The sequence below is a fragment of the Nostoc sp. FACHB-152 genome (assembly GCF_014697475.1).
In the GTDB taxonomy this organism is placed as follows: Bacteria; Cyanobacteriota; Cyanobacteriia; order Cyanobacteriales; family Nostocaceae; genus Nostoc_B.
In genome coordinates this window covers 346,029-403,571 of record NZ_JACJRV010000002.1, presented here as the reverse complement: position 1 = coordinate 403,571, position 57,543 = coordinate 346,029, and the positions used below count along the sequence as shown (strand labels likewise).

Genomic DNA, 57,543 nt, shown 5'->3' with positions numbered 1-57,543 from the left:
ACAGTTATCTCAGTTGCACTCAACTTAATGAATCCTCAACATTTAAGAAACTGGTTTACTAATTGCTGTTACTGTACCTCATAACACAGGAAACTGCTGTATTGGCCAAGCTCTTTTTTGATAAATCACGCTCACCATCAACACATTATTTTCTTTCCACTGTGTTCTATCCATCGCAATGGTTAATTGTGACCCTATTTTAAAATGTTGGTTAATTATTGCTTCAATGATGGGAAACCATAATAAGACTACACTCAAAGCATTCGATGTTAAAAACCTTTGTATATGCCGTCTACGACTGTTTTGTTGTATTGGTAGAGGTAAGGTTGCTGCCAGTCTTTCTATCTTCACCTGTTTCTGATTTTGTAACAACCACACCAACATCTTTAGGGTGATTAACTGTGCTTTATTTAGGTATTTTTCTAAGAAGTTTTGGTAGAATGATGCCAGCATTTTGATGACGGTCTTGATCAAATTACGAGACCGTTCTTTTTTACCATTAAACTGTACCCTACAAGTAGCCGCTTAATCACTGTACAGTTCATTCTCAATAAGCACCCAATTTTTTCAAGGGTTATGTGCCTCCTAAACCTTTATCTGGCGGGGTTTAGAGGCGATTGTCGCCCCTTGAAGTATCGCGGCTATGTTTCTGAAAAACTTGCTTCTCAACTTTTGAAAGAGTTCGGAATCCAATTTTTTGCCAAACCCCGTCGTAACATGAAAAATAAGTTGATGCGTCTTCACGACAAGCTTTTGTCACGTCAACGCTCAATTATTGAAACCATTCACGACCAACTCAAGAACATTTCTCAGATTGAGCATTCTAGACACCGAAGCCCTGTTAATTTCTGCGTTAATGTTCTGTGTCGATTAATTGCTTATTGTCATCAACCTAAGAAGCCTAGTCTTCAGATGGAGTGGCTTTTTTCTCAAACAGCTTAACCCGAACTCATGTTACTATAGGAATCCGGTTTGATTCCTGAACTACTCCTAAAGAGGAGAACTCTTAATAGGGAACAGGTAAAAAGGAATAAAAGTGTACTAAGTTTTTTTCACAAATCAAATATGAGTCTTATAGCCTCTAAAACTGAACTAAATTACTTGAGCTTCAAGGAAGACAAACAAGCTTCCAGATAGGGACAATCTTCGCATTTGAGTTCTTGTCCTGGATGCTTACAGCCACATTGAGGATTAATCAGGCATTCAGTTAATTTTTTTGGCATTGAATCTTTTTGCCAAATTATCTCTATGGCTGCTTCTCGGATACATAAAATAATATCCTGCATCATAAATATATTTATCCTTGCCTAGGTAATCCAGATAACGCCATAACTTAACAGTACAATTGCTCAACATTAGATACAAATTTATGCTGTAGACCAATGCACCCATGCTGAAACTTTATCTTCAAATACGAACTCTCTTTTTTGAGAGTTCGCACTCTCAGCTACTAATACTTTTAAAGTTACGGTTTGTATATTTCTATTAATTAAATATCCGTAACCGATAACTTTACCTAAATGACCTGTTTGTTGATTTAGTACATAATCACCAATGGTGAACATACTGGTACTGCTAACTTCTATAAATCAAAGGTTTTTATATATTGTGTATCAAGATACAAATAAAAACCTCGTTCTTATAGCAAGATTTAACTTGGGCTTAGGAAATATATTTAATTGATGTATTTTATGTCTAGAGATAGATGGCAAAATGAATAAATCAAACTTTAAAATTCAGCACCATTAATTAATTCAACCAGAGCAGAACCAGTTTTTAGGCACGATTTTCTCTAAAGTCTGGTTTCTGACGCTTCAAGCTTACCAATTCATCTTCATCTATAATGGCTAACTCTTTTTTCTGTTTCATTAGTGCTAAATACTCTCTACGTGTCCCATCTATGCGATAGTGATCGCAAATGCGACAGAGTTTTAGGAAATCTAATCTACTGAAGACCTTTTGGCGTTCGATTCCATTATCATTTCTCCATCGCCAAAAAGTTGTACGGTCAATCCGGCGATCGCTCTCAGGCCATCTTCTGCGAGATAAGAAATATACTAGTTCTTCTTCGTAAAATGAATAACCTTTAGGTAGTTTGAGTAGTTCTTCTCTTAATTTATTTATAGGTATGAGTGGATCTAGCTCAGATAGTCTCATGCCAGCAAACCCTTATAACTTATTGTACGTCCAGTGACACAGAACGCTCAATGCAACACACCTTGAAAATACAACGTTGGATTGCAATCTGCAAAACTAAAAACGAGTTGCCTAATAATGTAGTAGAATAAACGTTTATATATATTCTTCCTACTAGCTTATTAGCGTACTGCTTGTTTAAAACAGTACTATTTTACGTCATTCAATCACACACAATAAACTGATTGATACTCAATTGCAACCCATATGCAACATTATTTTAACCATGCTATTTATAAATCTACTTTTAGATAGATGCAAAATTTTTTGTACTAATAAATGGTTGCTTCAGAGAAGCAAAAACCTGATAAAGTAGATAAATTTTAAGCTCAAATATTTTGCGTTTCAATAATGTGTTAACTCATAATTTACCTCCATTTACTATCGATATTACTATACCAAGAAATTGACATATACCAAAGTAATTTACATTAATTAAGAGGTAGCAAGTTGAAGGATGAATTGTTTAACATAGCTGATATTTGGCTAATAACCTTATAGCGACCGCCACACCTAAACTACATTTACCCAAAAATCTGCTGTGTTAATTTTTCCATTCCGATTAAACTGTAACCAAAGTTTATATGTTCCTGGCTGAGGGAAACTTGTCAAAAATTCTATCTGTCCATCTGGACTATGTTTAAGAGCATGAGCATGGATATAATCAGCAGTGGTCAGGGTTAAGGAACTTTTAATAATTACTAAATGCCCTCTTTCACCTAGGTAGGGTTGTAAATCTTTAATTGGCTGATTTTGAGCAACATCTTTAACAGAGAATCTTAAGTTTACTTCCTTACCAGCCTGGATATTTTTATTTAGTGAACTAATATTAACCTGAGAATTCAATACAACTTTCGTATTCTCAAACTTTTCTAAACTTTTAGGTAGTGGAACAGAACCAGGAAGTTTAATTTGCATTAATGACACTGCTTCTTGTTGTCCAGATGGTGTGTAATCACTAAATAGGCTATAATCTCCCGGACTAGAAAAAGTAGTACTGATTTCAAAACGCCCATTACCTTTATAGGTTGGATGTAGGTGGTCAAAAGTTGTTAAATCATCTCTGACAATAATTAAATGCATTAATTGCTCTTGAAAAACGTCAAACTTGTCAAGGGATTTTCCTGTAGAATCTTGAATCTCAATTAGTAAATTTACAGGCTGATTCGGAACTAAATTTTTTGGTGCTGCCACCTTAGCGTGGGTATAATATTTTGCTTTCGCATCATTACCCATGTGTTCAATTACCTTTCCTTGCTCATCAGTTGATAGATTATGCTGATGAGCAGCGTGATTGGAATTACTTGCGGAAATCTCTGATTCTCCAGATTTCGTGACTGATGAGCAACCAGGAGCCAGCAATAAGCTCGTTAATACAATAATTCTTGTAAGCAACTTCATCTTTTTCTTAAATATTGCTACTTGTGGACGAACATCTCTATGATTCAGATCTGATTCGTCAATCACACTTAAAAGAACTCAACTCATTACTAGGTCTGGGTTTCCGAGAATAATACCAATTCTCTAAAATGAGGCAACATATTCAAACTCCGAAAACTATGCCATATCTGACGCATCTTAATTACAAATTACGAATTACGAATTACGGATTAGCATAAGTGCTTAAGTGAATTAAATTCTGACAACCTTGACTAGATAAATAGTTGACTTGAGGTTACAAATTCGCTCTCAAGAGAATCAAACAAGGTAAAATATGTAAATAAAGTTAACATTTATTTACAGTTAGAAAACTATGCTATCTGCCATTCTCTTCGACTTAGACGGCACTATTGTTAATACTGATCCCATACACTACCAAGCTTGGCAGCAAATGTTGGCAAGCTACGGCATAGAAATTGATGAAAAATTTTACAAATCTCGGATGAGTGGTCGGTTGAATCCAGAAATTGTCAAAGATATTTTGCCACAATTATCAGCAGCAGAAGGTCAAAAATTTGCCGACGACAAAGAAGCACTTTTTCGTCAACTAGCACCCAACCTACAACCGTTAAGCGGATTTGCTGAACTCATAGCCTGGACAGAGGCACATCAATTAAAACGTGCATTAGTAACTAACGCCCCTAGGTTAAATGCAGAATTTGTACTAGAGGTTTTAGGTATTAAAGAAGCTTTTAATACAGTGATTTTGGCAGAGGATTGCACCGCTGGTAAACCTGACCCTACGCCTTATCAAGTTGCCTTAAATAAATTGGGGATTAACGCAGACAAAGCGATCGCATTAGAAGATTCTCCTTCAGGAATTCGCGCTGCCGTTGCTGCTGGTATTCCTACCATTGGCATCGCTTCTACCCACAATCCACAAGTTCTGCAAGAAATCGGCGCATTTATGGTGATTCCAGATTTCACCGATTTGCAGTTGTGGACGTTTTTAAACTCATTGACAGAACCAGATTTGAGTGCAATAGGTTCTTAGATATTAGTCAATGGTCAATGGTCAATGCTTGAAGTGCTGAATAATAATACTAGTCTCTAGCCTCTAGCCCCTAATCCCTATTGAACTTGTTCGCTGCTGAGGTGGGCGATCGCTTGTTTAATCCAATCTTCCACATAGGCATCTTTGGGCAGTCCAATGTCTTCACTCACAACGTGTAAGGCGTGGCTGACTTCATGGGCTGTATAACCCAAAGCAAACAAAGTCATTTGCACTTCCTCCAAAATCCCCGGTGCTGGGCCGCCTGTAGCGACGAAGAAGCCTGCTGATTTGCGCCACTCAATCAACTTGCTTTTCAGTTCCAAACAGATGCGTTCTGCGGTTTTTTTGCCCACACCAGGGGCTTGAATTAAGATTTGGGTATTGCCAGTGATGATTGCTTGGACTAAATCTGGTAATTCCAAAGTGTCTAATAAAGCGATCGCGCTTGCTGCACCAATACCGCTAACCGTTAGCAAGTGACGAAATAAATCGCGTTCTGCTGGTGAGGAAAAGCCATAGAGTAAAGGCACTTCCTCCCGAATTTGGTAGTGGGTGAAAATTTGCGCCACTCCTCCCGACTCTGGCAACTGCTTTGACAATCTTTGAGGAACTTGCAAATCGTAGCCTATGCCATTGACTTCCAGAGTCAAAATGACGCGATTACCGCTAACCGTCTGAACACCAGCAATAATACCTTTGAGATAGCTAATCATAAGAATCCAAAATATTTCAAACCTTCTAGAATTCCCCCAGCACAATAACCTTGTGCTAGGTATCGATAGTCAGCAGGATACTGAGTATGCCATTTGAGTAACTCTGGTCTGGCATTACCGACTATGATTCCCCGTTCATGGCCTACAGCAAACAGAGCAATATCATTACCTGAATCACCGCAGACAACTGTTTGTTCTGCTGCAAATTTCCATTTTTGACGGAGAAACTGCATTGCCTGACCTTTATCGCTTGAGCGCGGCACAATGTCGAGGTCAATACCACTGCTATAGATTAACTTTATATTTAAACCATACTTTTGTAATTTTGTCTCAATCTGTGGTAAAATTTTATCTGCAAATTCTTCTTTTAAGAAAAAACTTACCTTCAACGGGCGTTGTTCAGAGTCTGGTTGTGGTGCCAACTCAGGAAAAGACTTAGCTACTGAAAATACTATTTCGCGGTTCCATCCCGGCGAGAGAATATCTGACCAGCCTGCATCTGGTGTATCGCCGTTATCAAGGTAAATTTCTGTACCTACAGAACAGACAAGCGCATCCGGTTCGATCAGATTTTTTTCAACTTGCAATTCTCGGTAAAGCACAGGCGATCGCCCTGTAGCATACACAATTTTTGTACCGTACTCTTGGCGATGCTGATTGAGTATTTCATTCAGTTCTACTAAAGCTTTGTCATTACCTACGAGGGTGTGATCCAAGTCAGTGACAAAGAGAAAAGGTTTCATATTTTTTTCCCTAGTTAGTAGTTGCCTATACACCTGAAAACTGCCACACTGGCAAGCTGGAATCTAGCAAAACGGATTTTTGCGCTGAGGTTCCGAGTTACTGTACCAGATTTTTGCTCTTATGTATTCTTACTAGTGCGAGAATTAATTTTCAGGCGAATTTAGAGGCTAGGGGCTAGGAAATTAGTCTGTAGGTTGGGTAAGCGTAGCGTAACCCAACAGCCACTGAACTATTTACTGTTTACTGTTAACTGAAACTACTCATCATTTAGAGTTTCAATCAGTAAATCTACCTGCTGTTGTCGCTGTTGCAAAAAGCTTTCACATTGACGTAAATACTCAACAGCAGTAGTAAACTGTTCAAAAACGTCTTCCAATTCCAACTCACCCGCTTCAATGCGAGAAATGATTTTTTCGATTTCTGTCACTTTCTCCTCGTACTTCCAGCCTGCGATCGCTTCAGTACTTTCAGTATTCGAGGAACTCTTGCGTTTAACCATTAATCTTTATGAGTTTTTGTAGTCACTTCAGTAACCTTAACTTTAACCTCTCCCTGTCCCAGTTGAACCAACAATTCTTGCCCGACAGTTAAATCATTAGCCGCACGCGCGATCGCACCATTTTCTTGTCTAACTACTGCATAACCGCGCTGCAAAACACCTTTCGGGTCAAGAGTTGCCAATTTTTGGCGTAACATTTCTAAATGCTGTGTTGCTTGTTGCGATCGCCTGTTGGTGATTTGCACAAGTTGCTGACGCTTCCAGCCCAACTTTTGCATTTCTTGTTTTACCTGTCTATCCAACCCTAAACGTTGCATCCGGTTACGGAATGTTTGCAGCCTATTTACAGCCGACTCCCTGACTTCATGCACAGCATCATACAAAGCATCAATTCGCTGCTGATGTTGAGCATACAACTCTGACAATGCAGGCACAACCCTTTCTGCTGCCGCCGTCGGTGTATGTACGCAAACATCGGCAACTAAATCTACTAACGATTCATCCCGTTGATGACCAATCCCAGTAACTACAGGAATAGAACAATCAGCAACAGCCCTCACAACGCGCTCATCGTTAAAGCAAGCTAATTCTTCCACTGCCCCACCGCCCCGTGATAAAATTAGCACTTCGGCGCGGCCATCTGCTTCTACCCGTGCGATCGCCTTGACTATAGACTCTGGTGCTTGTTCACCCTGTACCGTTGCTGGCGAAAATAATACCTGTAAACCTGGGTATCTCTGCTTGATGGTTTTTTGAATATCGCCCCAAGCCGCAGCCGTGGGGGAAGTCACAACAGCAATTGTTTGCGGATGAGGAGGAAGCGATTTTTTCCTTTGTGCGTCAAATAAACCTTCAGACTGCAAGCGATTACGTAATTGTTGATAGCGGAGTGCTTGCAAACCCACACCCGCAGGTAAAGCTTGCCAAACCGATAACTGATACTCTCCCCTTTGTGGATACAGGCGGATACTACCCAAAATGATGATCTGTTCCCCAACCGTGGGAACCTGCATGAGTTTTGGCACTTGAGTATTCCAGACTACACACTTAATTGCTGCTGTCCCATCTGGATCTTGGAGCGTGAAAAATAAACCACTACGATGGTGATTAGCACTGGAAACTTCCCCTGTGATCCAAACTTGCCGCAGTTGCTCATCTTGCTCTAACAGCAAGCGGATATAATCAGTTAAACCAGCAACAGAAAGGGCTGTATTTAAAATTACAGAGTCAGTAAAATCAGAAGTCATTAACAACGGCTCAATCAAGGGGGGCAGAATAAAAGCGCGAAACCTTTATCCAAATACTAACAAACGACATGGTGGAAGCCATAATAGTTGAGGGGGGTAAAGACTACTCAAATAAGGTGGCGATCGCGTTACGATGATGTCACGATTCTTTCTTAGATAAATCCTATTCCCGCATTTTCTGGCTAAAATAGTATATCTGTTCTACTCAAAATCCCAACCTAACACTCCATAAATCCATATATATAGATAGAGGCAGTAATGGCTATCAACACTGACACTTCCGGTAAGCAAAAAGCCCTGAATATGGTACTTAACCAGATTGAGCGCAGCTTCGGTAAAGGAGCAATCATGCGCCTAGGCGATGCAACCCGGATGCGAGTGGAGACAATTTCCACAGGGGCGCTCACCTTAGATTTGGCACTAGGTGGTGGTTTACCCAAAGGACGAGTAATTGAGATTTATGGCCCAGAAAGTTCTGGTAAAACGACAGTAGCGTTGCACGCACTCGCCGAAGTGCAACGGCAAGGTGGGATTGCTGCCTTCGTCGATGCTGAACACGCCCTTGATCCTACATATGCTGCGGCCTTAGGTGTAGATATTGAAAACTTGCTGGTGTCCCAACCAGATACAGGGGAGTCTGCTTTAGAAATCGTCGATCAACTGGTGCGCTCTGCCGCCGTTGACATCGTAGTTATCGACTCAGTAGCCGCGTTAGTTCCCCGTGCAGAAATCGAAGGTGATATGGGTGATGCTCATGTAGGCTTACAAGCCAGACTAATGAGCCAAGCTCTGCGTAAAATTACTGGTAACATTGGTAAATCTGGTTGTACCGTAATTTTCATTAACCAGTTGCGGCAAAAAATTGGCGTTACCTACGGTAGCCCAGAAACAACAACTGGTGGTAACGCCTTAAAGTTTTACGCTTCTGTGCGCTTAGACATTCGTCGGATTCAAACCTTGAAAAAAGGTACAGATGAATTTGGCAACCGCGTCAAAGTCAAAGTTGCTAAAAACAAAGTCGCACCACCTTTTAGAATTGCGGAATTTGACATTATTTTTGGCAAAGGAATTTCTATTTTAGGTTGTCTGGTCGATATAGCAGAAGAAACAGGCGTTTTGACCCGCAAAGGTGCTTGGTATAGCTACAACGGCGACAACATTTCTCAAGGTCGAGATAACGCTATTAAATACTTAGAAGAAAAGCCGGAATTCGTTGAACAAATTAAACAGCAAGTGCGCCAAAAGTTAGATATGGGGGCTGTTGTTTCTGCTAACTCTGTAGCTAAAGTCAATGAAGACGAGGAAGAAGAATACGAGGAAGAAGAATAATTTTGAACAAAAAGAACCCTGACTTTTTAAAGAAGTTGGGGTTCTAAACAAGGGCAATTTTTACCAATTAAATAGGATTGCTAGAGAAACAGTGAATAGTGACAAATAATAACTGTTCACTGTTTTCGCTATACCGAATAAGGTGGAACTTGGCTGAAAAAACGGTCTAAAATCTCCGCTTTTTGTTCTGTATTTAAGCCATCATATTCACTTTGATAATCTAAGTCAGAATTATTAGGAAATGGAAGAGTTTTACCTGAGATTTCAGGTGAATAACTTTCCATAGCAATATCAGTCAATGTTTCGTCAATCGAGCATCTTTTACGAGATGCCAACTGCATCAGTAACTCCATCGCCACTGTCGGGAGAATGCGGCAGCTATGATTGCAAAAGAAATCAAAACTAATATTGCCTAAACGGACGCGATCGCCATCTTTGAGTTTGATCTGGTGATAGACGCGTTCGCCATTTACAAATGAGCCATTGGTACTTTTGAAATCAACTAAGTAAAAGCCTGATTCATCATTAAGATCTAGATATTGGATGGCAGCATGGCGACGAGACATATGTTTATCGGCAACATAAATACCATTGTGGCGATCGCGTCCTAGCGTCCAAATTCGCTGTGGCTGTATTAAGGCTTCCGTTTGGTTGTTACCCAAATTAGTCACCAGATACACCCCAGATTCATCTACTATACCCTGCACGTAACTAGGTTTAAGCCTAGTTAAAGAAGGCTGAGATAAATTTTCTAGTTTCAGGATTTCTTCTAAAACGCTTGTGTGATTTTCATATATTTTGAGAAATACCTGATATAAATTTAATTTCTTTTCTATTTCTTTAGTTTGAAACTCAGCTACGCTAGCTGAGTTTTCTACTGCCAACATATGTGGCTTGCTGATTTCAATCATCAACTTTCTTCTCAGCCTACAATTAGGAACAGTTGTGTTTTTAGTTATTGTTGCATTTTAAAAATTTAGCAACTATACCTACTCAAGCTTTACGACCTTAACTACAAGCTCGACAATTTATTTATTGCTGCTCAGTAGAAATACCGTGAAACTTTTTATAAAAAAATTATTGATTATGGCACTTTTTTTTATTGTAATTACTACATTCTGTTTTTGAAAGATAGTAATTATTAAGAAAATATTAAGCTAGGTTTAAAAATAACATAAATAATAAATTGTCACAACAATTTTTCTGGCTGATTCAAACCCAGAATTGTTAAATCATCGTGATTTTGCCTTAGCTATCCCTTGTTTAGTTCTAATAATTTTTAGTTAAAAGAGTATCAATACAACAGTTTTTTATAGATAGAGTAAAATATTTTACCCTCTACTCTCTCACTGATCAAGCTGTAATTTACTTAATTAAAAAACTAGTATCTAACCAATCATAATAAGCCTCGTTTTCCATTGGGGCGTACTGTCATCCAATTAGTTTTAGCCAGTGCCAACTGCTCATCTAAAATTTTGGCTCCTGTAAGATTAGCACCGCACAAATTAGTACCGCGAAGATTAGCATTACTCAAATGGGCATGACTGAGATCGGCACCGCGCAAGTCGGCTCCTTCTAAATCAGCATGGTTGAAATAAGCTTTAGCCAAATTAGCATCCCTGAGATTAGCACGAGTCAAACTAGCCCTACCAAAATCACTATTGTGCAGGTTTGCTCCCTGGAGATTGGTATTTTGCAGTTGAGCCGAATGGAAATTAGTTTCTGATAAATCACAACCTTGTAAGTTGAGAAAGTTTAAATTATGTAAGGCAAAATCGCGCCTTCCTTTGAGATAGGCTGTTAATAAAGTTTGACTGTCTAATTTACGCCCAATCTTAGAATGTTGTGTATTAGCACCATTACTATTACTGTTAGGTAAAGTTGTTGCTTTCGTCATCGCTGTTTGACGTGTTCGCCCTGCATCAGAGCTAGCTGCTTCTGCTATTTTGGCTCGTCTAGCACGAATTGCTGCTGCTACCTGTGCAACTCCCGTGTTAGCAGCAGCCACAGCCGAAGGATTGCTGCATAAAATAGCAGAATTGTCTACATGGTGCGCTGCTTTAGCTTTAGGACTAGCATCAGATTTCACTAGCAAGCCTTTAGCTAAACTATCTAAATAAGGCTCCATTTCTAATGCTCTTAAGACATCAGTCGCTGATTGGTAGCGATTGCGAACAGAAACCTCTAACATTTTCCGCAATACGCTGGTCAAGTGGTCACTCACATAGACCAGCTGCTCCCACATCATTTCCCCTGTTGTGGGATTGTAATCTAAATCTTTAGGGGTTTTGCCAGTTAACAGAAAAATACAAGTTACACCTAGGGCGTAGATGTCACTGGCATAAACTGGACGCATAGCCATTTGCTCTGGAGGTGCAAAACCTGGAGTACCAATTGCATAGGCAGTTAATGCTGTATGTCCTGATTGGCTAGGCGCAGCTTGGGTAACTTGGTTTTTGACAGCACCAAAGTCAATCAGTACCATTCTGGCATCTTGTGAACGGCGAATTAAGTTGGCTGGCTTGATATCACGGTGAATTACCTTCTGTTCATGAATATATTGCAGTAAAGGTAAAATCTCACTCAAAAATTGTTTAACACCAACTTCGCTTAAAACCCCGTTGGCTTTAATTTCCTGCTGTAAAGTAGCACCACTGATATATTCCTGAACTAGATAAAATTGCTCTTGTTCTTCAAAATAATCTAGCAACCTTGGCACTTGAGGATGGTTGCCAATTTTACCTAAAGTTCTGGCTTCTCGCTCAAACAGTTCTCGCGCCATCTGCAACACGTGTGGTGCGTTTCCTGAGGGACGTAGTTGCTTGATTACACAACTCGGTTCTCCTGGTAAAGCTTCATCTTGAGCTAAAAATGTTGCCCCAAAGCCACCTTGACCTAGAGGTTTACTGACTCGATAGCGATCGCGCAGCAGTAGTCGTGAGTCACAAGACTGACACCTTATGCTATATGCCACGTTATTGGGATTGGGACAGGTAGGATTTAAGCAGTAGCTCATGCACTGTCAACTCGCTGCACGAATAATGGCTAGGAGCATTTACGCTCTTATTCAATTATTCAGAGCAAACTCCACTTTTGGCAGGTAATTTATGCTGGAAATCCTTTGAAGAGTTCCTAAAGTTTAATTGGTTTACCTAAGCAATCATCACCACAAAATAGCTAATTTGAAGAGCTAGCATCAGTAGAAATCAAGCTATTAGCATAATCATAACGTTTGAGGTAGAACTTCTACGTATTTTTACTATCACGTAAGTAGAGACGCGATATATCGCGTCTCTACTAGGTTTTTCTCTAACCTCTAACCCCTAGTCCCTAGCCTCTATTCTGAAGCTAAAACTCAGCATTTACTTAGAGGTTCGACATTACTTCCCGTGCAACTGCTAGAGTTTGGTTAATATCTTCTTCAGTATGAGCTAAAGCAGTAAACCCAGCCTCAAACTGAGATGGTGCTAAATAAACACCACGCTCTAACATACCGCGATGGAAACGTCCAAATTTGGCAGTATCTGACTTTTTGGCATCTTCGTAGTTATGAACAGGCCCAGAAGTGAAAAATAAGCCAAACATGGCACTAATTTGACCACCACAAGCTGCATGACCTGTTTCTTGAGCAATTTGCAGCAACCCGTCTGATAGTTTTTGAGTAATTCGGTCAAGATACTCATATGTACCTGGTTTTTGCAGCAATTCCAGCGTCTTAATGCCAGCTGTCATCGCCAAAGGATTCCCCGACAGAGTCCCTGCTTGATATACAGGGCCAGCAGGAGCAATCATTGACATAATATCTCTTCGTCCACCATAAGCTCCGACTGGCAAACCACCACCAATTACCTTACCCAGTGTTGTCAAATCAGGAGTAATGCCAAATTTCTCTTGCGCCCCACCGTAGGCAATGCGGAAGCCTGTCATAACTTCATCAAAAACTAATAAAGCCCCATGCTCATGCGTAAGTTCCCGTAGTCCTTCTAAGAACCCAGCATCGGGAGGAATAAACCCAGCGTTACCTACAACTGGCTCTAGAATTACACCAGCAATTTCGTCGCGGTGTTCTTCAAACAAGGCTTTGACTGCTTCTAGGTCATTGAATGGGGCTGTTAAGGTGCTACTAGTTGCTGATTTTGGTACTCCTGGCGAGTCTGGTAAGCCAAGGGTAGCCACGCCTGAACCAGCCTTCACTAAGAACATATCAGCGTGTCCGTGGTAGCAACCTTCAAACTTGATGATTTTCTCGCGGTTGGTAAAAGCCCGCATTAGCCGTAAAACAGCCATACAAGCTTCTGTCCCTGAGTTGACGAACCTGACCATTTCAATGCTAGGAACAGCATCAATCACCATCTCTGCAAGGACATTTTCTAGCACAGAAGGCGCACCGAAGCTTGTACCTTTTTCTAAAGCTTCGTGGAGTGCGGCAATAACTTCTGGATGAGCATGACCACAAATTGCTGGTCCCCAGGTGCCTACATAGTCAATATATTGGTTGCCATCAACATCCCAAATATATGCACCTTTAACACGATCAAAAACTATAGGTTGTCCACCTACAGATTTAAATGCTCTGACAGGAGAACTGACTCCTCCTGGCATAAGATTTTGCGCGGCGGCAAAGATTTCTTGTGATTTTGTGGTTTTAATTGTGGTATTTACCAAGGGACTCTCCTAAAAGTGAGGAATAAAAAAAGCTCTATCTTAGGATAGGGTTAAAAACTGCTCAGAATTTCTATCGTATAAAAATAGCTGAACCAGGAAAATAACCATGCTGTACAAGTCCAATGAAGACTTGCCGTTAGAAATTCGGAATCGATTATCAGAGGCATACCAGGAGCTTTACCGTGCAGCTTTTAACTCGGCTCTCCATTGGTATGGCGAAGCATCCAAAGCTCATAAAGTTGCGTTAAGTGCTGTTAGAATGCAGTCTGCAATGGAAAGAAATGCTGTTGTTTTAGGTTAAATGATAAGTTTTCATTTCAATAAAACATACCAGATGTACTATTGAGAATGGTATCGTGAATCCATTAGTCATAGTTATTAGAGCAAATAAGCTGGTATGTTTTCTACCGAACCGCACTCATTGCGCCAGGCCATTCCCGTTGAGAAAATTCGCTACGACGAACGGGGTTTGGTAGCGGCAATTGTTCAAGACTATTTAGATGGCACAGTCTTGATGATGGCGTGGATGAATCGGGAATCGTTGCAAAAGACTTTAGAAACTGGAGAAACTTGGTTTTGGAGTCGTTCCCGTCAGGAGTTATGGCATAAGGGGGCGACTTCTGGGCATATTCAGAAGGTGCAAAGTATTCGCTATGACTGTGATAGTGATGCTTTGTTAATTGTGGTGGAGCAATTAGGAGATATTGCCTGCCATACTGGTGAACGCAGCTGTTTTCACCAAGTAGAAGGAAAAATTAATCCACCGCCAGGAGATACATTATCGCAGGTGTTTCAGGTGATCTGCGATCGCCGCGATCATCCTACAGAAAGTTCTTATACCTCTAAGTTATTAGCCGGTGGCGATAATAAGATTTTGAAAAAGATAGGTGAAGAAACCGCCGAGGTTGTCATGGCTTTTAAAGATGATGAAGCAGATGCCATTGCTGGTGAAGTGGCGGATTTGTTATATCACACCCTCGTGGCTTTAGCACATCATCAAATTGATTTAAAAGCTGTATACCGGAAGTTACAAGAACGGCGGCGATGATGAATTGGGGAGTGGGGAGTTGGGAAAAAAGTATGAAGTATGAAATTTCTACCTTTTGCCTTCTACCTTCAGCAAATGACCGTTGATTATGGACTATTGACCAAGTACTTCAGACTTTTTGTAATTCTTATCATTAGCTGAAATTTTCCTCACTGATTCCACAGGGTTTCCACAGGTATTTTCGTAGTTTTCCACAGGTTTGAACGAAATGATCAGCACTTGCTGCTTTGTTGGGGATTTTGAATTGCCAGGATTAGCTGACTTAAGTGACTGAGTTTGTGTAAAGTAAAGTAACGAAAAACTGCTTGTAACCCTGATAGTTTCGTAAATATTTGTTTTCTTAAGAATCGTTCTTAACATTTCGCAGCATTGACAAACCTACCCCCTCTTAGCGCACAATGATTCGGCTGGCATTTTTTTTAGTTGATTGCGCTGGGGAAATTAACAGTTTCTTTAGATGCACAGGCAGATGGTATGTCAGCAATTTCGCTTGATTGGCCTTAGAGAAGGAAAATCTCATGAACGCAACGGTGAGCATTTTTACAGAAATTCCCGAAACACTGCATGAATCTCTCAAAACTTATTTAGAAACCCATCCAGATTGGGATCAAAACCGGGTACTGACAGCAGCATTATCACTTTTTTTACTTCAAAATGGAGAGAGCGATCGCCGCGCGGCTCGTGTCTATTTAGAAACTTTATTTCACCACTGCTAATGAAAAATGCCTGGTACAACTTCTGGGAAAAATTGAAGCTACCAGACATTTCAAAGCATTGGTGTCAGCTTTGCTGTTCTGAGTTATTTCTAAGTATGGACACGCCTGCCGTGTCCTCTAGATGGCTTTTAATAATAAAATAGCGATCGCTCTGCCGGGCAAAATCTTATGACTACCAACTCAGATAGATGATTCTGCACAGCAATTCCACAAATTGCTGTTTGCCAACAAGATTTGCACTGGCACAATATTTAATTTTGAGCCAGATTCATTAAAACATAAGTAGCTTTAGGGGTGCTGGCTTTCATGCTTAACTAGCGCCCTGCTACAATCCAAAATCATAGAACAGCCGTGCAGTAAATAATCTAGTTTTAAAAATTTTCCTAGTTAGAAAATTCTAGACTAGGAATTTTAAATTCAAGGGTTGGTTTCTAGCTGCGGGGCATGAGTAGGGCATTCAAACTTATAACCTACACCGCGTACTGTTTGAATTAATGCTGGTTGACTAGCATCGACTTCAATTTTCTTCCGAATTTGACCGATATGCACGTCTACAACCCGTTGGTCGCCAACATATTCATAATCCCATACCTCTTGAATGAGTTCGGCTCGTCGCCAAACTCTGCCAGGATGGCTGGCCAAAAAATGCAATAAGTCAAATTCCAGTGCTGTTAAAGGCACTGGCTGATTATTTAATGCCACTTCCCGTCGCACGGGATCAATCATTAGCTTTTCAAATACTAGGCGCTTCTGCTCTGCGGTAGTTACTACCCGTTGTCGCCGCAAAATTGCAGCAACTCTGACTTCTAGCTCTCCTAAACCAAAGGGCTTGGTGAGATAGTCATCGGCACCTTTCGCAAAGCCGCGAATTTTGTCAGCTTCATCCGCACGGCTAGTGAGCATAAGAACAAACACACCATTGCGACTTTGCATCTCTTGACAGAGGTTGAACCCGATAACATCTGGTAAATTTACATCTAAAATTACCAGATCAGGGTTAAATTGCTCGAATAGGGCTAAGGCAGTCTTACCGTCCTCAGCCGCCTCCACCTGATAGTTCTGCTTAATCAAAAAGCGTTGGATTAAGTTCCGAACCGCAGGGTCGTCATCAACTACAAGAATCTTGGCGGGAGCCATGACCATCACTTTGCACAAAAATTCGTAAGATTAACAGGACAATTGCGTAGACGCAGTTTCCACTTTGGGGTTGTTAAAGGATCTACAAGGCTAGTAAGTACTTTTCCTGATGAGCCAAATAATGGTGTAATCAGGAGCTTTTTCAATCAAAGCCAGAATATTTTGCTGGCATTACCTGCACTCTAAACGCAGGTATTTTAATTGTCAACTTGATAGCTAGTTGCCAATTAATTTGGCATTAGCCATAGTCGCTTTGTAACCTAGAAAAACTTCTTACTCCCAATTAGGTGGTAACTTAAAACTTTTCAATTCTAATATCGATATGGATATCGACACCACTGGTGATTATGAAGCTAATCCATCTAAGTTGCCTCAAGGTATGAGAAATTGCTAGATTTACAACATAAAATTTGTTTTTTTCATAAAAAATTAAGTTTTAAGTACTTTTAGTTCAAATTCTAGAGTATATTCCCTACTTGGCAACGACATGAGGGGATACACGGAGTTCTAGCAATATGTTAAAGTTGCTATAGTTAAAATTCCCAGGTCAGTCTAACTTACCCGTGCTACTATCCTGGTAGAGCATATCAGTTGCTCGAAACATTAGTTTAACTTAGGTAAAACTAAATTTGTTTTTCCTAAAGCAAAATACCGCTGCTGACTAAGGCTGAAGTATAAACTCCCATGAGCGATCAAAATCCCTACGAAAAACTTGGGGTGTCCGAAGATGCTAGCTTTGATGAAATTCAGGATGCTCGCAATCGCCTATTGGAGCAATACAGTGGCGATGGCAAAAGTGTGGAACTCATTGAAGCGGCTTACGATGCGATTTTAATGGATCGCCTCCGGATGCGCCAGGAAGGTAAAATTAAAGTCCCTGAGCGTATCCGGTTTCCAGAACTAAGAGTACAATTTCCTCCGAAAGAAGTCTCCACTCCTCGTGAACAGTCGCCTGCATGGCTACAAAGAATCATAGATCAGCCATCAATGGCAGATATATTGTTGCCAGGCGCTTGGTATTCGGGTTTGAGTGCTATTGGAATTTTTTATCCTGCCGCCGGTGCTCAAATTTTACAGTTAGCGTTAGTGGTAGGGGTGGGTGTTAGTGTTTATTTTCTCAATCGCAAGGAAGGTAAATTCGGTAGAGCCGTTTTGTTGACACTGATTGGTCTAATTGCAGGCTTAATTGTGGGAGGCTTACTGGCTAACTGGTTGTTACCCCAATTTGGTTTGATCAGACCGACGGCTGACCAATTTTCTACTGTGTTTACATTTATATTATTGTGGCTGATCAGCAGCTTTTTGCGGTAAGGTTAATAGTTTTGAAATAATAATGGGTAGCAACTAATTTGTGATCTAATTGCTACCCATTTTGCATTTAATAGTGATTACTTCAGAACTAAAGTTCGATTCTCTAAGATGAGAGCGACAGCCGAGCTTAAATTTGGCACAATCAGGTCAGGTTGGTATAGTTCTAGTTGATCGCGATCGCGGATACCAGACTCTACAGCCATAACTTTAATACCGTGTTTTTTCGCAGCTGTAATATCGGCTTCTGTATCCCCTACCATCCAGCTATCAGTAACAGGGGATAGTTCTTTTAACGCTTTTGCCATTAATAATGGCTTATCGTCAATGTCACGAGTCTTAACATAATCGTTAGTTAGACAATAACAGCGATTTTCGGGAAAAAACCTACCTAAATCAAATTTTTTAAAGGCAAAGTCTAACTCCCAAACCCGGCGCATTGTCATAACGGCCAAATCAATTCCCGCCTCTTGAATTTTTAACAATGCTTCTACAGCACCCGGTACTAGAGTGTCATAGTCAAAGTATTCTTCTGTATGTACTGTTTTCCGCCGCAGCTGAGAAAATTCTTTTGCTTGCGCTTCGTCAAGGCCAGAATTGAGGGCAATTTGGGTTTCGGGAACACGCGCTCTTTTCAATTGCCAAAATTCTGGTTTACTCAGTTGTCGTACCGCTTGGCCTGGACGTTGGGTTTTTTCTAAACAAAATTGATAAACACGGTAGTATCGTTCAGAAACATCAACAATGGGGCCGTCGAAGTCAGTAAATAGTCTTAGCATCGGCGGAATTTAAATGTTAATTTTCCTTAAGATTAGCTTACTTGTGTATCAATAGTCATCAGTCATTGGTCATTGGTGATTTTTTATTAGTACATAACTAAAAGTTATTATTCCTGGCACTCAGCTTAAGAAAGAGTACCGCGTTTGATTTGTTCGCTTTCAATAGCTTCAAACAAGGCGCGGAAGTTACCTTCACCAAAACCTTGAGCTTGGAAGCGGCGTTCAATAAACTCAAAGAAAAAAGTTGGCTGTTCAAAGATGGGTTGGGTAAAGATTTGTAACAGCAAGGCGTTGTGAGTATTTGCTTGCCAATCAACTAAAATTTCTTGTTGGGCGATCGCTTCCAGTTCTAAAGAAGATAGGGGAAATTCTGGCCGCTTTTTTAGCTGGGTGTAGTAAGTTTGAGGAACAGATAGTAAAGATAAACCACGACTTCGTAATTTGGCGATCGCACTGACAAGATTTGATGTTCGTAAAGCGATATGCTGAATTCCTGGGCCGCGATTTACATCGAGGAACTCTTGAATTTGGGAATTGCTAGAAGCTGGTTCGTTAATTGGTAATTGTACGCTGCCGTTGGGAGAAACCATCACTTGGCTGTACAAAGCCGAGCGCTCAGTTTTAATTTTAAATACCTGTTGTGGTTGCATATCGAGAATGTTGCTGTACCAAACCACAGCACGCTCTAAATCACCAATGGCTACGTTTAAAACGATATGATCTATGGCGGTAAAAATAGGGCGAGTCTCTTGTTGCAGTGGTCTGGTTTGGTCTTTTTCTATCAAGGTATGAGTCATACTACCCCAAGCCGCAATTTTGCTGCACTTATAGCCGGGATATTGTTGGATGGGTTCTAAGATTGTAGCTCCGTGTGCTACTGCTTGGGCGATCGCTGTTTCCAGATTTGGGACAGTAAAAGCAATATCTGCCACACCCGGAGGATGTTGATGCAGAAACTGGGCTACTGGACTGGTGGGTAATAATGGTGAAGACAGTAAAAAACAGATAGCACCGCTTTGCACCGTTTCTGTATGGGTGTGAGATGAACTTATCTCACTTGCTACTGCTGTAAATCCCAGATAGTCTACAAACCAATTCCGCCAAGCTTTGGCATTTTCTACATAAAAGTGAACGTGAGCAATTTCCATAAATCCTGAAAATCTAGCACTAGAGCTTATCTATGTCTAAATTTTGCCTTTTTTGCTAGATTATCAAGTCCTTCTTAAGCAGGAATTATGTAAGCATCCTACATCATCGAACCAGGATAAGCAAGAGTTTGGATTAAAGATTATTTAATAGCTATCTCCCATCCTTTTGGAGTTTCTCTGAGTTTAAAGGAATTACAAGATTGTACAAATTTAAGAAAATTACCACTTAATTGTAAGCTTTTAATTTGTTCTGTAATTGGTTTACCATATTGCTGCTTAAACTGGCTTCCTAAAGGCCCTATGTTAATGTAGCTTCCAGGAGAGTGAATAGTTAATTCATTAATAATATTCTGGAGTGCGTGTTCTAAATCTAATTTGGTAGCAATTTTAGACAATAATTGAGATTTATTATCACTTGCTCCTGGAGCATTTTGACTATTGACTGAGTTAGAATTGATTTCAAATAAGGTAATATAAACTTCGGCAGCTTGCTCAATTTGATGCAGTACAAATTCTGTAGGATGGTTAATAAAAATTTCTCTAGCTTTCTGTCCAGGAAAATGTTTAGCAACAACCTGACCGATAGTTAATTTATATTTGCTTTTATAATTTTTTGAAATAGTATTTAGCTTAATCCAAATATTTTGAGTCTGCTTTTGTTCTGCTTTAATTAATTCTTTGATTTGTGCAATAAACTGGGCGATCGTTGGAATTTCTGGGATAGAATTAGCAACCTGTCTGACAAGTTGACCTGTATAACTATTTAATACTGTGATATCTTCACCTTGTTTGCTCACCTGATATACCGTTAATCCATGTTGCTGTAGATGGTTGCAAAGGTTAATCATTACTTTATCTGAAGAACAGACTAAAACTTCTCTAGCCTTTGGGTATCTTTCGTGAATAGATGAGCCAAAAGTGATCATTTTTCCGTCAGCATTATCTTTACCCACAGGCACATGAATTAAATCGTAACCACGCCCATGTAAATCTATATCTAGTTTGCCCATGCTGCACCAATTTGCAAAGGCAATTTTAATTTGAATCGGATAAGTACAAACGGTTGTTAAAAATTTTTCAGTTTCAGTGTTAATTTGTAAATTTTCTGCATCTAATAGCAAAACTGCTATCTCGGTTTTGCTAACAGAGGCGAGGCTAGAAGCTGGTTGTTCTAACTTAGATGACTTGATATGGGTGACATTACCTGAGCCATTTAGCTCAGTTTGTGTGGCATAGCTCATAAAATACCGTATGACAATCTGGCTCAGATCCTTAATTCATATCCAAGACAGTAAATTATCCATGTTATATCTAGGTAATAAAGTCTCTGATAACCGTAAAACTCCTTAAAATCAATACTAGAGTTGTTCTAATTTTGTCAAATTAAATTAGTAATTGCTCATAAGATACAGCGTTTTTCGGTTGAGTGCAGTACAAGTAGATAGGGGCTAGAGGCTAGAGGAACGTACCTCATTGGGATGAAAACTGCTGTAAAACAAATCGAATAAATATCTATACAAAAATTTAAATATTTACATAGTTTATTTACCACAACCGAGACGTGCCAAGACATATTCACGAGTGCGTGCATCAACGGCACTAGAAAAGATTTTCTTTGTAGTCCCAAATTCAACCATGTGACCAATGCGATTTTCATTAGTTTGAAAAAAAGCAGTGAAATCAGATACGCGCGTGACTTGCTGCAAGTTATGACTAATAATTACCATTGTCAAGTTTGATCGCAAACGCAAACTCTGAATTAAATTTTCAACTTTCATACTTGCGATGGGGTCAAGACCAAAACAAGGCTCATCCATAAGCATTACTTTGGGTTTAACTGCTAAAGCACGAGCAATGCAAAGCCTCTGTTGTTGTCCACCAGAAAGGTCTAAAGCAGATTTATGCAATTTATTTTTCACTTCATCCCAAAGGTCAGCAGCTTTAATGGCAGATTCGACAATCTCGTCTAACTCTACTTTTGGTCGCCATCCTAAAATTTTTACCCCATAAGCAACATTATCGTAAATACTCATGGGAAAAAGATTTGGTTTGGGAAGGACTATACTTACTTGGCGACGTAAACGATTTAAATTAACTCGACGTTCATAAATATTTTGATTATAAAATTCTACTCTGCCTTCAACCTGGACTTCTGCTTCTAATTCATTAATACGGTTGAGGCATTTAATAAATGTAGACTTACCACAACCACTAGGGCCAATAATTGCAGTTACTTTGTCTTGGTAAATATCGATTGACACCCCTTCGATAATTTTTTGGGTGTTGTAGTAAAGGCTGAGATTTTTGACTTTGATTGCTGGAATAAGTTTATTCATGCTGAAAAAAGTGTGTAATAAATTTTAAGCTAATGCAATCAGAAAAATCTATGGCTCTGTATTACTACGCTGCTTTCAATATGAAATGTTTATATTTATCACTCTGTTATACAGCAAATATACTGTTAGTATATATTTGAATTGGATTTAGATAATAATTCATTTTTAATTTTAATATAGTTTGTAAAATATAATACAACATAATTTGATGTATTTTTATGAGGTCTTCATTAAATATTTAGTATTAATTTTAGATTCATTATTATCAGTAATTTACGCTTAAATATATTATTACGCTTCGCATAAAATTCCCAGGTTCTATTCTTTTAAAACTTAAATAAATTTTCTCTACCATTACTTTCATTGTTTAACCCTCTTCTGTCACTTTTACTGGAGAATAATCTAGGATGCTTACAGCATAAGACTTTTGCCGAAAAAGCTTGATTCCAGTCATTTTATTAGAAAATAAACGCTCAAATGTCCGTTATATCTACAGTTGAAAATTTAGCTTTGATTTTTCTTTTCTCAGAGTGACACAACAGGGTTAAGTAACTTAGAGGATTGCACTAATTCAGCAGAAACCGAAAAGCTATGACCTACACAATAGTCAAGCTAGTCGTAGTTAACCCACACAACTGGTTGATATTGAATTGAAGCGCGATCGCATTTACCTATATTTTTTGTGTTATCTACTCTGAGTATGAGCGATGAGAATTAGGATAAGTGTTTTCCTAATTCCCAGAGAGAAATTACCGCCAATCTTCCCAGTTTTCGTTAAAAATTGAGGTGTCAGGGAAGGCGATAGGGTTGCCATTTTGCTGTAATAAATTTCTGAAGGCTTGCAGTTGTGGTTCTGCTTTTGGCAAATCATTTACCAGTTGGTAGGGTGCAATATTATTTTTGAGGGCGAAAGTTGCTACTGTCCCCGCCGCCGCACCAGAAGACCATTCAAAGGAGTGTACTCGATAGGCAGCAGAGGCAATATGGCTAGTAGCAATACTTTTACCACCAACTATTAAATTGTCAATTTTTTGGGGAATCATTGCCCGTAACGCAATTTGGAAGGGGTAAGCTTGTCCAGCACCGCGTCTTTCTCCGGGACGTTCTTGATTACCAGGGGTTTCTGGTGGGCTTTGAACCATACAAGGGTGAAAATCAATGGCATAGTGACCAATACCCACAGAGTCAGGGAAGATAGTAGAACGACTACGGCGTAATGCTTTATCTGGTGAGACTTGACCACTAATGACTGATGCTGCTTCTAAACCGGCTAATGTCGCTTTTAACTGGCGATACATATCTGCTGGTAGGGTTTTGCGATAATACTCATCGTTGTAGTTGCGGCGAGATATATCAACTTCCCAAATTGTAAAGCCTTGGGGTTGTCCCCAACTAGGACGACCAATTATCCGCCTTGCTTCTCGCATATAGGGATATTTTGACAAGCCATGCGCTGTTCCCATTGGGGATTTTAGCCCAGTTAACAATCTGTTATTGGTTCGCGGTTGTTTCACTCCTTCACCCAACTGAGAATCTGTGGTTCCTTGTACTAGCCAGTAATAGTAAGCAAGGGCATTCTCTTCGCCTCTACGCAGGGTTTCTGTGCGTAGCCCCCCCATCCAACCACCTGGTTTTAACTGCCCAGTGCTTTGCAATTGTTGGCGAGTATAAACTAAGTTATCGTTGGGGGTTCCAGGGCGGTAGTCGTTACCCCAAGTCCAGTTCTGCATGGAGATGTCCCCTGGTGTAGGCGCAGTAAATCTCACGCCTTTAAATTGCGTGGGTTTCCCTTTTTTCGGACTCCAAATGCGTCGGTAGGTAAAAACTAAGTCAAAGTTCGCCAGTCGCTCTAATTCATAGCTGAAATATGGTGAATATTGTAAATAAAATGGGGGCATTTTTTGGGGTTGTGGTTCCTTAGTTGCCTCCATTGCAAAGGTGTAAGTAAAGCCTTGAGTACAATAGGGGTCGTTGCTGCTGCTGGAAGAAGATGGTTCGAGAAAGGAACGCCCATCAATACCTAAGCGGTAGGGGACATCAGCTAGGGCAATAATTTCGCCAGTTTCGCTGGTATCAACAACGTACCATTTGGGAGAATTGCTTGTAGTTGATTTTTTAGCAACCTTGGGAACAAAGCGGATAATATTTTTGGTCAACCGCGATGAGTTTTGGTAGCGATAGGCATCTTCAATGGTTGCGGAGAGGGTGGCGGTATTGAGGGGTGGTGCGCCTTTGGCTGGTTGATGTTGAATAGCGATCGCACCATCGATAATTTTCCCGTTAGGATTAAGCTGGAGTTCCTTAATTACAGTATTGGGGAACCAAGCTAATTTACCTTTGCCCTTTTTCTCGGCATCTTTTAACATTTGGAACAGAACAGTGTGAGCATCGCGGGGCAAAAAACAAGAGTCACTTACCCAACAGTCACCAGGGTTTAGCTTACCGTAATGCCGTTGAATACGGTTGCGTAATTCTAAATAACCACGAGAATAGAATTGGCGATCGCGTTGAGTAGGTCTTTCATCTAACGCAGATGTCCCCTGGGAGGAAATTTGTCCCCCCACCCAGTCGGTAATTTCTGTCAGACACACTGTTCTACCAGCTAATAACCCCTCGTAAGCTGTAGCCGCTCCAGACAGTCCACCACCTACTACTAAAATCTCACAATTAACAGTTTTATCTGGCGTTCTCGGCGGTGCAGCCACAATAGTAGAGTCAGGTATAAGATAGGTTGAAATTGAGCTAAGACTGAAGAGTATTGCTTGAAAACCAGCTACTTTGTGTCTGCGCTTCATGATTGAAACTCTTTCTACTCCTGTGCCAACTTGTAGACGGTACCATTCCACAATTGTTCACCACAAGTCACTATAGACAGTTGGCAAAAATTTCTAGGGAAGCAAATTTTGTCCACCTTACATGGTGCAGCGATTATGAGCATAACCAACCGATAACTAAATTCTGTTATGGATTAGGAAAAAGGCACACCGCCTCTAGAGATTTTTGATCCTACTCAAAGGCTACTCAAAAAAGGCTGGAAAGGCTTGATTATGCGTTAGGTGGTAATTCCAAAGGAACTGGCCCTAATAATCCCTTACGAAAATCTGTTAAAAGTTGCCTTGCCGTTCGCTCAACATCACCCTGATAACGATGTTCTGCCAAGGCTTCTAAATATGATTCTCCTGTATAGGATGTAGATTCAAAGTTGTAACGTAACTGTAGCGGTGATTCTGGTAATAAATTATTCTCTGTAATGTGGATTTCATTCAGGAAATCTACTAGTGCAGATGCTACTAACTGGTTATCGTAAGATGCTTGGCCAATGTCATCACAAATAGCTAGTTTTAGTGCTGCTGCTTGATTTTCCAATCTAGAGGGGATGACACCAGGAGCATCAAGCAATTGTAACTCGTCAGAGATACGCACCCAGCGCAAGTTACGTGTTACCCCCGGACGCGCTGCACTTTCCACCACTCGCTTTCCCAAAAGGCGGTTAATTAAGGCTGATTTGCCAACGTTGGGAAAACCAATCACCACAGCGCGAACAGGACGGGGTAACATTCCCCGATCGCGTCTTCTTTGATTCAATTCTACTCCGGCAGCTTGGGCAGCTTTAGCGATCGCATTTACTCCTTGACCGTGTTGGGCATTAGTAAAATAAGGGACTTCGCCTTGACTTTTGAACCAATTTGTCCATATTGATCGGACTTCGGGCGTAATCATATCTAAACGGTTGACTACCAAAATCCGCGTTTTATTTCCTACCCACTCGCCCATTTGCGGGTGGTTGGTCGCTAGGGGAATTCGCGCATCCCGGACTTCTAAAACTACATCTACCAGCTTTAGCTGTTCTTTGAGATTCTTTTCCGCCTTGGCAATATGCCCCGGATACCATTGGATGAGATTTAATTTATAGTTGTTCGTGATAGCCATATTCAATAAATTAGGGAGTGGGGAATTGGGAGTGGGGAAAACAAGAGGAGAAATAACAAATGACCAATGACTATCGACCATTGACTCCCTTAGCTTGATGCAGAATTAGACGATTACCTTCAGGATCGTAGGCATAAATTTCTCGTCCGTGGGAAGCGATAGAGATGTTTCCAGGTGGAGAATAGCCTAAATTTGTTAAATGTGCGATCGCTGCTTCTAGGTTACTCACCTCTATACACAAACTTATCTTACTTTTAGTTGAGTTCTCGAATTCTAACTCTTGACTTTTTTTAGGGTGAAAAATACCCAATCTCACCCCCGTCAGCTGAAACTCTGCATAAACATTGGGAATCAGAGTCTGAGGAGCTTTTGCGAACAACCGGGTATAGAAATCTACTAAAATATCGTGATTAACTGTTGCGATCGCCACATATGCCTCAGTATATTGAAAAGCCATTAATTTGCTGTAGCTGGTTGATGTTGTAAATCGCGTACCTGATCGCCCAAAGTACGCAGATTTGAGGCAAACTCTAGCAAAATACCATCGGGATCAAAGAAATAAATCGACGAGATAAACGTAGTTTCATCAGGTTCGGGAACAAAGCCAGAAGGCACATCAGCATGATGTAAAACAGGAGTTACTTGTACACCTTTAGCAATAAGTTTTTCTCTATACTCTTCTATTTTTTCTCCAGGAACATTAAATGCCAAATGGTTTAATGAGCCATGTGCTGTGGTTAGATTACCAGTTTGCCAAACATCAGGACTGACAGATGCAATACCGGGTGCGGCTTGTGGTGCATTGGGAAACCAGAAAAAAGCCAAAGCATCACCATTACCGATGTCAAAAAAGAAGTGCTGGCCACCATCAGGTAGAACGATAGTTTTGATGAGCTTCATTTCTAGCGTGTTTGTGTAAAAATCCACAGTTCGTGCCATATCTTTACAAACTAAAGCGATATGGTTGATTCCCTTAATTTGAAACTCTGTCATAATTTTGCGCTTAAGAAGAAATATTTAACCTTTCCCATCCAGTATAAATATTGAAGCGTTCTCCACGTAAAAATCCAATTAAAGTAATCCCAAATTCTTGAGCGACAGACACCGCCAAACTACTAGGCGCGGAAACCGAACAAACAAGGGGAACTCCAGCTACTAAAGATTTTTGCAATATCTCAAAACTAGAACGTCCGCTAACCATAACAATATGATTGTTAAAAGGTAACTCGTCACCTAGCAAAGCTGTACCTATCAATTTATCTAAAGCATTGTGACGACCAACATCTTCTTGCAGATTTAACAAATTTCCTTGAGCATTGAATACGGCAGCTGCGTGTAAACCTCCTGTGGCCGTGAAGATACCTTGATGCGATCGCAGTTTCTCCGGTAAGCTATAGATAATCTCAGGCTGAACAATTAAATCTGAAGTAATCATCGCATGACCCCGCAAGCGCAAAGCTTCGATGTTGGCTTTACCACAAACTCCGCAAGCACTATTAGTATAAAAATGCCGTTCTAAAGGCTGTAAATTTGGATTTAGCCCTGATTTAAATTCCACATTAATAATGTTATAACGCTGCTCACCATCCACCGATTCATCAGTGCAATAGCTCATTCGTTGAATATCGTCTCGACAATTAATCACACCTTCACTAAACAAAAAACCAGCCACTAATGCAAAATCTGTTCCTGGTGTTCGCATCGTTAAAGCTAAGGTGCGATGTGGAGAAAGGCGAATTTCTAAAGGTTCTTCGGTAGTGAGTTGGTCTTGTCGCAGGCGTTTTTTGCCATTTTCAACTACCCACACTTGCGTTTTAGTTTTGCTTTTATTAGGGTTTTTCATTCATTACTATAGCAATCCGGTTTGATTACTTAACATATTGGTGTAGGTAGACAACAGGCAATAGCAAAGAAGGTAGGTAAGCCGTAACGCACCGATAAATTTTGTAGAGTCTGGATTGATTTTGTTTTAATCCAATTTTGATGTTGAGCCTTTCCATAAATATTTAAACAAAGGCTTGATTTGTAAATTGTAGGTGCGATCGCGCCTGCCAATCCTACAGCTATATTCACGCGCTGATTACTTAAACTTGATTTTCGCTACCAGTAAATTCTTTAGCTTCATAAAAACGGCAACCTTGACAAGGGCCACAGGGGTTAACGGCACAGCGAATATAGCCAGAACGGGCGTTAAATTTGCAACTGATATCACCTATAAGGTAGCCTACCCCTTCTATATAATAGCGATCGCCTTCCATTGGTCTGATGATATTTTGTCTTCCCCTTGTCCCTGAAAAATTCATGCTTGCTTGTCTCAGCTGGGTACGTATCCGTAAATGAGTTTTACGAATTAACCATAAGGAGAATAGGGACGGTAAAAAACCAACGATAATCACTAAAAGTGTCTTTATACTTAACACCTTTTCTGTACCCCTTTTATACGCTGATTGATTGATCGTCCCCGTTGTTGCATTCTAGCTGTTGCCAAAGTACAACTATGAGGGCAATTTTTTTCGTCTAATGACGACAGTGTGGCATCTGGCAAAAAATTACCAGTGCCACTTAAATCAGCATAACCGTTACAGCCAATGAGGTGTACTACAGTTAAATCTTGATTATCTTAAGATTTGTTGAATAATGTCTCCTGCACAGAGCGGCTCATATCAGTAATTGCTGTACGTTGGTTTCTTTTGTGTCGTTGCGCTGCCAATTTTTTCTTTTTACTTTGTTGCCGTAGTTTCTGCGCTAATAACGCCGCTTCTCGTTCGGCTCGGAATAAATCTATTTTCCGTGTTGTCAAAATTAAAGACTCATCTGACTTTTGTCTCACCCAGGGGACGCTAATAGTCAAATACTTACAAATGCTGCGACGCGCTTGACGATTCCCTTGCAGATAATTAATCTGGCTGTCGATAGCACTGACTATAGCTTTCAACTCTAAAATCTCAGCTTCTAACTCTGCTGCCATTTGATTGATAGTCTGCGCTTGTGCCACTAAACGCTCCCAACCACTGATAATTTTTTCCTTTTGCGGTTGCAGTGGCACTATTGCAGGCTGCGACAAGGACAAGGGGGGCAAACTGGAACTGTTGGATCTTGGTTCGATTTCTTTCATAGTTCCTGTGATAAAGCTACTGAGCTTGTTAGGCATTTTAGTAGTTTATAGTATTTTTGTACTATAAAACTATAATTACGCACTAACACCAAAAATCCATCGTTTTATCAGGGGTTTGGATGAGTTTAGTAACTTTATTAGCTAAAGATTGTTTGATGGTGGCGTTGAGCAAGGAACTCCCAAAAAATGAAATATATAGTTATTAAAAGTATCAGCCAGAAATTTTAGAAAATAGAGCAAAAAATTACTGGTTTTACTAGTACATTTAAGTGCCTTGGCGAAGTCATCGCTCTAAATTGCACAACAAAATAGGACGGCTATAGCAAAGGCAAATAAAATTGATATATATAGGACTAGTATTTGATTTTTGAAAAAATCAGTACATTGTTACCTGCCTTCTTTTGGGTTGCCTATTGCCTGACTACACAAGTATGTTCAGTAATCAAAGCGGCTTCCTCTATAACTATGCGTATTATCTCTGACTTTTTTTAAATCATTTTTCCTGCTTTCTTAGCCATCAGTATTATCTATTAAAATCGGTAAAAACACTAAATACTATAAGTATTGAAATGGTTTTTTATTGAACCAAAAATTGCGATAAATTCACCCTAACTTTACCCAAAGAAAGTAGATATAACACTAAAGTAGCTATTGTATTGAGATGTTTTAGTCTATTTACAAGAGATAAAGATGGCAACATATATTAAGAAAGTTTTGATTGGTACTTCAATCGCCGCAAGCATAACTACACTCTCCACCAGTGCGGCTTTCGCTACTGGCCTTACTAGACCTACTAATATTCAATTCACCACCAACGGTGTCGCTAATACATCAGCACCCAACATCAACAGCTGGAATTATGCCCCCGGTGCTGCTGTATACGATAACACTGGCATCGGTGGTGTGAACCGACAAGTTTTAAACGATTACAGCAACAAAGGCAGTATCAGTAAAGCCACCGCAGCTTTAACAGATAACGATAGAACTACCAACGTTGAACTATTTACATCAGGTGAAACAGTCACAGACCATGTAGGGTTTACAGCAAATCTGGGCAAGAATACTATCAAAATTGAAAGTGTAACTAAGGCTGATTGGGCTGATGGTACATTAGCAACAGGGTGGCTAACAGGATTTCGTGACACTTACGGCGGCTTAATGTCAGGTATTACAACCACTCCTGGTTCTAATATGCTTAAAGATTTTAATTCCAACTTTACTTCCCTAGTTAGTTATCTCAGCACCAATGGTTTTAACGCGGCTGGTGACCCTAACATTGGAGATGTATCATACAATCAAGCAACTAAAGATTTGAAAATTGACTTAGTTGGACATTTAGATTTAAGTCCAACAATTGTAGATACCCGCAAAACAGTTATAGATACCCGCGCAACAATTATAGATACAAGAAAAACTATAGTTGTAAGTGGCAAAACTGTTGCTAACCCGACTTACAACAAAAGCATTCCCAACCCAACTTACAACAAAAGCGTAACTAATCCAAATTATTTAGGAGTCTCACCTGATTTTAGCCGTAACTCCACAGGAAATGTAGTATTTGATACTATGCTGTTTAAATTAGCAAAAACAGCATTAGAACAAAATACTCCGTTCCAATTTAGTGAAATTGCCAAAGTTAATTTCAATAACCAAGTTAGTTATGCCTATGGCTTTTCAGCTGTAGATTCAGGTGCAATAGCAGGCGATCGCGCGGCAACTGATACAACATCTCATACTGGTATCTACTCCTGGACTAAAAATTACAAAAATTATCAAACTGCACCCGTACCAGAACCATCTGCATTAATTGGTTTGATGGCTATTGGTGGTTTAGTTGTAGCCAGACGCAAAGGTCGGAAAAACGTTAGTTTTGAATAACTGCTGAAACTTCCAAAACCATGATTTAGAGAAAATAGCAATATTCTTTAAATCTGGTAGCATCTTGCTTCAATTGCTGTATTCTTGTGTCTTTGGCAATAAAAAGCCACTTGTGATTTAAAGAAATAACCAAAAAATTAGAGACGCGAAGTTTCGCGTCTCTATTAATTTTGATATTGGCATAAAATTACACTTAAATAAAAATTAAATTTTAGATAAATATAACTAGAACAATATTTAGTTAATTCTTCTATAATTTCTGCGCCACTTTTCCAGTTGCTCAATTGATACTGATTTCGTGATCACATTCACGCCAGTGCCTCGCCAGTCAACCTCTGCATCTGTAGTAAAAACCCCACATTCTAATTGTTCCAACCGAATATCCCAATATTCACTAAATCTGTTTTTTAAAGTCATAACTTGTTCAAATACTTTGTTTCTGTGTTTGTTTCTTCTTTTTCTTTCTGTTGCTCCTGTTGCTTCTGTATCGATAAATTTAGTTTCAATTAAAAATAAATTCCCTTGTAATGTCAGATAAACAAAATCACACTTACCTAAATCTGTATAATCTGCAATTGGAGATTTTTCAAATAACAGTAATTCGCAGCAATTAGGAAATAGAGTTTTAATGTTTAAAAACAAGTAAGCTTGCAAAAGAAGTTCCTTATCGTAAGGAAAAACAATCACACCTTCAAAGAACTGTTTAATATCTTCTTGGGTTTGAGGTTGAATTTTTTTACAATAAGAAACAAATTTATATAGATCATTTGCAATCATCAAGTTTTAACTCCTTCCCTAGCTTATACCAACACCCTATGGCATAAAAAGATACTCTCATCTACAGAAAAACATCATCCGCATAAGCCACTAAAAAAATGAACCGACTACAACGTTGCTACGGCAATCTACTGTTGACGAAGCACTTTTTAACTTACAACTAGTTTTTGTGTGTCCAAAAAGAGGTAATAAACGTTACTTATTTTCTTAGCAATCTAAATTAATTACCTGTCAAATGTTTTACATGAGCAGGAAATTTAGCATTCTGAAGTAACACAACAGTTGAACGTGCATCTTGCACCCAAAATTGCCGTCCAAAGCGGACAAGTTGACGAGAGTTACCAGCCTGGATAATTCCAATTACAGGAACTTTTGCTTTTTCTTTCTCACCGGCAAGTTCTTTTAAAATTTTTCTTAAATGATCGCGTTCTTCAATGGCGGTTGCTTGTTGGAGTGTTAACTCTACCATGACCATTTGAACTGTTTCTACTGCTTCTACATCTTCGACAATTAATTGCACTTGTTCATCTCGTCGGTCAACTTTACCCCAAATAATTAATCGAGAATCAACTTGTAGTAATTCACTAATGCGTTCATAAGTTCTAGGGAAGACAACTGCTTCTGATTGTCCCGATAAATCTTCTATTTGCAATATTGCCATTTGGTCGCCTTTTTTGGTTGTGACTTTTTTCACATTGTTTAACATCACAACCGCACAAAGTAATGCGTCTTCTTTCTGTTCATTAAGTTGGGAAAGGTTTATCGGTGCTAGAACAGAAGATGAAGACTTGATAGCTTTGAGGGGATGATCTGATACATAAAATCCCAGCAGTTCTTTTTCCATCTGCAACTTTTTCTGCGGTGGAAAGTCTGGTACAGGTTGGGCTTTAGGTGCAGAATCAAAAACGTTATTAGTTTGTTTTACAGTAGTAGAAAATCCACCTAATAAATCAAACAAGTTTCCTTGACCGCTAGCTCTATCTTTTGCGCGCGATTGCGCCCAATCATAAACCAATTCTAGGTCTTTGATTAATTGATGGCGATTGGGTTGAATTTTGTCAAAGGCTCCACAGTATATCAGAGATTCTAAAGTTCGACGGTTGACGGAGCGCAAATCTACGCGATCGCAAAAATCTGACAGTGATTTAAACTCTCCGGTTGCTTCTCGCGCTTCTAAAATACAAGCGATCGCATTTTGTCCAACGTTACGTACTGCGGAAAATCCGAATAAAATCTTGTCTCCTAATGGCGTAAAATCTACACCCGATCTATTAATATCCGGCGGTTCAATTTGAATATTCATACTTAAACAGGTGGAGATATATTTCTGCACCTTGTCTGTATCGCCACTGTTTGCTGTCAACAGTGCTGCCATATATTCCAACGGATAATTAGCTTTTAAATATGCAGTTTGATAAGTAACATAGCCATAAGCGGTAGAGTGAGATTTATTAAAGCAATTAGAAGCAATTAATCCATTTTTAATTACAAAATTATGGTTGTTTTCTACTCCAATGTCATATACTTTTTCTTGCCCTACATATTGACGAGTCATTATTTTTACCATTTCTCTAACCTCCAAAACAAACTTTATATAATTGAATATTGCGCCAGTGAGCAAGATGATATTTTAGGGAAACACAAAAAGAAGAAATTGACTGCTAACATTGACTGCTATAGCAATCCCTGTAGGAGATTCAAACAAATCTATTGCCTATTGCCTGCCTCCATAAGTAATTTGTAAATCCAATAGGATTGCTACATCTGTCCTATAACACGACAATAACTGATATTTATATCTAAGTTAACAATTCAAATTTGATGATTTGCAAACATACGGTTATCAAGTATATATTTGCTGTATTTAAACTGTAATATAGGAATCTGGTTTGTTGCTGAACATACTTGTGTAGTCAGGTAATAGGCAATAGGCAATAGCAAAGAAGGCAGGTAATAATGTACTGGTTTTTTTCCAAGATTAGGAACTGTGAAGTATTAAGGTTAAAGGCTGTTCCCGCTTGGCATTGCTGCTAGCTAGAAAATAGCCCATCAGACTGAAGTCTGGGGTAGTCTGCGAAGGTAGGGTATCTGAAATTTATATTTTATACTTCACACTTTACGCTTCCTACTTTCCTAATACTCTGCAATATGTACTAAAATCAAGGACTTGAGTTACAAAGGGAGCAGTCATGGCATCCATACGCGAGTTGCACGAACAGCTAGTTAAAAAAGAACGTTCTGCTGTTGAAATTACCCAAGAAGCTTTAGATAAAATTCAAGCGTTAGAGCCGAAATTGCACAGTTTCTTGCACGTGACAGCGCAACAGGCGTTAGAGCAGGCTCGTGCAGTAGATGCCAAAATCGCAGCTGGTGAAGAAATCTCCATACTGGCTGGAATTCCGATCGGAATTAAGGACAATATGTGTACTAAGGGAATTCCGACTACCTGTGCCTCTCGGATTTTAGAAAATTTTGTGCCACCCTATGAATCAACTGTGACACAAAAATTGTTTGATGCTGGGGCTGTCATGGTGGGCAAAACCAATCTGGATGAGTTTGCAATGGGTAGTTCTACAGAAAGTTCTGCTTACCAAGTGACAGCCAATCCTTGGGACTTATCGCGGGTTCCTGGTGGTTCTTCTGGAGGGTCAGCCGCAGCTGTAGCAGGGGGAGAATGCGTTGTTTCCCTTGGTTCTGATACTGGTGGCTCAATTCGTCAACCAGCGTCTTTTTGTGGTGTAGTGGGGATGAAGCCAACCTACGGCTTAGTTTCTCGATATGGTTTGGTGGCTTATGCTTCGTCTTTGGATCAAATTGGGCCTTTTGGACGCACAGTAGAAGATGCCGCAATTTTGTTGAGAGCGATCGCAGGTTATGATTCTAAAGATTCCACTAGCCTAAAAGTAGAAATTCCTGACTACACAGCTAGCTTCAGGCCAGACCTCAAAGCTAGAGGCAAAATACGAATTGGCGTAATTACAGAAACTTTTGGCGAAGGTTTAGACTCTGTTGTTGAACAAGCTGTTACCAAAGCTATTGACCAATTACAAGCTTTGGGCGCAGAGATTCATGTTATCTCCTGTCCTCGTTTCCGCTACGGTTTACCAAGCTACTACATCATCGCTCCTTCAGAAGCATCTGCCAACTTAGCTCGTTACGATGGCGTGAAATATGGCTTGCGTACACCTGACGCAGAGAATTTGTTGTCTATGTACACTCGTACCCGTGCAACAGGTTTTGGCGCGGAAGTCAAACGCCGAATCATGATTGGCACATATGCACTTTCGGCGGGGTATTATGATGCTTACTATCTTAAAGCGCAAAAAGTCCGTACTTTAATTAAGCAAGACTTTGAAAATGCGTTTAAAAAAGTTGATGTCTTAGTTACTCCTACTGCTCCTACTACGGCATTCAAAGCTGGGGAAAAAACCACTGATCCCTTGAGTATGTACCTAAACGACTTGATGACTATTCCGGTAAACCTAGCAGGGTTACCGGGTATCAGCTTACCTTGCGGTTTTGATGACAACGGTATGCCCATTGGACTGCAATTAATTGGCAAGGTGTTGCGAGAAGACCAATTATTCCAAGTAGCTTACGCTTATGAACAAGCTACTAATTGGCACTTACGCCAACCGCAACTATAGTTAGTAGATTACAAAGTTCTCTGTTTAGGCTGGGTGTGGGGTGTAGGGAATATTTGCATTGATGAGTCGCTATAAAAGTTAATTAGCATGAGTAAATTCAACCTTTCATGATTAAAAAGCCATGATTTACCTAATTAGCCGTTATTAAAACCTAACAATTCGCGCATTTGTCACCTACATCCGACCCCCAACACCTTGTCTTCTTCTGAAGAGACGCTACGCGAACACGAAAAAGTTTTCGGTCTACTGATAAGTAGAGGGACATAAATAATTGTAATTAGGAGAAGGCAGGAGGACGAAACTTTGCTCAAGTCGGGAAACCCGCCCACGCAAGTGTCTCCAGAGGGCAGGAGGGAAGAGGTTTTTAGCTATTTTGCCCAAGACTTATCTAGTTAAGTTTATTTGTGCCTTCCTACTTAGTAATCAATGTCCAATTACAATTGACAATGGACTATTGACTATTGACTATTGACTTTTGAGTGTCTATTTCTGGGGTAAATGTCACTTCTTTGACATTACCCAACTCTCCTAAGGGTTTTGCTGGTTGATTGTTGACAGAAATTAGTACCGCGCCCGCATTCCCAGAACGGACAGTCAATTGTTTTTTTGCTGTCCAAGTTCTGCGTTCTCCTTGATTTAAATTGCCTACAAATTCCGTTTTGCTATCTACTTTTACTTGTAACCAAGATGTGCCTTGCAATTCTAAGCTGACGGCTACAGCTTGATTAGTGGGGGTGTTAGGGGATGCTATGGGGGATGCGGCTAGAGGTAGTCCAGTAGTGGAATTTTGGCTGGTTACAGAGGTTTGTGCCTGAGTTGAAGATGGAGAAGATTCGGCTGTTGGTAATAATGAAGGTTTAGATAAAACTGCTGCGGTTTGTTTTTGAGGGGTTCCGAAGTTGAGTTTTTTGACTAAAGATTCCGCAGATAATTTGGGATTAAGTAAATAAACCAGCCCAATTGCCGAGACTAATAATAGGGCAGCGTAAGGGATAAAAAGAGGGATACGAATGTTTAGTTTATTCTCGAAATTGGGACTTTGGTGACTATCAAATTCTGGAGTTACAACTTGAGTGGCAAAGGTTTTTGCTAAACTAGCACCGTCTAACCCGATGACATCTGCATAACGACGGATATATCCTTGGATGTAGACAGGTTCAGGCAATTCATCAAATCTCTCATCATCTAGGGCTTTCAATAAAGTTAGTCGAATGTTTGTTTTCATCGCTACTTCTTCAAGCCGTATAGACTTTGCTTCTCTTACTTGTAGTAAATGCTTACTTATTTCTTTTAATTGTGCTGTTTGATTGTCTTGTAAGAGGTTCACGACTTTCTCCTAAAATTGACTGATGTTTGCCATTCAATAAGATGATTACTTAACTAATGTCAAATTTTTGACTATTTCAATTTTAGTTGGAAAACAAAATATGAAACATTTAAATTACATATTTAATGTTGATTTACATTTTTGCTTTTTGTTAATTTAAATTAATATTTTTCCATCTATCTTAGGACAGACAAAATTAAAGTTTGGGTAGTAAATTACCTCTGTATCTAATCAGAATTAAAGTTACAAACAAAAATTATTATTTGAATTTTTGTAAAAGTTCAGTGGTAATAGGTGATGTGGTCAGAATTGAATGCTTAATACCACCCCAGACACTTCCACTACGGACGCGATGCATGGCCAAGACTTCTGAAATTTCGTTAGAGATGAAAACCTGCGGCGGTGCAAGTTGACCGAGCGATCGCGCACGATAATAATGATGTGACTCTGATAAAGCTTGATCTAGTTTTTGAGCAATAATTTCTGATGGTTCTGTTGCTGAATCGAGTAACAGAACATAATAAGGTGGATTTGCAACGGGAACTAAGCTCTTAAAACCAGTTCCTGACAAATTGATACTATTTAAAGCATGACTTACAAAAGTTTCGTGTAACTTTTCGCCCACTAAATCGCTGATAGCTTGATGTCGTCCGAGAAACTCTAAACAAGGAGTATGACGATAATAGTGCGTTACGAGAATGCGATCGCCAATTCGATAACGATATAAACCGCCTTTCTGCGACAAAATAATTGTATATTCCTTGCCAATGCTGAGTTCATGTAACTTATGTAGGGAACCAGCATCATCCTCAAACTCAAAAAACACCTCATCTAAAACCGGAACATAGCCCCCCGCCGCAATTAATGGAATCGTCATTGGGGCTTCTGTCGCTAGCAAGCCTTTACCCTGAATTAAAACTCCGGGAAATTGCGATCGCAATCCCTTAGCCTGATCTGCTGCATTAGCACTATCCCAGCAAGAAATCAACTTGAGATTTGGCCAAAGTTGCGTCCAGGAAATATGATCCTCGCCCAGAAGTTGCAGCCTTGTGCGTGATATTCGTTTTTCTAATTCTGCTTGTAATAATTGCCGATGTTCTTGAATGTACTTTAAATGTACTTGGAGAAAACTCGGACTCCAAATCGAAATAATTTCTAACTTCTCAGCCTGCAATAATGCCAACGCCAGTTGATGTTTAAATACCTGTGCATTATGCAAGCGATTAAGTCCATTGGGCATCACCAACCAAGGACGCAAAAACCAACGCAACCAACCATCCAAATAATCTAAATCATCTTGTAAAGATTGGGTTTCAGTTGCATTTAATTGCGGTGAAATACAAGCGTAAAGTTTACCTGTAGAGAATTTCGGCCCATTGATAATCAAATCATGCGCCCATACACAAAACATTTGATTAAACGATCGCCTTAAAGATTGAGTATAAGGAATCCATTTTACTGCTCCACTACTACCAGAGGTTTTCTCATAAAATAAAATAGCTTCAGGAGTCAGGGGGATTTGCTGACGTTTTTCATGCCCTAAAATCAAAGGTGAGAGTGCATCGTAATCCACAATCGGGATATGCTGCCAATCTGTTACAGAACTAATACCCAAAGCTTTGCCATAGTCGCTGGCGATTAGGCGATCGCAAATTTCTTTCTGCACAGATATCTGCGTTGATTTAGGGTCATTCAATGCTTGGTAAAATCGTCTGGCAGTTGGTGCAAGCAGTTGCCCAAAAAGCTGAATAATTGGATGCATCATATAGCGATCGTATTTGATTTACAAAATACTGGTGCAGGCAGGCAATAGGTTTGAGGCAATAGGCAATAGATTTGTTTGTATTCCATTTAGGTTTGCTATAGTCAAATTAAACTAGTTTAATTTTAAATACTAAATTATTAGCCACCTTGACTTATTCCAGTTCTATAAAAACTTGCAAATATTAACTAAATACCCCACCCTTGTTAGGGTGAGGTACTGTATTTTGGGATATAGCAGACGAAATATAGGTTAGGACAAAAACTAATTATTAAACCTATTGTCTGTTTCCTGCTGTATCTTAGTCGATGATTTGTGGGCTTGGAACTTGCGCGTCAATATCTGCCTGAGATAACGTAGGAAGCAACCAAGTGCCTTCACCAGCTTTGAAAACTTTGGCAGGTGCAACATTCAATTCAATTGCACCAGTAGCGGGATTAGTTCTAGCAATTGATTGGGTACCATCGACAAACTTGACAGCAATAGGTTCAGTTAACTCTTGTACTTGACCATTCGGAGTTAACACTACCTGAGAACCTGCGGGTAAGTATATGCCATCGCAATCCCAATCATCATCTGTAATTTGCCCTGCTGCTAAATAGTAAAGTTGGGTGGGAGATTTTTTCGGTTTATTGGCATAAATCCCCAAAGTTCTGCCAGTCTCGTTCTGACATTGCGCCCGCTTGATAGCTGTTTCCATTACATACTTTTGAGACTGTAATTGTGATAGTTGTTGTTGAAATTGTTCAGGTGTATAGCCAGCTTGTTCAGGGTTATCCCTAACAGTTAAAAGCTGATTGAGTGCCTGAGTTACTTCTGCGTAGTCAGCCCCTTTGGTGAAATCTTTGCTTGCCCAAGAAGGTTGAGCAATTGTCAAATTAACGATAAATACGAGAGCGACAAGAATAATTTTGATGAACTGCATATTTTCTCCCTAGTTTGAGATTCTGAATAATAGGTAATGGGCAATAGGCAATAGATGTATTTGGAATGTATTTAGGGTTGCTATATTAATGGTTAGATTTAAAGAGTAAAAGGGTATAACTATTGCCATTGTTGATAATTTTTGCAAGCATTTATATTTAATTTAATGCTGAGTCGTGAATCTTAGGAAAACTTTCCAGTCTGTTAGGATTGACCCAACGATTTATGAATTGATTGTCTTTGCGGATTTGAATTTTAACTTGTTTAGAGCTTATTTTGACTACCTCGGCAGGTATTTTTTGAACTTCAGCAGAGTCAGAACGTGCTTTGTAAAGCCAGATAACTTTTTGACCTACTTCAAAGTATTTAGGATTATTGACTATAGAAGTAAGAGTGTCTGCTGAAGAGGGAAATGCAACTGCTAAATTGATTAAAAGCACTAGCACTGTAAAGGATATGGAGAAGATTTTCATATATTGTGATAATTACAAACTTTGAGTTTTGAATTTAGAAGTTTGAATTATTTTAATTAGTCCCGTTAAACATACACAAGTAGCTGTCAAGGCAATTGGAGTTAGGGAAGCACTGTCTAAGATAATAAACACACCTAAGCCGATTAAGACAAAGGGCACAAAATTATTACCGTAGCGAGTTAATAAATTAGCGATCGCATTCTGACAAGTTAGTTTATAAGTCACGTAACACCAAACACCAACCAGCAATAAGAACACTGTAATAATAATTAGCAATTCATAAATCGCACTGTGAGCAAACAATGGCATATAAATGCCTATGTTATCACTACCGTTGGCAATGGTAATCGCTGCCACACTACAAGCTTGAGGAGATAAAAAACTAGCGAAAGTAGAAGTATGAGATATTTCTATTTCAGATTCTTCATCAGACGACGAATCACTCTCCCAATTCAGCAGGCGATTTAAGCCAATAATTATTGGCACTAAACCTAACAGACCAATCCAATGAGATGGTAATATCATTCCTCCTAAAAAACCCATTAGGCTAGCAATAACCAGAGTACAGAAACCGAGGTACTGACCAATTACAATATGCCGACGGCGGAAATTGGCATTCGCCTGAGAGAATAACAGCGTGAGGATGACTAAATCATCGAGATTGGTAGCTGTAAAAGCTGTGATTCCGGTGGGGATAGCTGTAATAAGTTCGTTCATTTCTATCTCTTCTCAATTTCTTGGCTGATAGTGTTTCTAGAAGCGTTCGTTGATGTCTGTAAATTTTCAGGAAATCGCTATTTCATGAAGCGTGCAGATATAGATGACATTTCCAACTCAATTAGAACGCTGTGTCTACTAGATGCAATGCAAATATTCTGTTTTCAAAAAACTTTCAGGACAGATGTGATTTAGCGTCAGATATTCGGGGATCAAACTTCTAAATGCATCGATTTAAGTAACCTAAAATCTCTTATTTGGTAATCAAAAACTTACTTATTGCTGATTTTTAGTGGCGATTCAGCTTTTCTACAACTTTGTGATTGTCGCCTACTGGTTGGTCAATTATAAAAAGTTTGTTGCTAGAACTTTCTTTAGGGAATTTGTTGTTAGTTTGAAGATGCAAGCCTGGTAATATAGCTACTTTAGTTTCATTATGCTCTTTTGGAGTATGTACTAAAGTTACTTTAAGCTCATTGATAACTTGTTGCTGCTCTTTGATGATTTGAGTTAATTCGTTGAGCTTTTGAGCGTGTAATTCATCTAATTTTTGATGTAGCAGTTCAATATTTTGACCCGCTCTCAGATTCACTTGATGGTCGATTTCGGCATTTCTGCGGTCGGTGTCAGACTGGCGGTTCTGACTCATCAATACAATTGGGGCTGTATAGGCTGAAGCAAATGAAAACACTAAGTTGAGCATGATGAACGGAGACTGATCCCAGTGAGGAACTCCTGGTGCTAAGTTCAATCCTACCCATCCTGCTAAGACAGTGCTTTGGCAAATCAGAAATTTCCAAGAGCCTACTTGGCTGGCTAATTTATCGGCAAGCTTTTGTCCGCGTGTTAATTCCTCTGTGGATGTGTTTTGAACTACTGGTACATCAACGTTATTTGATAATGTTTTTTTGCTGGTATTCATGCTGCACCTGTTTTGTTAATTCAGTATTTGTTTGGCTCGATGTTTTAAAATTACGCTTTATTGACGATAGATGCAAATATTCTTTGTTTTGAAAACGATAAATAAAAGTAATTAGTCTGGAAAATTATGAAAGTACTTTCACGAAGATGAAAATGCCAGCTAGCAAGTGAATTCTTGAGAAATTCGCTCGATTATTACCATCTATGTTTACTCTATGGTTAATAGTAATTTGCTGACTCAGTAACAAAAAATAAAGTTAAATCATAGATGCAACTAGATGATGCTTATAATAATGTGAACAACGGTATCCCGCTCAACATACCGTGAATCAAGGAGTAGGTGCGGATGAGCAAGTCGCAACATCTAGCGCAATTGGAATATTTAATTGTGAATAAATTTTTGCAAGCTATACGGCGTTACCAACACATAGTTTCAATTTGGTGGAAAGCACGTCATATTCCCAGCTTTGTGAGTTTGTTCTTAGTCGGAACTATTTTGAGTACAGCGATCGCATCTTGTTCTCAAAGCAGATATGCGGGAGAGTCTGATGTCAAGCTCAAACTAGTTTCTTTCTCTGTGACTAAAGCTGCTCATGACCAGATAATACCTAAATTTGTGCAGAAGTGGAAGCAAGAACATAATCAAAATGTAACTTTTGAGCAAAGTTATGGAGGTTCTGGCGCACAAGCCGCAGCTGTGATTGCTGGTTCGCAAGAGGCGGATATAGTACATCTAGCACTTCCTCTCGATGTCAACAGAATTCAGCAAGCAGGTTTAATCAAAAAAGGTTGGGAAAACCGAGTGCCAAGAAATGGTATTGTTAGTAGATCTGTTGCGGCGATCGTTACTCGTGAAGGCAACCCCAAAGGGATTAATACTTGGCAAGACTTAGCAAAAGATGATGTGACATTGATAGCAGCCAACCCGAAAACCTCTGGTATTGCCATTTGGGAATTTTTAGCTTTGTGGGGTTCGGTGACTCTCAATGGTGGTGATGAAGCCACAGCTTTAAATTATGTCACTAAGGTCTATAAAAATACTCCAACTCTGACAAAAGATGCTCGTGAAGCTAGCGATTTATTTTTTCAGAAAAATCAGGGGGATGTCTTAATTAATTACGAAAACGAGATAGCTTTGGCAGAAAACAATCGGGTTAAACTACCTTATACAGTCCCACAAGTCAATATTTCTATCGACAATCCTGTAGCGATAGTTGATAAAAACGTCGATAAGCATGGTAATAGAGAAGTTGCCAAAGCCTTCGTTGATTTCTTGTACTCCACAGAAGCCCAGCGCGAATTTGCTAAATTACAATATCGTCCGGTGAATCCTACCGTTACCCAAGAAGTAGCAGCTAAATATCCTAAAATCAGTACTTTATTTACATCGCAAGATTTGGGTGGTTGGGATTTAATACAGAAGAAATTTTTTGTTGATGGAGCAATTTTTGATCAAATGCAAGCTGCAAAAAAAGCATAAAATCAAGCCTCGTAATTTATTAGTTAAAATTGGATAGTTTATGAGCTTTCGTAGCCTATTTAAATCGAGTTTTTCTATCACAAATTCTATGCTGATTCTCAGCAGTATTACTGCCTGTAACAGTGGAGAAGAACTAAGAAGCCAGGTAAGTATTGATGGTGCTGCTGTGGGTTTTCCGATTTCTTTAGCAGTTGCAGAAGAGTATGGCAAGGTAAAACCCCAAGCACAAGTAAGTGTCGCCTCAAGCGGGACTGGTGGTGGAATAAGTAAGTTTTGTAATGGTGATATTGATATTGTTGGTGCTTCTCGTACTATCAGAGATGAAGAAATCAAAAAATGTAAAAGTAAGAAAATTGAATTCGTAGAGTTACCCATAGCTTTAGATGGAATTGCTGTAATTGCTAACCGTAAAAACAATTTTGCTCAATGTCTAACTATTAAAGAGTTAGATAAAATTTGGAGTGCTAAATCAGACGGTAAAATATTGAATTGGAATCAAGTGAATCCTAAGTTTCCTAATCAAAAACTCAAGTTGTATGCTCCTGCTTCTGATACAGGAACATTTGATTATATGACTCAAGCTGTGACTGGCAAAGCTAAAAACGGCAGAACAGATTATACTCCCAGCCACAATCAAAACCTCCTTGTACAAGGCGTATCAGGTGATGCGACAGCCTTGGGTTATGTAGGCATATCTTATTACATTCAAAACCAAGACAAATTAAATTTAGTTGCTGTAGAAAGCCCGTCAGGAAAGTGTGTAAAACCTGTGCCAATTGATAACGTCATTAAAAATACATACACACCTTTATCTCGTCCTTTATTTATCTATGTCAGTAAAAAATCTTTAGATGGTAAGCCCGCAGTTAAAGAGTTTGTAGATTTTTATTTGGACAATTCTTGGAAATGGGTAGATAGTGTTGGTTATGTTACATTACCAGATGAAGCCTACGCTAAAGTAAAACAAAAATTTGCTAAAAGTGAAACTGGGACAAAATTTAAAAAAGCGAAACCAGGAGAACCAATTACCAATTTTATTTAAAGTAAAGTCTCTTCACCAAAATTTTTATGCGAAGTACAAATCCTCAAGACGATTCATATCAAATATTCAGACAGTCACTAGATAAAAATGTCTCAGAAGATATCTTAGAAAGATTGATTGCGGTAATTTTATTTGCTTGCGCTTTAGTTTCTGTTTTAACTACTTTTGCAATTGTAGTAATTATTTTTCAGGAGGCATTTGGATTTTTCCAACAAGTTTCTTTGGCTCAATTCTTTTTTGATACTAAGTGGACACCTTTATTTGCCGATAGACATTTCGGCGTTTGGCCGTTGATTAATGGTACAGTCCTAACAACTGCGATCGCTATGGCTGTTGCTATTCCTTTAGGCTTATCTTCAGCAATTTATTTGAGTGAATATGCTCAACCTAAAGTAGCAGCAATTTTACGCCCAGCAGTAGAACTTTTAGCAGGGATACCAACTGTAGTCTATGGTTATTTCGCACTACTTTTTGTTACTCCCTTGCTAAGGAATGTAATTCCCCTAGAATTATTTAACGCTTTAAGTGCAGGCTTAATGATGGGAGTCATGATTACTCCTACGGTTGGTTCTATTAGCTTAGATGCGATTCAATCAGTTCCTCGTTCTTTGCGAGAAGGTGCTTATGCCTTAGGTATTACTAAACTAGAAGCTATTTTTAAAGTAGTTCTTCCAGCAGCACTTTCTGGAATTATAGCTTCAATTATTCTGGGCATTTCTCGCGCCGTGGGTGAGACGATGACTGTTGTGATTGCTGCTGGACAACAACCGAAAATCACTATTAATTTTGCAGAATCAGTAGAAACAATGACTGCTTATATGGCACAAATTTCTGGTGGCGATAGTCCCCGTGGAAGTCTAAATTTCCAGACTTTATATGCCGTAGGCGCGCTGTTGTTTTTAATTACTCTAGCTTTGAATATTATTAGTTACTGGATTGCTAATCGTTTTAAAGAAAAATACGACTAATAGCTATGACTACAAGTTATCAACGAGATGATTATCTGGATTCGACAACAGAATTTACTGATAATATTAATAGAAGGGAAATTTTAGGAAAGGTATTTGAACTACTTTTTTTATTAGGTTTATTGATTGGTTTATTCGTCCTAGCATTACTCCTTTTTGATATTTTTAGAGACGGGTTAGCCAGATTTTTATCGCCTGGTTTTTTAACCGAAACTCCTTCTCGTTTTCCTGAAGAAGGTGGTATCCGTCCGGCAATTATCAGCAGCGTTGTTTTAGGACTTGTTGTGATTTTGGTAACAGTGCCAGTGGGTGTAGGAGCCGCCTTATATTTAGAAGAGTATGCACCAAGAGCTTGGTGGACAGCAATTATTGAAATTAATATCAGTAATTTAGCTGGAGTACCTTCTATTGTTTATGGCTTGCTAGGTTTAGGAGTTTTTAATTATTTGCTTGGGTTTGGCCCTGCTTTAATTTCTGGCGCATTAACTTTATCTTTACTGTCTTTACCAGTAATTATTGTGACAGCTAGAGAAGCAATTCGAGCCGTTCCTGATTCTCTCAGATATGCTTCTTATGGATTAGGTGCTACTAAATGGAAAACTGTTAGTCATCATGTCATACCTTATGCTGTTCCTGGTATCTTAACAGGAGTAATTATTTCTATATCCCGCGCTATCGGAGATGCAGCTTCTCTAATAGTTGTAGGTGCTGTAGGTTTTCTCACATTTAACCCTGGTTTATTCCAGAGATTTATGGCGTTACCTATTCAAATCTATAGTTACATTTCTCGTCCAGAACCAGGTTTTGCAAATGCAGCAGCCGCAACAATTATTGCGTTGTTACTCTTGATTTTAGCTTTAAATGGGGTAGCCATTTATATTAGACAACGCTTCACTATCCATTAATTGGATTTTTTTCTAATTAAGCAAGCATAGACACTAGGAGATTGGCAAAATGCCCTATACCAGAAATAGTAGAAGTCACTCAGAAAGCACCACACTAGATCAAAATAATCATGTATTTAATGTTGAAGGTGTGAAAGTATATTATGGGGGATTTTTAGCACTTTTAGATGTCTATTTGCAGATTCCTGAGAAACAAATAGTTGCTTTTATTGGCCCTTCAGGATGTGGTAAAAGTACCTTACTACGTTGCTTTAACCGGATGAATGATTTGATTCCGGGAGCTAAGGTAGAGGGAAGATTAAATTACCGCGATCGCAATATTTACGATCCCAAAATTAATTCCGTAAAATTACGCCGCCAAGTAGGGATGGTTTTTCAAAGACCAAATCCTTTTCCCAAATCAATATATGAAAATATTGCTTTTGGCCCCCGTGCAAATGGTTATAAAGGTAATCTTGATGAATTAGTAGAAAATTCCCTTAGACGTGCTGCGATTTGGGATGAAGTCAAAGACAAACTCAAAGAAAAAGGTACTGCTTTATCTGGTGGACAACAACAACGACTTTGCATTGCCAGAGCGATCGCTATGAAACCAGATGTATTATTAATGGATGAACCATGCTCTGCACTCGATCCTATTTCTAGCCGCCAAGTCGAAGAACTCTGCTTAGAACTGAAGGAGCAATACACCATAATTATGGTGACGCATAATATGCAGCAAGCCGCCAGAATTGCAGATTGGACAGCTTTCTTCAATACAGAAATAGACGAACACAGCAAGCGTCGCGGAAAATTAGTCGAGTTTAGTCCTACAGAACATATGTTCAATTCTCCGCAAACTAAAGAGGCCGAAGACTATATTAGTGGACGCTTCGGTTAATTACAGCGTTAATAACAGATACATATAAATCATGTAGAGACGTAGTAATGCTACGTCTCTACAAAAGATACGTTTCACATTTACAAAAATTGCTATAACGAATAAATCAACTAATAGCACCTTTAACAAAGCCAGAATCGTTAATTACTGATTGACGTTATTTATTGCTATTGTTCGTATATACTAGTTAGCTTTTCCACCAAGGTAGCAGGTTAAATGTACCTCTTTCGTACATAATAAATAAACCCAAGCCTATTAAAATAAAAGGTACAATCACCTTACCATAGCGACTTAGAAGAGAGCCTATGGTAGGGTGTTGACTTAACATATAAGCAACGGTACACCAAACCCCTACCATTAAAAGAAATACACTTAAAATTACTCCCAAGCTAGCAAGGGTTTGACCTGCAAATAAAGGAATATAAATACTGATATTATCCCCACCATTGGCAATTGTTACCGCTGCAACTTTATAAGTTTGGGGATGCAAAATACTTAAAATCAAAGACAATAAAGAATTAACTGATGAAGACTGTTTAAATTCAGTGGTTACTTCTTGAATTTCTATGGTTTCTTGTTCTCTGTTTAGCAATTGCATTACACCGATTGCTATTGGTAATAGTCCTAATAAACCTATCAATTCGCGCTGTACAACTAAACCACCAAAAAATCCTGGTAAGCTAGCAATGATGATAGCGGCAAAACCAAGATATTGACCAAACACAATATGTCGCCGTCGAAAATTAACATCTACCTGGGAGAAGAGTAGAAGCAAAATCATGATGTCATCAATGTTTGTAGCTGCGAAGGCAATTATCCCTTCAATAAAAGATGTGCCTAGTTTATCCATGCTGAGTTTTTAGTTAAAAGGAATGAATGAAATAATCACTGCAATTAGTACAGGTGTAGTTGCGTTTATATCTACCAATATTGATGATATTGCGATTTTGTTGTTGTTTTTTTCGCAAATAAATGCCCACTTTCGACCACAGCATATTTTTTTTGGGCAGTATTTAGGTTTTATTGTACTAGTAGTTCTGAGTTTATCTGGTTTATTGGGTGGTTTTGTGTTAGGAGCAAACTGGATTGGATTATTGGGGTTAATTCCCATTGCCATAGGTATTAGTAGTTTAGTTAATCATGAAGATGATGATATAGAAGAGTTGGTAGTAGAAACTATGCCATCTTCAGAAGAACTAGGTGCTAATTTTATTATTGCACCTCAAACTTATACTGTGGCTGCGGTGACAATTGCCAATGGTGGGGATAATATCAGTATTTATATTCCTTTATTTGCTAGCAGTAATTTAACTAGCTTTTGGGTAATTATTGGCGTATTTTTTTTATTGTTGGGTGTTTTATGTTATACAGCATATAAATTAACCCATCAGCAAGCGATCGCAGATGCCATAACTCGCTACATTAGTAATTTTGTGCCGTTTATTTTGATATGTTTAGGTGCTTTTATTATTTTCAAAACTGAAGCTTTGAGCTTGATAAAACTAGCTGCAAGTTGCTGTTGTTTAATAGTTTTATTAAAAAAATAATTATAGTTCAATACTTATTCGGATTTAATGATTTGTTATTCTCTATTTTCTTATAAAATTAACATTAAAATCTATTCAAATTTTCTTCTTGTTTGACAGAATAATATTTAATATAAATATGAAAAATAACAAAATCTTTACTAACCCAGGTAAATTAACAGCACTTTTATGTTTAATTACTATTTTTCTCACGCCATGTGTCATTGTTAACGCCGGAGAACGCGGAGTATTAATGAGGTTTGGGGAGGTACAAGAGCAAATATTAGGAGAAGGATTTCATTTAATTATTCCGGTAGTAAATACAGTTGCGAAGCTAAGTGTGCGTGTTCAAAAACAGGAAATATCTGCTGAGGCTTCTTCTAAAGATTTACAAGATGTGTTTACTGAAGTTGCTCTAAATTGGCATATCCTACCAGAGGAGTCTAATATTATTTATCAACAAATCGGCAACGAGCAAAATATTATTGCTAAAATTATTAATCCAGCAATTGAAGAAGTGCTGAAAGCAGTAATCGCCCAATATACTGCTGAAGAAATTATTACTAAACGAGGAGAAGTAAAACTAGAAGTAGACCATGCTTTAACTACTCGTTTACGTAACTATCATATTGCTGTTGATGATGTTTCACTAGTCCATATCCATTTTTCTGAGCTATTTGGTGAAGCAGTAGAAGCAAAGCAAATTGCTGAACAAGACGCTAAAAAAGCAGAATTTCTAGCTTTGAAAGCAGCTAGGGAAGCAGAAGCTAAAGTTAATCTAGCTAGAGGAGAAGCTGAAGCTTATAGATTACTACGTGATGGATTAACACCAGAGTTACTGCAAAAGCAAGCAATAGAGAAGTGGAATGGCAAACTACCATTAGTTATTGGTAAAGAAAGTCCTAAAATTTGGGATTTTAGTGAACTTCTTAAAGCCTATAAGTAAGAATTCAAGAGCCAGAATAATCGATTTATGTCTCTGACTCATGATGATAAAATTCTTACCAAGAATTATCTATTAGCGATAGAGAATAAGGCAGGAGTTTCAAGAACTTTGAACTGAATTAATAAGATAATTACTATGGTATAAACAGTTGAAGAAACTAAACCTGATAACAGTTCTTTTTTCAGATTACGTTCTTGGGAGTCCTTCTGAAAGATATCTTTAGAACCAAATTGCATTAAGAGAATTCCTACAACATTGGAAAGCCAGTAACCTATAATTGAACAAGGTATGAGCAAATTTGGTGAAATTAAACTGCATAAATACCCAAAAAAGTAAGCAATGGGTAGATTGAATAAAAGGTCATTCCACCAACATAGCGGGGATAATAAATATCCTAGTACCAGCAAAAATCCGCCTCTCAGCCTTTTGAAAAGATTGGTTGAGGCTTCTTGAGGAACAGTCTGTGATAAAGACTCTGAGGCTGTGTTTACAGATGAAACCGATTTTTCGCTAACATTTCGCACGCTTGTCATAAAATCCGCTATTCCTCCCAACTTAGTGTAGTTTAACCTAAGAAGGGGCATATGGTCTAGTACAACCTTGATAGAATTCAAATTTTGATGTCTGAGCGAGGTAATCAGCCTTGATTCTAGAAGTGAGAGGTTGTTGTGCTGCGATCGCTTCTTAAGACCAATACGCCAATTTTTATCTTTGTCAGTATTAAGAATAGAAATTGAAATTAAAAATATCTATAATAGATATTTGGATAAACAAAGTTTTAGCAGCTTAATTAATATGACAACTTTACCTTTAACCAATATTTTTTTAATTCTAGGTATTGCTTTTTTAGTAATTGCTGTTTTAGGACAAGCAAAACTATTCTTTCTGGAAATTAATCCAGGTTGTTTCGGCAGATTATTAGCATTATTTCTCGGTGTTGCTAGTTTAGCTTTTGCCCTTTCAGGAGGTAATTTTCCAGTCGAAACTGCGGATTTGATCAGAAATTATTTATCTCAGGCAATACAGCAAAGTTTCGTTTCACTAAATGAACTTTTCAATTCTTAATCGTAATTAGTTAGTAACATTGAGATTGGGTGTGAAGGTGTAAGGATTTTGCTGACTTACACCTTTACGCACCTATACTCGATATCAATTTGTTTAAGTTTAAGACAGCTTGGTTAAAAATCCCAAAATCCGTTTAGTATTTGCAGTCAGCAGGGTGCGACGATAAGCATCGGCAGCTTTTTTAATGGCTTCGGCTTGGGTGGGATAAGGATGAATCACACTACTTAACTTGCTCAAACCTATTTTATTCACAATTGCAGTGGTGACTTCGGAAATCATCTCACCTGCATGGGCAGCAACGATAGTAGCACCGAGAATTTCATCAGACCCTTTTTTGTGGAGAATTTTGAGAAATCCTGCTTCTTCACCATCTGCGATCGCTCGGTCTACACTATTAAAAGGAATTGTAATAGTCGCTACATCAATACCTCTTTTTTGTGCTTCATGTTCGTACATTCCCACATGAGCAATTTCTGGGTCTGTATATGTTACCCAAGGCATTACTAAACTGCTGAGTTTAGAACGACCTAATCCAAAGGGAGAAAATAGCGTATTCTTAATGACAATTCGCGCCGCCGCATCAGCAGCATGGGTAAATTTCCAGTTCATGCAGATATCACCAGCCGCATAAATTTTGGCATTGGTTGTCTGGAGGTAATCATTGACCTTCACCCCCTGACGCGTGTCGTACTCTACTCCTACAGCTTCTAAATTCAAACCTTCGACATTCGGCGCACGTCCCGCACCTACCAAAATCTCATCTACTGTTACAGAATCTCTGTTACCGTTAGCAGAAAAGTAAAGCCGCTTCCCTTCCGTTACTGACACCACTTCTTCTAACTGGCAATTTAATACTACGCGAATGCCTTCACTAATCAAGACATTCTGCACAATTTCTGCCGCGTCAGCATCTTCTTTATTTAGCAGGTGAGAACCGCTATGGAACAGCGTCACTTCACAACCCAAACGCCGAAAAGTTTGCGCTAATTCACAACCAATTGGCCCGCCACCAATTACTGCTAATTTATCCGGCCGTTGAATTAACGAAAAAACCGTTTCATTAGTCAAATAACCGACTGTTTCGATTCCGGGAATTGGCGGACGCACAGCCCTTGCACCTGTAGCTATTACCGCTTTTTTGAACCGCAGAGTTTTTCCGTCAACTTCCACAGTGTTGTTGCTGGCAAATCGACCGCTACCTAAGAAAACATCAATACCCAGATTTTTAAACCGTTCAGCCGAATCATGAGGACTAATATCTGCCCTCACACGCCGCATTCGCGCCATAACTGCGGGAAAATCAACTTCAACTTGTTGCTGAGAAATATTAATGCCAAAATTTTTCGCCTGCCAAATTTCGCCTAACACCCGCGATGAGCGAATCATACATTTAGAGGGTACGCAACCAACATTCAAGCAATCTCCACCCATGAGATGCTTTTCGATTAATGCAACTTTTAAACCCAAATCTAAACCGGCTGCACCTGCGGCTACGACTAATCCCGCAGTTCCAGCACCAATTACTACCAAATCATAACAATCAGCAGGTTGTGGATTGACCCAATTTGGCGGATGCACATAAGAAACTAACTTCTGGTTATACTCATCCACTGGGCGAACGATAACTCTTTCCATAGCAATCATATTTGATTTACAAACTACTTGTGGAGGCAGGCAATAGGCAACAGGCAATAGATTTATTTGAATCTCCTACATGGGTTGCTAGATGAAGTATGAAGTGTAAAATTTTATCCTTCATACTTCATCTTTCATTTTTACCTCTTCTTCTAAAGCTTTCCGGGCAATGCGGGTGACATATATTGTGACTGCAACTGTGGCAATAAAACCAATGATGCGAATTGCCCATTGTAGTGCAGGGTTCGTAGGTTGAGCTTCTGTGCCAATCAGAGCTAAATTACTAGCCAAAGAACCAATATATACATACATAATTGTGCCAGGAATCATCCCCACAGACCCAATAAAATAATCTTTTAAAGAAACGCCTGTCACACCAAAGGCGTAGTTTAATAAGTTAAAGGGAAATATCGGCGAAAGTCTAGTTAATAAAACAATTTTTAAGCCTTCTCGACCAACGGCTTTGTCAATGGCTGCAAAATTTTGATTATCTGCAATTTTTTTAGCAACCCATCCCCTTGCTAAGTAACGTCCAACTAAAAATGCAGCCGTCGCGCCAATAGTTGCCCCAATAAATACGTAAATAGAACCCCAAACTACACCAAAGACAACGCCGGAACCAAGAGTGAGAATGGAACCTGGTAAAAATGCAACGGTGGCAATAATATAGAGTCCGATAAAGGCTATGGCTCCCAAAGTTCCCAAGCTATCAATCCATTGCAAGGCATCACGTAAAAGAGTTTGGGGATTGAAGGAATTTGTTGATGATGCTGTTTGTGCTAGGGCAAATTCTGGTAGAAAGAAGATAGCGATCGCTAAAGTTACAAGCATTAACATCAATAACTGAAAAAACTTCTTTAATTGTTGTGTATAACGCGGATGGATTAAAATTTGATTTCGCATATTTTGTAAATACCAAAATATTTAGATAACTAATCCCACAGTTTATCAGCAGTCCTTAGCCCTAGCCTCTAATCTCTACTCTCTAGTTTTTTGGCTTCTGTAATTACCATGCTTTGATGTAAAGCTTTTTGAGCGACTTTTGTTATATAAATAGTTACTGCTACCGTAGCAATTAATCCAATCACTTGCATGGATTGTTCGTAGATTTGGGCTTCTGGAGTCATTGGTACATTAGACATAACTAAATTACCTGCTAGAGAACCAATGTAAACATACATAACAGTTCCAGGGATAATTCCGAAAGAACCTAATATATAATCTTTGAGGGAAACTTGCGTTACTCCAAAGACATAATTTAATAAGTTAAATGGAAAAATAGGACACAAGCGAGTTAACAATACAATTTTCCATCCCTCTTGAGCAACTGCTAAATCAATTGCTTGCAATTTAGGATGTTTATCAATTTGGCTAGCTACCCAATCTCGTGACAAATATCGCCCAACCAAAAAAGCTAAAGTTGCCCCAATAAGTGCAGCAATCAATACATAAACCGAACCCCAAAATAAACCAAATAAACAGCCACCTTTTAAAGTTAGAAGTGAACCAGGAACAAACAGCAATGTTGCTAAATTGTAAATGCCTATGTAGGCAACAGGCCCCCAAATGCCAAGACTGTTAACTTGATTTATTAAACTATGTAAAAATTCTTGAATATTCAAAAATTTAGCAGCAATTATCAGAACTGCAATCAGAAAAATTAATAGACAAAATTTAAATTTGCCCTTGAATCGTAATTTGTTCTTTGTAAATATCATATTTACTAGGAAAACGCCACAAAGTTTACCAGCAGGTAGTAATTATCATCCTACAAGCAATTTTTAATTAAAATATGCTCTGTAAATGAGAAACAGCTTAAATCCTGCTAAATTTTTACCGACGATACCAGCTACGAATTTGTTGGGGGGAAACTCCAAATAAATAAGCAATGATAATTATTTGATTCAGTAAGGTAGTTTTAAAAACCCCTTTTTGCAACCATCTCCGAGCGGAAGTGATGACTGGAGTGCTAAGAATTACAATGCGCCCTGTGGAATGTAACTGCCGTATGAGTTCAAAGTCTTCCATAATCGGTAATTCTGGAAAACCACCAATTTCCTGAAATACTTTTTTAGTTAAAAATATTGCTTGATCGCCGTAAGGCATTTGGAAAAGACGCGATCGCCATTTTACTCCCCATTCGACTAATCTGAAAACAAAAGGCGACGCATCAATCTGCAAATCAAATGCACCCGCGACAATTTTTGGTTGTGATAGTGCCTGACGAATTTGGACATCAAACCCAACGCTTAAGCGAGTATCTGCATGGAGAAATAACAAAATTTCGCCACTAGCCACCGCCGCACCCGCATTCATTTGCACAGCACGGCCAGAAGATGATGAAATAACTTTGACACCTAATGACTGACATATTTGTACTGTGTCATCACTAGAGCCACCATCTACCACAATAATTTCTATGTTGGCACTAGGTTGAGTGCTAGCGATCGCTTCTTTGACATTTTTTGCTTCGTTGAGAGTTGGAATAATAATCGAAATCGTGGCTTTAGTCAGATTTTGATTCACAACCGATAATCATTAATATTCTATAAATAAATAATTTTCCAAGTTATATCTCATGTTAATTCGCAATACAACCTGGGAATACTTATCTTAGCCTTTAACTTTTTAATCTTATATATTTTTCCTAGCCTAACCCTATCCAGATGGTGCGCTGTGAGTCTTCTCACCAGACATCACTGCAAGATGATGTAGTTGTTGTAGTTTGTTGCAAATTGTCTCAATCTTCGTTAGGAATCAACAGTAAAGTTAACATTGACCTGTTTATTCATATAGTATTTTCCATATGTTTCTTGCTGAAATTGTATGGGAATTTAGTCAAAATTACTGATTATTTAATGGTGATTTTAGACTATAAAAACACTATAAATCAGCGATGATTTATAAAACTTTTAGCAGTTTCAACTAAAATATGACAAAAGTCATAGTGCATTTATGACTTTTGCTAGAAGTATTTCTTCTCACACACAATTAGATTTAATACTTATAATTAGTTGCTAAATAAGCTAAAAGCTGTTGTATTTAATGCCAAAAATTAAATACATAAAACTCAAAGAACTAAATCATAATCTATTTGATTGCTATTCAAAGCTAAATGTCAAAAGATTATTGATGAATTTGCCATGCCAGCAATCCTGTTGAGTATTTTTTAGCGTTAAGGAATTAAGAAATGAGTTATTATGATTTTGATGAGCATTTTTGGTCGCCTAAAACAGTTTGCATCCAATGCAATCAACACAGTTCTCAGAAGAAAACCCCCGATAGGCTTATATTAACAATTGCGTCTATATTATCTATTGCCATAATATCAGGGTTAACAGTGAAAATTTTAACTGCAAGAGAAAATAGTAATTCAAATGAAGGTTTGGCAAAAAATAACGATTCTATTAGCAATTGCTTGTTATTAAAAGGTGATGCAAAAATGCAATTTTATTGCTCTCAACCAAAGTAACAAGTGAGATATTCTCCAGTTAAAGCCTTTTCATAAAGACCCCAGAGGTGTAAAGTTTCGGATTTTTGCACGGGTATCCCTACGATCGCCAATAGCAATTAGCTGTAAGCTGTTTTAGTGCCTGTTTCACTATCTACTATGGCGACGATTAACGACAACTACCTGAAGCTAAAAGCTGGTTATCTTTTTCCTGAAATTGCGCGGCGAGTCAATGCCTTTGCCGAAGCCAACCCCGATGCTAAAATCATTCGGTTGGGAATTGGCGATGTTACCGAACCATTACCAGAAGCTTGCCGCACAGCGATGATTAAAGCTGTGGAAGAGATGGGCGATCGCGCAACTTTCAAAGGCTATGGCCCAGAACAAGGTTATGCTTGGTTAAGGGAAAAAATTGCAGCCCAAGATTTCCAAGCACGAGGTGCAGAAGTCGATGCTTCCGAAATCTTTATTTCCGACGGTTCTAAATGCGATACAGGCAACATTCTCGACATTTTTGGTAACAACAACGTTATCGCTGTTACCGACCCTGTGTATCCGGTATATGTAGACACTAACGTTATGGCAGGACACACAGGCCCAGCCAATGATAAAGGTGAATTTGATGGTTTAGTTTATCTGCCAATTACCGCAGAAAATAACTTTACCGCCGAAATTCCCAGCCAAAAAGTTGATTTAATTTACCTTTGCTTCCCTAATAATCCCACAGGTGCAACAGCGACCAAAGAACACCTGAAAGCATGGGTAGACTACGCCAAAGCTAATAACTCGATTATTTTCTTTGATGCTGCTTACGAAGCATATATTACAGACCCGTCGCTACCTCATTCTATTTATGAAATTGAAGGTGCAAGAGATTGTGCAATTGAGTTCCGTTCCTTCTCTAAAAATGCTGGTTTTACTGGAACTCGTTGCGCTTTAACTGTCGTACCCCAAACCCTAAAAGCCAAAGCGGCTGATGGTTCCGATGTGGAATTGTGGAAGTTGTGGAACCGCCGCCAGTCTACCAAGTTCAACGGTGTGTCTTACATCGTGCAGCGCGGCGCAGAAGCAGTATATTCCGCAGAGGGACAGGCACAAATCAAAGCCTTAGTAAGTTTCTATTTAGAAAACGCTAAAATCATTCGAGAACAACTTACAGCCGCCGGGATAGCAGTTTATGGTGGAGTGAACGCACCTTACGTTTGGCTAAAAACTCCCAACGAACTTTCTAGCTGGGATTTCTTCGATAAATTACTGCATACTTGCAATGTTGTCGGGACACCTGGTTCTGGCTTTGGTGCTGCGGGTGAAGGCTACTTCCGCATTTCTGCATTCAACAGCAGAGAAAATGTAGAAGAAGCAATGAAACGGATTACCAGCCGCTTTGTATCATAGCTTTTGAGCAAATACAGTAGGGGCAGACGGATGTATGCCCCTACTTGCACTATCTTAACGTGAGTTCGATGAACCTCTCCCCAACCCCTCTCCGTCTCGGAGAGGGGCTTTAATATCTTGGTTAGGAACAAAAAATTAAGCTTTCTAAGCCTCTCCCTGCTTCGGGGAGAGGTTTGGAGAGGGGTTCTTTATCATCGGTCGAACTCACGTTATCTTAAGCGATCGCACTTGTTAAAGCTACTGGCTTGGCAGCTTTAATCAAATCTGCGGCCTTTTCCCCAATCATAATTGTGGGTGCATTCGTGTTGCCTGTAGTAATTGTTGGCATAATTGAGGCATCCACAACACGTAGACCCTCAACACCATGTACCCGCAGTTCTGGGTCTACGACTGAATTCTGGTCAGTTCCCATTTTGCAAGTCCCGACAAGGTGGTACACAGTATCACAAGTTTCTCGGATATAAGCTAAAAGTGATTCAT

At 39.1% G+C, this 57,543-nt stretch carries 59 protein-coding genes (1 of these 59 cut by a window edge); 19 read left to right on the top strand and 40 right to left on the bottom strand.

All coding sequences use genetic code 11. From position 1 onward, the window contains the following. Positions 1–78: 78 nt before the first annotated feature. Positions 79–453: a hypothetical protein gene (locus tag H6G76_RS03830; protein ID WP_190695564.1), complete on the bottom strand. Its 375-nt coding sequence runs from the start codon at positions 451–453 to the stop codon at positions 79–81. 123 nt (positions 454–576) lie between these two features. Here H6G76_RS03830 and H6G76_RS03825 point away from each other — a divergent pair, with 123 nt between their 5' ends. Beyond that, entirely contained in the window at positions 577–942 is a 366-nt protein-coding gene (locus H6G76_RS03825; RefSeq protein WP_242056301.1) for a transposase, read from the top strand. 155 nt (positions 943–1,097) lie between these two features. Here the strand turns inward: H6G76_RS03825 and H6G76_RS03820 are convergent, their stop codons facing one another. From H6G76_RS03820 to H6G76_RS03805, 4 genes are all read right to left on the bottom strand, one after another. Then, complete coding sequence (locus H6G76_RS03820; RefSeq protein ID WP_190695561.1) at positions 1,098–1,289, bottom strand: hypothetical protein; 192 nt, start codon at positions 1,287–1,289, stop codon at positions 1,098–1,100. A gap of 78 nt (positions 1,290–1,367) precedes the next feature. Then, a complete protein-coding gene (locus H6G76_RS03815) occupies positions 1,368–1,565 on the bottom strand; it encodes a hypothetical protein (protein WP_190695559.1) in 198 nt (65 codons plus the stop codon). 211 nt (positions 1,566–1,776) lie between these two features. Continuing rightward, entirely contained in the window at positions 1,777–2,157 is a 381-nt protein-coding gene (locus H6G76_RS03810; protein ID WP_190695556.1) for a hypothetical protein, read from the bottom strand. Between the two features lie 552 nt (positions 2,158–2,709). After that, positions 2,710–3,597 (bottom strand): hypothetical protein, encoded by an 888-nt coding sequence (locus tag H6G76_RS03805; protein ID WP_190695612.1) that lies wholly within the window; start codon positions 3,595–3,597, stop codon positions 2,710–2,712. Positions 3,598–3,949: 352 nt separating this feature from the next. Here H6G76_RS03805 and H6G76_RS03800 point away from each other — a divergent pair, with 352 nt between their 5' ends. Continuing rightward, positions 3,950–4,630: an HAD family phosphatase gene (locus H6G76_RS03800; protein WP_190695553.1), complete on the top strand. Its 681-nt coding sequence runs from the start codon at positions 3,950–3,952 to the stop codon at positions 4,628–4,630. Between the two features lie 77 nt (positions 4,631–4,707). Here the strand turns inward: H6G76_RS03800 and ruvA are convergent, their stop codons facing one another. The 4 genes from ruvA to xseA form a co-directional block, all read right to left on the bottom strand. Then, a complete protein-coding gene (ruvA, locus tag H6G76_RS03795) occupies positions 4,708–5,343 on the bottom strand; it encodes a Holliday junction branch migration protein RuvA (protein ID WP_190695550.1) in 636 nt (211 codons plus the stop codon). Then, on the bottom strand, positions 5,340–6,086 hold the full coding sequence (locus H6G76_RS03790; RefSeq protein WP_190695547.1) for a sucrose-phosphate phosphatase: 747 nt from the start codon (positions 6,084–6,086) through the stop codon (positions 5,340–5,342). Before H6G76_RS03790 ends, ruvA begins: the two co-directional genes overlap by 4 nt. 257 nt (positions 6,087–6,343) lie before the next feature. Beyond that, a complete protein-coding gene (xseB, locus tag H6G76_RS03785) occupies positions 6,344–6,586 on the bottom strand; it encodes an exodeoxyribonuclease VII small subunit (protein WP_190695544.1) in 243 nt (80 codons plus the stop codon). Continuing rightward, entirely contained in the window at positions 6,586–7,833 is a 1,248-nt protein-coding gene (gene xseA, locus H6G76_RS03780; protein ID WP_190695541.1) for an exodeoxyribonuclease VII large subunit, read from the bottom strand. The genes xseB and xseA overlap by 1 nt, the downstream gene beginning before the upstream one ends. Positions 7,834–8,091: 258 nt before the next feature. Between xseA and recA the strand changes: the two genes are divergently transcribed. Beyond that, entirely contained in the window at positions 8,092–9,162 is a 1,071-nt protein-coding gene (recA, locus tag H6G76_RS03775; RefSeq protein ID WP_190695539.1) for a recombinase RecA, read from the top strand. Positions 9,163–9,290: 128 nt separating this feature from the next. Here recA and H6G76_RS03770 read toward each other — a convergent pair whose 3' ends face one another. The 3 genes from H6G76_RS03770 to hemL all read right to left on the bottom strand — a co-directional run bounded on the left by H6G76_RS03770 (position 9,291) and on the right by hemL (position 13,827). Beyond that, positions 9,291–10,073, bottom strand: a complete 783-nt coding sequence (locus tag H6G76_RS03770; protein ID WP_190695536.1) for an FHA domain-containing protein — start codon at positions 10,071–10,073, stop codon at positions 9,291–9,293. 485 nt (positions 10,074–10,558) lie between these two features. Next, on the bottom strand, positions 10,559–12,178 hold the full coding sequence (locus tag H6G76_RS03765) for a serine/threonine-protein kinase (RefSeq protein WP_190695533.1): 1,620 nt from the start codon (positions 12,176–12,178) through the stop codon (positions 10,559–10,561). A 350-nt stretch (positions 12,179–12,528) separates the two neighbouring features. Next, complete coding sequence (gene hemL / locus H6G76_RS03760; RefSeq protein WP_190695531.1) at positions 12,529–13,827, bottom strand: glutamate-1-semialdehyde 2,1-aminomutase; 1,299 nt, start codon at positions 13,825–13,827, stop codon at positions 12,529–12,531. 106 nt (positions 13,828–13,933) lie between these two features. On the opposite strand from hemL, the gene H6G76_RS03755 reads away from it, so the two are divergent. From H6G76_RS03755 to H6G76_RS03745, 3 genes are all read left to right on the top strand, one after another. Continuing rightward, complete coding sequence (locus H6G76_RS03755) at positions 13,934–14,128, top strand: ChaB family protein (RefSeq protein ID WP_190695527.1); 195 nt, start codon at positions 13,934–13,936, stop codon at positions 14,126–14,128. 96 nt (positions 14,129–14,224) lie between these two features. Next, on the top strand, positions 14,225–14,875 hold the full coding sequence (gene hisIE / locus H6G76_RS03750) for a bifunctional phosphoribosyl-AMP cyclohydrolase/phosphoribosyl-ATP diphosphatase HisIE (RefSeq protein ID WP_190695524.1): 651 nt from the start codon (positions 14,225–14,227) through the stop codon (positions 14,873–14,875). Positions 14,876–15,393: 518 nt separating this feature from the next. After that, positions 15,394–15,591, top strand: a complete 198-nt coding sequence (locus H6G76_RS03745; RefSeq protein WP_190695521.1) for a DUF2811 domain-containing protein — start codon at positions 15,394–15,396, stop codon at positions 15,589–15,591. Positions 15,592–16,008: 417 nt separating this feature from the next. On the opposite strand, the gene H6G76_RS03740 is transcribed toward H6G76_RS03745, so the two are convergent. Further along, positions 16,009–16,728, bottom strand: a complete 720-nt coding sequence (locus H6G76_RS03740) for a response regulator transcription factor (RefSeq protein ID WP_190695518.1) — start codon at positions 16,726–16,728, stop codon at positions 16,009–16,011. Between the two features lie 684 nt (positions 16,729–17,412). Here H6G76_RS03740 and H6G76_RS03735 point away from each other — a divergent pair. Further along, positions 17,413–18,039, top strand: a complete 627-nt coding sequence (locus H6G76_RS03735) for a CPP1-like family protein (protein WP_190695515.1) — start codon at positions 17,413–17,415, stop codon at positions 18,037–18,039. A 77-nt stretch (positions 18,040–18,116) separates the two neighbouring features. On the opposite strand, the gene H6G76_RS03730 is transcribed toward H6G76_RS03735, so the two are convergent. The 12 genes from H6G76_RS03730 to H6G76_RS03675 all read right to left on the bottom strand — a co-directional run bounded on the left by H6G76_RS03730 (position 18,117) and on the right by H6G76_RS03675 (position 29,380). Continuing rightward, a complete protein-coding gene (locus H6G76_RS03730) occupies positions 18,117–18,815 on the bottom strand; it encodes an HAD family hydrolase (protein ID WP_190695513.1) in 699 nt (232 codons plus the stop codon). 125 nt (positions 18,816–18,940) lie between these two features. After that, complete coding sequence (hppD, locus tag H6G76_RS03725) at positions 18,941–19,963, bottom strand: 4-hydroxyphenylpyruvate dioxygenase (RefSeq protein ID WP_190695511.1); 1,023 nt, start codon at positions 19,961–19,963, stop codon at positions 18,941–18,943. Positions 19,964–20,103: 140 nt separating this feature from the next. Continuing rightward, on the bottom strand, positions 20,104–21,204 hold the full coding sequence (locus H6G76_RS03720) for an NYN domain-containing protein (RefSeq protein ID WP_190695508.1): 1,101 nt from the start codon (positions 21,202–21,204) through the stop codon (positions 20,104–20,106). Between the two features lie 300 nt (positions 21,205–21,504). After that, a complete protein-coding gene (locus H6G76_RS03715) occupies positions 21,505–22,299 on the bottom strand; it encodes a phosphate ABC transporter ATP-binding protein (RefSeq protein ID WP_190695505.1) in 795 nt (264 codons plus the stop codon). Between the two features lie 749 nt (positions 22,300–23,048). After that, positions 23,049–25,094: an FAD-dependent oxidoreductase gene (locus H6G76_RS03710; RefSeq protein ID WP_190695609.1), complete on the bottom strand. Its 2,046-nt coding sequence runs from the start codon at positions 25,092–25,094 to the stop codon at positions 23,049–23,051. A gap of 250 nt (positions 25,095–25,344) precedes the next feature. Beyond that, positions 25,345–26,229 (bottom strand): ribosome biogenesis GTPase YlqF, encoded by an 885-nt coding sequence (gene ylqF, locus H6G76_RS03705; RefSeq protein ID WP_190695504.1) that lies wholly within the window; start codon positions 26,227–26,229, stop codon positions 25,345–25,347. Positions 26,230–26,299: 70 nt separating this feature from the next. After that, positions 26,300–26,686 (bottom strand): VOC family protein, encoded by a 387-nt coding sequence (locus H6G76_RS03700; protein ID WP_190695501.1) that lies wholly within the window; start codon positions 26,684–26,686, stop codon positions 26,300–26,302. Next, entirely contained in the window at positions 26,686–27,222 is a 537-nt protein-coding gene (locus tag H6G76_RS03695; protein WP_190695498.1) for a VOC family protein, read from the bottom strand. Before H6G76_RS03695 ends, H6G76_RS03700 begins: the two co-directional genes overlap by 1 nt. Positions 27,223–27,232: 10 nt before the next feature. Further along, positions 27,233–28,072 (bottom strand): formate dehydrogenase accessory sulfurtransferase FdhD, encoded by an 840-nt coding sequence (fdhD, locus tag H6G76_RS03690; RefSeq protein ID WP_190695497.1) that lies wholly within the window; start codon positions 28,070–28,072, stop codon positions 27,233–27,235. 29 nt (positions 28,073–28,101) lie between these two features. Next, on the bottom strand, positions 28,102–28,302 hold the full coding sequence (locus H6G76_RS03685) for a hypothetical protein (protein ID WP_190695494.1): 201 nt from the start codon (positions 28,300–28,302) through the stop codon (positions 28,102–28,104). 11 nt (positions 28,303–28,313) lie between these two features. Then, positions 28,314–28,649, bottom strand: a complete 336-nt coding sequence (locus H6G76_RS03680) for a DUF6464 family protein (protein WP_190695491.1) — start codon at positions 28,647–28,649, stop codon at positions 28,314–28,316. Between the two features lie 200 nt (positions 28,650–28,849). Then, on the bottom strand, positions 28,850–29,380 hold the full coding sequence (locus tag H6G76_RS03675; protein WP_190695488.1) for a hypothetical protein: 531 nt from the start codon (positions 29,378–29,380) through the stop codon (positions 28,850–28,852). Positions 29,381–30,034: 654 nt separating this feature from the next. Between H6G76_RS03675 and H6G76_RS03670 the strand changes: the two genes are divergently transcribed. Beyond that, entirely contained in the window at positions 30,035–31,222 is a 1,188-nt protein-coding gene (locus H6G76_RS03670; protein ID WP_190695485.1) for an NF038130 family PEP-CTERM protein, read from the top strand. A 237-nt stretch (positions 31,223–31,459) separates the two neighbouring features. Here the strand turns inward: H6G76_RS03670 and H6G76_RS03665 are convergent, their stop codons facing one another. Further along, positions 31,460–31,999: a hypothetical protein gene (locus H6G76_RS03665; RefSeq protein ID WP_190695606.1), complete on the bottom strand. Its 540-nt coding sequence runs from the start codon at positions 31,997–31,999 to the stop codon at positions 31,460–31,462. 220 nt (positions 32,000–32,219) lie between these two features. Further along, complete coding sequence (locus H6G76_RS03660; protein WP_190695482.1) at positions 32,220–33,566, bottom strand: OB-fold nucleic acid binding domain-containing protein; 1,347 nt, start codon at positions 33,564–33,566, stop codon at positions 32,220–32,222. Positions 33,567–34,188: 622 nt separating this feature from the next. On the opposite strand from H6G76_RS03660, the gene gatA reads away from it, so the two are divergent. Further along, positions 34,189–35,646 carry an Asp-tRNA(Asn)/Glu-tRNA(Gln) amidotransferase subunit GatA gene (gene gatA, locus H6G76_RS03655; protein ID WP_190695479.1) on the top strand — a complete coding sequence of 486 codons (1,458 nt, stop codon included), beginning with the start codon at positions 34,189–34,191 and terminating at the stop codon, positions 35,644–35,646. A gap of 451 nt (positions 35,647–36,097) precedes the next feature. Here the strand turns inward: gatA and H6G76_RS03650 are convergent, their stop codons facing one another. From H6G76_RS03650 to H6G76_RS03625, 6 genes are all read right to left on the bottom strand, one after another. Next, on the bottom strand, positions 36,098–36,973 hold the full coding sequence (locus tag H6G76_RS03650) for a helix-turn-helix domain-containing protein (protein WP_190695477.1): 876 nt from the start codon (positions 36,971–36,973) through the stop codon (positions 36,098–36,100). A 259-nt stretch (positions 36,974–37,232) separates the two neighbouring features. Further along, positions 37,233–38,738, bottom strand: coding sequence for a GH3 auxin-responsive promoter family protein (locus tag H6G76_RS03645; protein ID WP_313934739.1), 1,506 nt, complete (start codon positions 38,736–38,738; stop codon positions 37,233–37,235). 298 nt (positions 38,739–39,036) lie between these two features. Beyond that, a complete protein-coding gene (locus H6G76_RS03640; RefSeq protein WP_190695474.1) occupies positions 39,037–39,660 on the bottom strand; it encodes a hypothetical protein in 624 nt (207 codons plus the stop codon). Positions 39,661–39,817: 157 nt separating this feature from the next. Continuing rightward, complete coding sequence (locus H6G76_RS03635) at positions 39,818–40,132, bottom strand: hypothetical protein (protein WP_190695471.1); 315 nt, start codon at positions 40,130–40,132, stop codon at positions 39,818–39,820. 12 nt (positions 40,133–40,144) lie between these two features. Then, complete coding sequence (locus tag H6G76_RS03630; RefSeq protein WP_190695469.1) at positions 40,145–40,849, bottom strand: cadmium resistance transporter; 705 nt, start codon at positions 40,847–40,849, stop codon at positions 40,145–40,147. A 289-nt stretch (positions 40,850–41,138) separates the two neighbouring features. Further along, positions 41,139–41,771 (bottom strand): DUF1003 domain-containing protein, encoded by a 633-nt coding sequence (locus H6G76_RS03625; protein ID WP_190695465.1) that lies wholly within the window; start codon positions 41,769–41,771, stop codon positions 41,139–41,141. 345 nt (positions 41,772–42,116) lie between these two features. Here H6G76_RS03625 and H6G76_RS03620 point away from each other — a divergent pair, with 345 nt between their 5' ends. Genes H6G76_RS03620 through pstB form a run of 5 tightly spaced genes read left to right on the top strand, consistent with a single transcriptional unit; the run spans position 42,117 to position 47,045 of the window. Continuing rightward, entirely contained in the window at positions 42,117–43,250 is a 1,134-nt protein-coding gene (locus H6G76_RS03620) for a sulfate ABC transporter substrate-binding protein (protein ID WP_190695462.1), read from the top strand. Between the two features lie 40 nt (positions 43,251–43,290). After that, a complete protein-coding gene (locus H6G76_RS03615) occupies positions 43,291–44,292 on the top strand; it encodes a PstS family phosphate ABC transporter substrate-binding protein (RefSeq protein ID WP_190695459.1) in 1,002 nt (333 codons plus the stop codon). Between the two features lie 26 nt (positions 44,293–44,318). Then, a complete protein-coding gene (gene pstC / locus H6G76_RS03610) occupies positions 44,319–45,260 on the top strand; it encodes a phosphate ABC transporter permease subunit PstC (RefSeq protein WP_190695456.1) in 942 nt (313 codons plus the stop codon). Positions 45,261–45,265: 5 nt separating this feature from the next. Then, positions 45,266–46,165, top strand: a complete 900-nt coding sequence (gene pstA, locus H6G76_RS03605; RefSeq protein ID WP_190695453.1) for a phosphate ABC transporter permease PstA — start codon at positions 45,266–45,268, stop codon at positions 46,163–46,165. Between the two features lie 49 nt (positions 46,166–46,214). After that, entirely contained in the window at positions 46,215–47,045 is an 831-nt protein-coding gene (pstB, locus tag H6G76_RS03600) for a phosphate ABC transporter ATP-binding protein PstB (RefSeq protein WP_190695450.1), read from the top strand. 187 nt (positions 47,046–47,232) lie between these two features. On the opposite strand, the gene H6G76_RS03595 is transcribed toward pstB, so the two are convergent. Further along, positions 47,233–47,895: a cadmium resistance transporter gene (locus H6G76_RS03595; RefSeq protein WP_190695447.1), complete on the bottom strand. Its 663-nt coding sequence runs from the start codon at positions 47,893–47,895 to the stop codon at positions 47,233–47,235. Between the two features lie 22 nt (positions 47,896–47,917). Between H6G76_RS03595 and H6G76_RS03590 the strand changes: the two genes are divergently transcribed. Together H6G76_RS03590 and H6G76_RS03585 are read left to right on the top strand one after the other, a co-directional pair. Next, positions 47,918–48,592, top strand: a complete 675-nt coding sequence (locus H6G76_RS03590) for a cadmium resistance transporter (protein WP_190695444.1) — start codon at positions 47,918–47,920, stop codon at positions 48,590–48,592. Between the two features lie 118 nt (positions 48,593–48,710). Further along, positions 48,711–49,517, top strand: a complete 807-nt coding sequence (locus H6G76_RS03585; RefSeq protein WP_190695441.1) for a prohibitin family protein — start codon at positions 48,711–48,713, stop codon at positions 49,515–49,517. 65 nt (positions 49,518–49,582) lie between these two features. Here the strand turns inward: H6G76_RS03585 and H6G76_RS03580 are convergent, their stop codons facing one another. Next, positions 49,583–50,050, bottom strand: a complete 468-nt coding sequence (locus H6G76_RS03580) for a hypothetical protein (protein WP_190695438.1) — start codon at positions 50,048–50,050, stop codon at positions 49,583–49,585. Between the two features lie 178 nt (positions 50,051–50,228). On the opposite strand from H6G76_RS03580, the gene H6G76_RS03575 reads away from it, so the two are divergent. Further along, the gene (locus H6G76_RS03575; RefSeq protein WP_242056300.1) at positions 50,229–50,582 is read left to right on the top strand and encodes a hypothetical protein; all 354 of its coding nucleotides are present in this window, start codon (positions 50,229–50,231) and stop codon (positions 50,580–50,582) included. Positions 50,583–50,681: 99 nt separating this feature from the next. Here H6G76_RS03575 and H6G76_RS03570 read toward each other — a convergent pair whose 3' ends face one another. The 4 genes from H6G76_RS03570 to H6G76_RS03555 form a co-directional block, all read right to left on the bottom strand. Continuing rightward, the gene (locus H6G76_RS03570) at positions 50,682–52,226 is read right to left on the bottom strand and encodes a mercuric reductase (RefSeq protein WP_190695435.1); all 1,545 of its coding nucleotides are present in this window, start codon (positions 52,224–52,226) and stop codon (positions 50,682–50,684) included. Between the two features lie 111 nt (positions 52,227–52,337). Then, positions 52,338–53,054 carry a TVP38/TMEM64 family protein gene (locus H6G76_RS03565; RefSeq protein WP_397333678.1) on the bottom strand — a complete coding sequence of 239 codons (717 nt, stop codon included), beginning with the start codon at positions 53,052–53,054 and terminating at the stop codon, positions 52,338–52,340. A gap of 134 nt (positions 53,055–53,188) precedes the next feature. Continuing rightward, a complete protein-coding gene (locus tag H6G76_RS03560) occupies positions 53,189–53,935 on the bottom strand; it encodes a TVP38/TMEM64 family protein (RefSeq protein WP_190695429.1) in 747 nt (248 codons plus the stop codon). A 115-nt stretch (positions 53,936–54,050) separates the two neighbouring features. Next, entirely contained in the window at positions 54,051–54,743 is a 693-nt protein-coding gene (locus tag H6G76_RS03555; RefSeq protein ID WP_190695426.1) for a TIGR04283 family arsenosugar biosynthesis glycosyltransferase, read from the bottom strand. A 664-nt stretch (positions 54,744–55,407) separates the two neighbouring features. Between H6G76_RS03555 and H6G76_RS03550 the strand changes: the two genes are divergently transcribed. Continuing rightward, positions 55,408–55,689: a hypothetical protein gene (locus H6G76_RS03550; RefSeq protein ID WP_190695423.1), complete on the top strand. Its 282-nt coding sequence runs from the start codon at positions 55,408–55,410 to the stop codon at positions 55,687–55,689. A 138-nt stretch (positions 55,690–55,827) separates the two neighbouring features. Next, positions 55,828–57,063: an LL-diaminopimelate aminotransferase gene (locus H6G76_RS03545; RefSeq protein WP_190695419.1), complete on the top strand. Its 1,236-nt coding sequence runs from the start codon at positions 55,828–55,830 to the stop codon at positions 57,061–57,063. Positions 57,064–57,277: 214 nt separating this feature from the next. On the opposite strand, the gene H6G76_RS03540 is transcribed toward H6G76_RS03545, so the two are convergent. After that, positions 57,278–57,543 carry the final stretch of a GMC family oxidoreductase gene (locus tag H6G76_RS03540; protein ID WP_190695416.1) on the bottom strand. Its footprint extends 1,282 nt past the window's final position, so the window shows 266 of its 1,548 coding nt (coding positions 1,283–1,548); its start codon lies off the right edge, out of view; the stop codon is at positions 57,278–57,280.

Excerpts from the sequence above, each read along its gene's own strand:
- H6G76_RS03830 (WP_190695564.1), bottom strand. The coding sequence starts at position 453 with ATGCTGGCATCATTCTACCAAAACTTCTTAGAAAAATACCTAAATAAA.
- H6G76_RS03825 (WP_242056301.1), top strand. The coding sequence starts at position 577 with ATGTGCCTCCTAAACCTTTATCTGGCGGGGTTTAGAGGCGATTGTCGC.
- H6G76_RS03820 (WP_190695561.1), bottom strand. The coding sequence starts at position 1,289 with ATGATGCAGGATATTATTTTATGTATCCGAGAAGCAGCCATAGAGATA.
- H6G76_RS03815 (WP_190695559.1), bottom strand. The coding sequence starts at position 1,565 with ATGTTCACCATTGGTGATTATGTACTAAATCAACAAACAGGTCATTTA.
- H6G76_RS03810 (WP_190695556.1), bottom strand. The coding sequence starts at position 2,157 with ATGAGACTATCTGAGCTAGATCCACTCATACCTATAAATAAATTAAGA.
- H6G76_RS03805 (WP_190695612.1), bottom strand. The coding sequence starts at position 3,597 with ATGAAGTTGCTTACAAGAATTATTGTATTAACGAGCTTATTGCTGGCT.
- H6G76_RS03800 (WP_190695553.1), top strand. The coding sequence starts at position 3,950 with ATGCTATCTGCCATTCTCTTCGACTTAGACGGCACTATTGTTAATACT.
- ruvA (WP_190695550.1), bottom strand. The coding sequence starts at position 5,343 with ATGATTAGCTATCTCAAAGGTATTATTGCTGGTGTTCAGACGGTTAGC.
- H6G76_RS03790 (WP_190695547.1), bottom strand. The coding sequence starts at position 6,086 with ATGAAACCTTTTCTCTTTGTCACTGACTTGGATCACACCCTCGTAGGT.
- xseB (WP_190695544.1), bottom strand. The coding sequence starts at position 6,586 with ATGGTTAAACGCAAGAGTTCCTCGAATACTGAAAGTACTGAAGCGATC.
- xseA (WP_190695541.1), bottom strand. The coding sequence starts at position 7,833 with ATGACTTCTGATTTTACTGACTCTGTAATTTTAAATACAGCCCTTTCT.
- recA (WP_190695539.1), top strand. The coding sequence starts at position 8,092 with ATGGCTATCAACACTGACACTTCCGGTAAGCAAAAAGCCCTGAATATG.
- H6G76_RS03770 (WP_190695536.1), bottom strand. The coding sequence starts at position 10,073 with ATGATTGAAATCAGCAAGCCACATATGTTGGCAGTAGAAAACTCAGCT.
- H6G76_RS03765 (WP_190695533.1), bottom strand. The coding sequence starts at position 12,178 with ATGAGCTACTGCTTAAATCCTACCTGTCCCAATCCCAATAACGTGGCA.
- H6G76_RS03755 (WP_190695527.1), top strand. The coding sequence starts at position 13,934 with ATGCTGTACAAGTCCAATGAAGACTTGCCGTTAGAAATTCGGAATCGA.
- hisIE (WP_190695524.1), top strand. The coding sequence starts at position 14,225 with ATGTTTTCTACCGAACCGCACTCATTGCGCCAGGCCATTCCCGTTGAG.
- H6G76_RS03745 (WP_190695521.1), top strand. The coding sequence starts at position 15,394 with ATGAACGCAACGGTGAGCATTTTTACAGAAATTCCCGAAACACTGCAT.
- H6G76_RS03740 (WP_190695518.1), bottom strand. The coding sequence starts at position 16,728 with ATGGCTCCCGCCAAGATTCTTGTAGTTGATGACGACCCTGCGGTTCGG.
- H6G76_RS03735 (WP_190695515.1), top strand. The coding sequence starts at position 17,413 with ATGAGCGATCAAAATCCCTACGAAAAACTTGGGGTGTCCGAAGATGCT.
- H6G76_RS03730 (WP_190695513.1), bottom strand. The coding sequence starts at position 18,815 with ATGCTAAGACTATTTACTGACTTCGACGGCCCCATTGTTGATGTTTCT.
- hppD (WP_190695511.1), bottom strand. The coding sequence starts at position 19,963 with ATGGAAATTGCTCACGTTCACTTTTATGTAGAAAATGCCAAAGCTTGG.
- H6G76_RS03720 (WP_190695508.1), bottom strand. The coding sequence starts at position 21,204 with ATGAGCTATGCCACACAAACTGAGCTAAATGGCTCAGGTAATGTCACC.
- H6G76_RS03715 (WP_190695505.1), bottom strand. The coding sequence starts at position 22,299 with ATGAATAAACTTATTCCAGCAATCAAAGTCAAAAATCTCAGCCTTTAC.
- H6G76_RS03710 (WP_190695609.1), bottom strand. The coding sequence starts at position 25,094 with ATGAAGCGCAGACACAAAGTAGCTGGTTTTCAAGCAATACTCTTCAGT.
- ylqF (WP_190695504.1), bottom strand. The coding sequence starts at position 26,229 with ATGGCTATCACGAACAACTATAAATTAAATCTCATCCAATGGTATCCG.
- H6G76_RS03700 (WP_190695501.1), bottom strand. The coding sequence starts at position 26,686 with ATGGCTTTTCAATATACTGAGGCATATGTGGCGATCGCAACAGTTAAT.
- H6G76_RS03695 (WP_190695498.1), bottom strand. The coding sequence starts at position 27,222 with ATGACAGAGTTTCAAATTAAGGGAATCAACCATATCGCTTTAGTTTGT.
- fdhD (WP_190695497.1), bottom strand. The coding sequence starts at position 28,072 with ATGAAAAACCCTAATAAAAGCAAAACTAAAACGCAAGTGTGGGTAGTT.
- H6G76_RS03675 (WP_190695488.1), bottom strand. The coding sequence starts at position 29,380 with ATGCCTAACAAGCTCAGTAGCTTTATCACAGGAACTATGAAAGAAATC.
- H6G76_RS03670 (WP_190695485.1), top strand. The coding sequence starts at position 30,035 with ATGGCAACATATATTAAGAAAGTTTTGATTGGTACTTCAATCGCCGCA.
- H6G76_RS03665 (WP_190695606.1), bottom strand. The coding sequence starts at position 31,999 with ATGATTGCAAATGATCTATATAAATTTGTTTCTTATTGTAAAAAAATT.
- H6G76_RS03660 (WP_190695482.1), bottom strand. The coding sequence starts at position 33,566 with ATGGTAAAAATAATGACTCGTCAATATGTAGGGCAAGAAAAAGTATAT.
- gatA (WP_190695479.1), top strand. The coding sequence starts at position 34,189 with ATGGCATCCATACGCGAGTTGCACGAACAGCTAGTTAAAAAAGAACGT.
- H6G76_RS03645 (WP_313934739.1), bottom strand. The coding sequence starts at position 38,738 with ATGATGCATCCAATTATTCAGCTTTTTGGGCAACTGCTTGCACCAACT.
- H6G76_RS03640 (WP_190695474.1), bottom strand. The coding sequence starts at position 39,660 with ATGCAGTTCATCAAAATTATTCTTGTCGCTCTCGTATTTATCGTTAAT.
- H6G76_RS03635 (WP_190695471.1), bottom strand. The coding sequence starts at position 40,132 with ATGAAAATCTTCTCCATATCCTTTACAGTGCTAGTGCTTTTAATCAAT.
- H6G76_RS03630 (WP_190695469.1), bottom strand. The coding sequence starts at position 40,849 with ATGAACGAACTTATTACAGCTATCCCCACCGGAATCACAGCTTTTACA.
- H6G76_RS03625 (WP_190695465.1), bottom strand. The coding sequence starts at position 41,771 with ATGAATACCAGCAAAAAAACATTATCAAATAACGTTGATGTACCAGTA.
- H6G76_RS03620 (WP_190695462.1), top strand. The coding sequence starts at position 42,117 with ATGAGCAAGTCGCAACATCTAGCGCAATTGGAATATTTAATTGTGAAT.
- H6G76_RS03615 (WP_190695459.1), top strand. The coding sequence starts at position 43,291 with ATGAGCTTTCGTAGCCTATTTAAATCGAGTTTTTCTATCACAAATTCT.
- pstC (WP_190695456.1), top strand. The coding sequence starts at position 44,319 with ATGCGAAGTACAAATCCTCAAGACGATTCATATCAAATATTCAGACAG.
- pstA (WP_190695453.1), top strand. The coding sequence starts at position 45,266 with ATGACTACAAGTTATCAACGAGATGATTATCTGGATTCGACAACAGAA.
- pstB (WP_190695450.1), top strand. The coding sequence starts at position 46,215 with ATGCCCTATACCAGAAATAGTAGAAGTCACTCAGAAAGCACCACACTA.
- H6G76_RS03595 (WP_190695447.1), bottom strand. The coding sequence starts at position 47,895 with ATGGATAAACTAGGCACATCTTTTATTGAAGGGATAATTGCCTTCGCA.
- H6G76_RS03590 (WP_190695444.1), top strand. The coding sequence starts at position 47,918 with ATGAATGAAATAATCACTGCAATTAGTACAGGTGTAGTTGCGTTTATA.
- H6G76_RS03585 (WP_190695441.1), top strand. The coding sequence starts at position 48,711 with ATGAAAAATAACAAAATCTTTACTAACCCAGGTAAATTAACAGCACTT.
- H6G76_RS03580 (WP_190695438.1), bottom strand. The coding sequence starts at position 50,050 with ATGACAAGCGTGCGAAATGTTAGCGAAAAATCGGTTTCATCTGTAAAC.
- H6G76_RS03570 (WP_190695435.1), bottom strand. The coding sequence starts at position 52,226 with ATGATTGCTATGGAAAGAGTTATCGTTCGCCCAGTGGATGAGTATAAC.
- H6G76_RS03565 (WP_397333678.1), bottom strand. The coding sequence starts at position 53,054 with ATGTTAATGCTTGTAACTTTAGCGATCGCTATCTTCTTTCTACCAGAA.
- H6G76_RS03560 (WP_190695429.1), bottom strand. The coding sequence starts at position 53,935 with ATGATATTTACAAAGAACAAATTACGATTCAAGGGCAAATTTAAATTT.
- H6G76_RS03550 (WP_190695423.1), top strand. The coding sequence starts at position 55,408 with ATGAGTTATTATGATTTTGATGAGCATTTTTGGTCGCCTAAAACAGTT.
- H6G76_RS03545 (WP_190695419.1), top strand. The coding sequence starts at position 55,828 with ATGGCGACGATTAACGACAACTACCTGAAGCTAAAAGCTGGTTATCTT.